This is a genomic window from Streptomyces sp. GDS52, assembly GCF_052246875.1.
GTDB lineage: Bacteria > Actinomycetota > Actinomycetes > Streptomycetales > Streptomycetaceae > Streptomyces > Streptomyces cathayae.
In genome coordinates this window covers 113,957-171,627 of record NZ_JBQQCR010000002.1, presented here as the reverse complement: position 1 = coordinate 171,627, position 57,671 = coordinate 113,957, and the positions used below count along the sequence as shown (strand labels likewise).

Below are 57,671 nucleotides of genomic sequence, written 5' to 3'. Positions count from 1 at the left end.
GCGTCGGGTATCGGCATTCGGCCGTCCTGTGCCGGGTCCTGGGGTGGTGGTGGGTCTGTGCGGGCTGTCGTTGTCATCGCCCGATCGGATGTCTCCGCGGTGGTGTTCGGTGTCGGCTGGGTCGGCGGTGTCCGGGTGTCGGTTCTACGGTGGTGGCATGGTGGTGATCAGCGGTTGGCGGCGGGGGGCGGGTGCTCCGCTCGGGACGCTGGATGTGCTGGGGCCGGTGGTGTTGTTCGTGCTGTCGGTGGCGGCGGCCTCCGTCATCCCGCAGGAGCACCGGGTGGCGGTCCGTCCGGCTGCTGTGGTGCTGGCGGGGGTCTGTTGTTTTGCGTTGTTGTGGCGTCGTCGTCACCCGTTCGGTGTCCTGGCCGCGGCGCTTGTGTGCGGGGTGGGTTTTCAGGTGCTCGGGGTGCGGGAGAGTCCGTTGGTGACGAGTCCGGTCATTGTGTCCGTCTACACCGTGGCGGTCCGGACCGACCGGCGGACGACGTGGGTGGTGGCGTCGGCGTCGGCCGCTCTGCTGGTGGGGGCGGGTGTGGTGTTCGGCTCCCGGTCATGGCTCGGGGACAACGTGGCGATGGTGGCCTGGACGGCGCTGCCTGCCGCGGTGGGGGACGGGGTGCGTTCGCGTCGCGCGTATGTGGCGGCGGTGGAGGAACGGGCGGAGTATGCGGAGCGGACGCGTGAGCAGGAGGCGCGGCAGCGGGTGGCGGCCGAGCGGATCCGGATCGCGCGCGAGTTGCATGATGTGGTCGCGCACCATATCGCCTTGATCAATGCGCAGGCCGGTGTTGCTGTTCACCTGGTGGAGCGGCGGCCGGAGCAGTTGGTGACCGCGTTGGAGGGCATCCGGGACACCAGTCGGTCCGCGCTGGAGGAACTCCGGGTGACCGTGGGTCTGCTGCGGCAGTCCGATGATCCCCGGGCGCCGCGGGATCCGATGCCGGGTCTGGCGCAGGTGCCGGAGCTGCTGGCGTCCTTCGGGCGGGTGGGCCTGTCCGTCGGGTATACGCGGCGTGGTGTGGCCGGGCCGCTGGCGCCGGCGGTGGATCTGGCCGCGTACCGCATCGTGCAGGAGGCCCTGACGAATGTGCGCAAGCACGCCGGGGCCGATCACGCCCGTCTCTGTCTGCACTACCGGCCCCAGTGGCTGACGGTCACGGTCGAGGACGACGGGTGTGCCCGGCCGGACAGGCCCCCTTCCGGGACCGGTCACGGGCTGATCGGGATGCGTGAGCGTGCGGCCAGCGTCGGGGGAAAGCTGGAGGCCGCGGCGCGTCCCGGCGGGGGGTTCACCGTGACCGCCGAACTGCCGCTGCGGCCGGGTGCGGCCGTCGTGGCACCGGTCGGGCGGGACGCCGGGGAGGGATGGGCATGACGATCCGGGTACTGCTGGCCGATGACCAGGCCCTGCTGCGGGGCACTTTCAGGATGCTGTTCGATTCCGCCGACGACATGGAGACGGTGGGTGAGGCGTCCGACGGCCGGGAGGCGGTGGAGCTGGCGAGGGCGCGGCATCCGGATGTGATCCTGATGGACATCCGGATGCCGGAGATGGACGGGCTGGCCGCCACGCGGCTGATCGGTGAGGCGGGGGATCTCTCGGCGGTGAAGGTTTTGATCCTGACCACCTTCGAGGACGACGAGTACGTGGCGGAGGCTCTGCGGGCCGGGGCGAGCGGCTTTCTCGGCAAGGGTGCCCGGCCCGGGGAGCTGCTCGAGGCCGTCCGTACGGTGGCCGCAGGGGACGCGCTGCTGTCGCCTGCGGCGACCCGGGGGCTGATCAGGCGGTTTCTGGCGCAGCCGGAACCGTGCACGGCGGCCGTGCACGAGCGGCTGGAGTGCCTGACGCGGCGGGAGCGCGATGTTCTGGGGCTTGTCGCGCTGGGACTGTCGAACGAGGAGATCGCCGAGCGTCTGTTCCTCAGCCCGTTGACGGCCAAGACCCATGTCAACCGGGCCATGACCAAGCTGGCCGTCCGTGACCGGGCCCAGCTGGTGGTCATCGCCTATCAGTGCGGTGTGGTCAGCCCGGTGACGGGGGCGGTTCGTCCTGCGGTGTCCGGGTGAGTGCCGGCGTGGCCGCGGAGCGCGTCGTGGCCCTGGCGGGGAGCGCGTCGTGGCCCTGGCGTGGGTGGGGCTGTGGTGGGTGGGGTTGTCGGGTACTGCGGTCGTGGTAGCCGGGAATTGCTGCGCGGGGACGATGCGCGGGGGGCCGTTGCCGGGCGATGGTGAGGTCATGGAACGGAGCCGTGTACCGGTTGTGCCGGCCGGACACCGGCCCCGTGGACGGGGTGATCGCCACCCCTGCACGAAGGGACCTGCCATGTTCACTGCCTCCCGGGATTGCCGCATCATCGGTGACCTGCTGGAAGGACACGCCCTCAACGTCCTGGACCCCGGGGAGACGAGCGCGGTCCGCGCCCATCTGGCGGCCTGTGCCGAGTGCCGGGACGAGCATCACTGTCTCGCGGCCGTGGCCGCGCACCTGTCCTGTCTTCGCAGGGCCCTGGCGGACGGCCCGGGCCGGGCGCGGGCGTCGTCCCCGTCCGGGGCGGCCGGCTGCGGCCGTGGTTCGCGGCATCGTCGCCGCCGGCACGGTGCGGCCCGAGGGGCTCCGGCCGCTTCGCTCACGCTGTCCCAGTGGGTGAGCCGGCTTGCCTGTGTCAGGTGAGCGGCCGGGCCGTGGGCGGGTCCGTCCGGGCGGCGTACTTGCGGTGTGCCGCCCGGGCGGGCCGGGGGAGGGGGTTCACCGCGGACCGCGGCGGGCGCTGCCGGCGGTGCCTGGTGGTGTACCCGTCCAGGGGGGATCCTGTGTGTGCCCGGTGCGGGGCCTCCCGCGCCGGGCGCCGCCGTCTCGTCGGGGCTGCTGCGACGGTGGTGGTCGCCCTGTCTCACGGGTGGCCGAGGACGCGCTGCGAGCGGCCGGTGACCCGGCCGGAGCGGCCGGCGGCCCGGCGGCGGGCCGGGTCGCACGTCCACGAGCGCGGGATGTACAGCTCACGGTCCACTGCCGCGTGTCCGCGGCGGCCCGCGTAGACGAGGTAGACGGCGACCTGGGAGTTCTCGGTCCTCCCGGCGGTGCCGGTGTACTGGCGCTGGACACCGACGGTGTGCGTGCCCTTTTTCACATCCCCGGTCTCATCGACCACCAGCACCGCATTCTTGTCCTGCGGGTGCTCCGGTACGTACTCACGCACGTCGTCGCGCACGGTGTCGGCATCCCGCCTGGCCCGGCCGAGCAGGTGCTGCATGCCGTCCGGATTCGCTTCCCCGGCCCACTCGGCGATGCTCCAGCAGTTCTTGCGCGGCAGGTCCGACAGCAGCCCCAGCACCAAGTCCCGCACCCGGCGCCGGGGTTCAACCCGCGCGAACCGGCCCGCTATCCGGCCCATCACGACCTCGAACGCCTCCTGCCAGCGGACAGGGTCTACGCTATGACCCGCGGCTACCGCATGATCTTCAGTCTTCACACACCGATGATCACCGGTGGCCGCACCCGTCTTCACCACCCCCTCGGTCACGACGTGCGAAGGCGGGGCCGCATCCGGTGTCCCGCTCGGGCATGCAGCGTCCGCCCGCCGACTCGTACCAGGAGGACACATGCAACGCGGCGAAGTCTGGTGGGTCGACTTCGACGAGCGACGCCCGGTCGTGCTGCTGTCGGACGACGAGTCATCCGGGTTCCAGGTCATGCAGGTCGTTGCGCCGGCGGGCGTCGACATCAGCGGCCTGGGCGTTGAAGTGGCGATAGGCGCCCGGGAAGGGCTGCCCTTCGAAGGCGTGCTGCGGTTCGCGTTCCCGCGTCCAGGCTTTACTCCTTGCACCTGGCTGACCACTGTCGCCCGGGACGACCTGATCGAGCGGGCGGGCGTGTTGTCCTCCGCGAAGCTCAGCGAGGTTGGAGCCGCCCTCCATACCGCTGGGCAGAGGAGGGAGTGGACCCCGATGACGGCTGCCGGGCTCCGCGAGATCAAAGATGCCCGCCGTCTCGGAGGACTCGAGTAGCGGACGCCTCTGCTGCCCGGCTCGATCTCGTCGACGACCGACGGCGGCCCCCTCTCCACCGCCCTCCAGCAACAAGATCACGATCTACGGCTGGAGTATCAGGTGACAGCATCCCGAGCAGGTCCGAAGCCGGGCAGCAGTTGCAGCCGCTCCACGACGCGGCGCACCGGCTGGGCAAGCCGGTCGTTCTGGCGGCCGGGGCCTTTCTCGCGTACCTCAGGGGAAGCGTTCTGGAGGTCCCCCGCCGGGATTCTTCAGTCGCTGGCTTCGGGGCGCCCTGACCGTTTTTCTTGCCGCTTTCCTTGTTGCCGTGCCTTTGGAAGGCCGGGGCGTGCGGTCACAGCTGGAGTCGCTCGCCGGAGGTCTGGCCGGCCTCGGGGCTACGGGCGAGCTGACCAAGATGGCGGTGAAGAGACTCAGCAAGTACTGCGAGGACAGGGTCATCCGCAAAGAGCCGCATCCATCTCCGGAGCTCGTCAAAGAGGCTGTGGAGAACCTGCTGCAGGACCTGCCGCAGCTACGCACGCGTTTGTGCACCGCAAGCAGGGACAGGTACGGAGACTGCGGCCGGCTCGTAGCAGAAGCCGACCTCAGGGTGGACGTAGGCCTGGCCGGCGCCGTCCTGAGCTGTGTCCTGGCCACCCGGTCAGACCCGCTGGGGGCGTTCGTGTGCCTCCCCATGACGCTTCTGGCTTATCGGGGTCTCACCAAACTCCGCGAGGCCAACGACCTGCCGGTACTGGCGGTCGTCACCGGGCTCGTGAAGTCGCCCCGGTTCGAGGAATACGTCGACGCTCTTGGCCCCGACTGGCGTGAATCCGCACCTGGTCATCAGCAGTCCCGTCGACGGCGGGTTCGCCGGGGCCGAACGGCCAGACCCGCCGGACGCCAGGAGTGCGCCGGGGTTCGGTGTCCAGTAACCGGTCGGTTCGTGAACAGAGGCCGGCCCGGCGGCTCGGGAGCATCTGTCCTGCGACAGCGAAGATTGATCGGCACGGAGCGCCGATGCCGCGGGGGGACCGTCGGCGAACTCGGCAGCTGTCCGGGCCCGGCTCCGCATACGTTCAACCGCATGGCTGACGACTGCTTCGCGCATCCACGGCTCGCCGCGATCTACGATCCGCTCGACCCCGACCGCAGCGACCTCGACGCGTACCTGGAGATGGCGGAGGAGTTCGAGGCGCAACGAGTACTGGACATCGGCTGCGGCACAGGGGTGTTCGCACTTCTCCTGGCCGACCGCGGGATCGAGGTCGTCGGCGTGGATCCCGCCCGGGCGTCCCTCGACGTCGCCCGGGCCAAGCCGGGCAGTGAGCGTGTGCGCTGGATCTGCGGTGACGCGACAGACCTCCCACCGCTGCAGGTCGACCTCGCGACGATGACAGCGAACGTCGCCCAGGCCATCGCTGATCCGCCGGCATGGCACAAGACGCTGGAGGGAGCCCGCGAAGCACTGCGGCCCGGCGGGCAGCTGGTCTTCGAGACGCGCGATCCGGCCAGACGCGCCTGAAAAGAGTGGACCCGCGAGAACTCCTACCGCGTGACCGAGATCCCCGGTGTCGGCTCCGTCGAGAGCTGGGTTCGGCCGCTCGAGGCGAGCCGGCCTCTGGTGACGTTCCGCCGGACCTACAGGTTCGCAGTGGACGGACAGGTGCTGACGTCGGATTCGACGCTGCGTTTCCGCGGGCGGGAGGAGGTCGGGCGGGACCTGGTCGCGCGTGGAGACGTGGTGGAGGAGGTTCGCGATGCGCCCGATCGCCCAGGAAGGGAGTTTGTCTTCCTGGCGCGACGTCCGTGATCTCCGGTGCCCCACTCCACTCAACCTTCGGTGAGAAACCCCAGTGGCTACCGATCTTCGGCGGCCACGCTCGACCCTCGCTGCGCGAGGTCGGCCCAGGACACCGCTTGAAACGTCACGTCACCCGCCGATCGCAGTCCGTACGCAGTTCGTACGGTGAAAGTACGCGATCCTTACGGTTCACGGGGTAGGGTGCCGGTCAGGAGGTGTTCCATGTCCGAGCTGTTCGACGCGGTCGACGCACTGGTCGCGTCCCGCTCTCCGCTGCCGCCGGCAAAGGAGCGCAAGCGACTGCGTACCGCGCACGGCCTGACACTGGACGAGGTGGCCGCCGCGCTGAAGGTGCGCCGTGCCACGGTGAGCGCCTGGGAGTCCGGCAAGACCGAGCCCCGCCCGCCGGAGCGTGAGGCGTACGCGCGGCTGCTCACGCAGCTCGCGGAGCTCTACCCCGCCCCGGTCGACACGGCTGCGCCCGTCCAAGACACTGCCGTGCCGGCCGCGTTCACCGCCGCGCCCGCCCCGGCGGAATCGCAGACTCTGTCCACAGGCCCGGCATCCGACGCTGCGGACATGACCGCAACCGAGAACACCCAGACCAGCCCCGCCCTCGTCGCCGCTGCTCCGGCGGCCGCGCCGCGTCCGGCGCGCACCACCGGGCCGCCGTCGACGCCGTGCCGCCCGGGCACGCGGAAGACGGCCCCGGCCGGCACCCCGGCCGGCACCCCGGCCGGCACCCCGGCCGGCACCCCGGCCGGCACCCCGGCCGGCACCCCGGCGGGCGGCGCCGACGCGCGCTTCGAGAACGGGCCGCTCGCGGTCGTCGACGTCGAGGACGGGCAGGTGCTGGCGTACTGCACCGGCGGCCTGGTCCTGAACGTGCCCGCCAGGTCCCTCCCGTCCCTGGTCGACTGGACGCTCACGGAGGCACGGCTCGGGCAGCCGAAGCTGTCCGGGCCGGGCAAGGACGCCGACCCACTGCTCGTGCTCACCGAGGCTGCCCTGGAGCGCTACGGCCTGCCGGCCGCCCTCACCGATGAGGAGCGGCTCGCCGGGCGGATCCCCGAGGGCCATAAGGTCATCAAGCAACTGGCCCGTGCCGACTGGAAGCTCACCAAGCGCGGGTTCGGGCCGTGGGCGCGGATCTACCGCCCCGCGCAGGGCTCGGAGCGGGCCTGCGTCCAGCTGTGCATCCCGTCCTGGCACGCGCTCGACACCCGCCACTGGGGCGGGGCCGGACAGCTGCCGCCGGCGGACCTCGCCCACGTGCTGGGCGTGTACGCGTCGCAGGTGATGACGCCGCGCGGCTCCACCGCCGTCACCGGCCTGGAGCTGATGACCGCGCTGCACCCGCCGACCCGGGCCTCCGAGCCCGACGCCGACGGCAAGCGGCACTCCGAGCACCACCCCAACAGCCTGGGCAAGGACCCGGTCGACCCGGCGCCGTGCGAGGCCCCGGACGGGCACCCGCTCCTGGCGGACCTGCCGCGCTTTCACGTGCGCGGCCCGGCGGAGAAGCTCTTCGAGGAGGCCTACGACTGGGCACGCCCGATGACCGATGCCGAATGCCTGCGCCGCCACCTGGTCGGCATCGACGTGAACATGGCCTTCGCCGCCGGCGCCAACGGCCTGAACGTCGGCCTCGGCGCGCCGACGCACGTCACCCACCCGGTGTTCGATCCGAAGCTGCCCGGCAGCTGGCTGGTGGACCTGTCCCACGTCGACCTGTCCCGCGTGAAGGTCGGCAAGGACACGTGGACGGAGCTGGACGCCGGCCTGCTGCCCAGCCCGTTCACGCCCACGGGCGAGCGCCCCAAGGGCCCGGCCTGGTATGCGACACCCACCGTCGCCTACGCGGCGGAGCTGGGCTACGAGGTGCGCCCGATCGAGGCGTGGGTGCGGTACGAGAACGGCCGCTACCTGGACGGCTGGTACCAGCGGCTGCGCGACGCCTACCTGGCCACGATGGCCGACCTCGGCGTGCACACGGACCTCTCCCCGGCCGACTTCCTGGCGGCCATGGACGGCCACAAGCAGCGCGACCCCCAGCTGGCGATCGTCGTCTCGGCGATCAAGGCCACGGTCAAGGGCGGCCTGGGCAAGCTCCGCGAGCGCCCGCGCGGCGAGGGCTGGCGGCCCGGCGAGCCGTGGCGCGCGCTGTCCCGCCCCACCTGGCGGCCGGACATCCGCGCGGCGGTCATCTCCCGCACCCGCATCAACCTGCACCGCAAGATCGTCAAGCACGCGGCGTTCACCGGCCACTACCCGGTCGCGATCCTGTCCGACTGCGTCGTCTACGCCACCGACGGCACCAGCCCGCTGGACTTCCTGCCCTACCGGGACGGCAAGCCGCTGCCCGGCGGCTTCAAGCTCGGCATCAACCCCGGCCTGGTCAAGCACGAGGGCACCCAGACCGTCCTGTGGGGCGAGGAGATCCGCGACCGGTTCGACGCGCCGGAGCTCAACCTCGCCCGCTACATCAAGGACGGCACCGTCACCGACGTCGACAACGGAGAGTAGGAGAGAGCGACGATGAGCCTGTTCGGGGACGGCCTGGACGCCGCGGTGCACAAGGCGTTCACCCGCCCGGCTCCCAAGAGCGCGCCCGCGCAGATGCGCTACCTGGTCAAGCAGCTGGGGGGCACCAAGCCGGTCGCCCAGATGCTGCGCATCTCCCAGCGCACCGTCGAGCGGTACGTGAAGGACCAGATCAAAAAGCCCCGTCCGGAGCTCGCCGCGCGCCTGGAGCGCGAGGTGAAGAAGCGGTGGCAGCCGCAGATCCGGGCGAAGGCCCGGCAGAAGGCGGCGACCACCGGCGGCATCGTCATCGACACCCGCGCCCGCCTCGGCTACACCGCGCCGATCGGGTCGACGGACCAGGACCGCATCCGGCACCTGACCGTCGCCCTGCCCCCGCGCTACGCCGCCCGCCTCTTCGAGGCCCAGGAGGCCGGGGCCGGCGACGCCCGACTCCAGGAGATCGCCGCCGAAGCCCTCAAGGAGGTGTACTTCCAGGACGGCGGACGCCGCGCCGGAAGCCTGGAGGAGGTCCGCTTCACGGACATCGAGCACCTGGAGTTCGACCTGTAGCAACCGCGCCCCGAACCGTGCGTGAGCCCCGGGGCGACCGAGCACCCGGACGGATCCGAAGACGACGCAGACGACATGGTGTCGCGGCCCGAAAAACGGGTGACCGTGCCGGACGGCCGGCCGCGCGGCTGGGACCGCGCCCTGCCGGCCCGGTCCACCCTCGCCACCATCGACCAGGCCCTCCCGGCCGCCCTCCCGGCCCGCTTCAGCATGCCGCGCCTGCCGGCCCGGTCCGGGCGGACCGTCATCGTGGACGAAATCCACGCCCTGACCCCCTGCACGCAGCAACCGCCGGGCCGCCCGCTGAACCGGCTGAGGGCTTTGGGCCGCCCCGTCGCCCTGCTGCCCCGTCGCCCTGCCCGCCCGTACCGGCAGCCAGACGGTGCGCCACCACCTCACCGGAGCCGGCCCCGCCCCCGGACCGTGCTCGCCGACCGCGCCCGGGCGCCCACCGACCCGGGCCGGCCGTTCGCCGCGGCCGCCGACGCCCCTCCTCACCCGGATCGATCCCCGGGCGGCCGGCGAGCACGCCCGGCGTTTTCGCCGCACCGCCGAGATCCCCCTGCACCCGGTGCGCCACGGGCGCGCACACCGGCCCCGACGGCGCGCCCGCCCGCGAGAGCCGGCTCGTACGCATCACCACCGAGATCGCGCCCGCCGTCGAGGGCGGCGGCTGTGCGCTGGTGGTGCGCGCGACCGTGGCCGACGACCGGCGCACCCGCCAGCACCTGAGGAAGGTGCCGGACCGGCCGGGCGGAGCGGACGGCCGGCCGGTGCTGCACGCCCGCCCGGTCCCTGGCGTGCGGCCCTCACCCCTCAGAGCCGCGGTTGCCTCAAGCGCACCGGCGAACGTCCCGACCGGCGCTGTCACGTAATGGGGTGCGGGGGTCTTTGCCGGCGTGCCGGGGTGTGGCGGGGGCCGGTTTCCGGGCCGGTTCCCAGACCTTGGCGGATCACGTGCCGCGGCCGGCGCGGAACGGCCACTGACCGCGCTGCGCGCAGTGCGTGCAACCGGCAGAAACCGGCGCAGAATGGGAATGTGGTCTTCCGTGGCGGCCGGGCAATCCCTCGGCGGGGGTGGACCGTACATACGAGTGTGCCGAGTTTCCGGTTCCCGTCGGCCGTCTTTCGGACGAGGCTCTGCTGTCCGGGCTGGCCACCGGTGATCCGGAACTCGCGGTCACCTTCGTACGGAGGTTTCAGCGCGCGGTCTTCGGTGTCGCCGTCGCCGTCACCAAAGATCGGCAGCTTGCCGAGGACATCGCCCAGCAGACGTTCGAGCGGGCATGGCGTCATGCGCAGATCTACGACTCGCGCCGCGGGTCGGTGACGACCTGGCTGACGACCATCGCGCACAATCTCGCCGTCGACGCCGTGCGTGCGCGGCGGACGGAGCCGGTGGCACCCGAGGACCTCGACGCGCTCCTCGACGCCGTGACCGAGACTCCCGAGCAGTGGGCCCTGGCCGACGAGGCCTCGTCCCAGCTGCGGGCCGCCGTGGCGCGGCTGCCCCGGGAACAGGGTCGTGCCCTGGTGATGGCGGGCATCTACGGAATGACGGCCCAGCAGATCGCCGACTGGGAGAAGATCCCGCTGGGCACCGCCAAGACGCGGATCAGGACGGCGATGGGAAAGCTGCGGACCACACTCGCCTCTCCGGATCGAGGGGACCATGGCCAGTGACGTGACCTGCGAGAAGCTGCGGGAGGCCGGCGCCGAGCTGGCACTGGGCGTGCTGCCCGGCCGTGAGCGGGCGGTGGCGGTCGCGCATCTGGACCGGTGCGCGGCGTGTCGGGAGTGCATCGAGCACATGACCCTGGTGGGCGACGGACTGATCGGGCTGGTGCCGGGCAGCGAGCCGCCGCTCGGGTTCGAGACCCGGGTGGTGCGCAGACTGCCCCAGGACGCGACGGCGCACGAGGGGGGACCCCGCCCGCGGGCGCCCGGCCTCACGCACGGGACGGTCCGCACTCGCGCACGCCGCATCCGGCTGCGGGCCGCCTCCGCCGTGGCCGCGTTCGCCTTCGCGTTCGGGTTCACCGGCTGGGCGGCCGGCACCGCCATCGAGAGTCTCACGGCCCCGAGCCCCCCTGCCGTAAAGGTCCAGACGCCTTTGAGGGAGGGAGAGCTGACCTCGGCCTCGGGCCCCGGGCCGTCGGCCGGAGACGTCTACGCTCACCCCGCAGACCCGGGGAAACCCGGTTGGATCTACATGAGCGTCGACCTCGCCGCCGCCGGCACTCCGTACAGCGGCAAGGTCGTCTGCCTCCTGGAGCGCACGGACGGCACCACGATCCGCGTGGGCACCTTCACCCTGAGCAACGGACGGGGTGACTGGGGCGCGGCGGCCCCGGTCGACCCCGCGGCACTCGCCGGCGCCCGCCTGACCGCCTTTGACGGCACCGTCCTGGCCACCGGCCGCTTCGAGACCGGCCAAAGCGCGTGAGACCGGCGCCCCGCCCCGTCCTCAGGGGCGGGCGGCACGGCGCCCCGGGCCGGGCAGCGTCGCGTCGAGTGCGGCGGCCAGTTCGGCGACCGAGGGCCGGGACGACGGATCGGTCCGAAGGCAGCCGTCGATGGCCGCCGCGAGCCCCCCGGGCAGCCGCCGCCGCGAGCCGACCGGCGGGGCGGCCTCCTCCAGCTGCGGATACCAGCCGTCCTGGCCGCCCGTGACGCTGCCGTCGCAGGGCTCGTCCCCTTCCTCCCCACGGGGAGAAACCCCGCGGCGATCCCCGCGGCCGAACGGCACGTCGCCGGCGGCGACCTCGTACAACGTGATGCCGACGCCCCACACGTCCGCGGCTGCCGACAGCGGCCCGCCGCGGGCCTGCTCGGGAGCGAGGTAGCAGAACGTGCCCGCCCCCGCGGGCGCGGGCCCGGGCGGCCGCGCGGTACTCAGGTCCAGCACCTTGGCGTGACCGCGGTCCACCACCACGTTCGACGGCTTGAGGTCCAGGTGCAGCAGACCCTGACCGTGGAGGTAGTGGATCGCGGAACACAGCTGCACCCCGAGCAGCGCCACGTCGGCGGCGGACGGCCGGCGCCGCAACCGGTGGACGAGGTGGGACAGCGTCTCGCCGGTCAGCGTCTCCAGCACGACGAGCGGCACCGGCGACTCGAACGTCTCGTACGCGCGGACCAGGTGCGGGTGGGTGAAGGCCCCCAGCCACCGCCCCTCACGCAGCAGCCGCTCGCCCAGCTGCTCCTGCTCCCGGCGGTCGGGGCGCACGGCCTTGACCACACAGCGGCAGTCCCGCTCCTGGCTCCAGACGTCGTAGACGTCGAGCCAGCCGGTGCGCGCCAGATGCGCCAGCACCTCGTAGCCCGGGACCGGTCTCGTGCCGGGCGCCAGAACCGGGGCGGCCCGCACCGCCGGGACACTCACGGCAGCACCGTCCCCAGGGCCGAGGACCCGGCCGGGGACCCGGCCGGGGCGTTCAGCCGGTGCAGCCGGGCGTACGCCCCGCCGCGCTCGAGCAGGTCGTCGTGGGCGCCGCACTCGACGATCCTGCCCCGGTCGAGAACCACGATGCGCGTGGCGTCCTGGACGATCAGCAGGTTGTGGGAGATGACGACGGTCGTCCGCCCGGCCATGAGCCGGCGCAGCGGGTCCATGATCCGCCGGCCGGACCGCACATCGAGGCCGGTGGTCGGTTCGTCCAGGAGGAGCACGGGCGCGTCCCTGATCATCGCGCGGGCGATCGCCAGGCGCTGGCGCTGCCCGCCGGAGAGCGTCCGGCCGCGCTGGCCGACCATCGTGTCGTAGCCCATGGGCAGCAGCTCGATGAACTCGTGCGCGTCCGCGGCGCGCGCCGCCGCGACGATGTCCGCCTCCGTCGCCTCCGGCCGGCCGTAGGCGATGTTGTCCCGCACGGTGCCGTGGAAGACGAGCGTCTCCTGCAGGACCACCGCGACGCTCTCCCGCAGGTCGGACAGGCGCAGGTCCCGCAGGTTTGTCCCGTCCAGGCGGACCGCGCCCCGGTCGGGATCGTAGAAGCGCAACTGCAGCTTCGCCACCGTCGACTTGCCGGCCCCGCTGGCCCCGACCAGCGCCAGCGTCTCCCCGGCCGCCACGTGGAACGACACGTCCGACAGCGCCCAGGACGGCGTGCCGGGATAGCGGAAGAAGACGCCGTCGAACTCCACCTCCCCTCGCGCACGGCCGGTCCGGCGGGCACCGGCGGCCTCGGCGACCTGCGGCCGCTGGTCCAGCAGCTCGATGATCCGTTCGGCCGAGGCGGACGCCGCGTAGAAGGTGGTGCCCAGGTGGGACAGACCGCGGACCGGACTGTAGAGGTTGCCGATCAGCGCCAGGAAGACCAGCAGTCCGCCCAGCGTGAGCTGCCCCTGGGCCAGCTTCCAGGTGCCCAGGCTCATGACCGCCAGGACGCCGGACACCTCGATGACCTCGACGACGGATCCGTAGACGGCACGGATCCGCGTCGAGGCCATCGTGGCCCGGAACCTGCCGACGTTCTCACGCTCGAACCGGCGCTCCTCCCACCTCTGCCGGTTGTACGCCTGCACCAGGGCGACGTTGCCCAGCGACTCCTCGGCGATCGCGCTGATCGAACCGCTGCGGCGCCTGCGCTCCCGGGACGCCTCCTTGATCAGCCGCGCGAAGTGCCGGGCGGCGCGCCAGAACAGCGGCACGATGACGAGGGCGAGGAGGGTCAGATCCCACTGCAGATAGAACAGCAGACCGAGGAAGACACCCAGGCGGATCACGTAGTAGAGGGCGTCCGCCACTCCCGAGAGCAGGAACGTCTCGACCGTGTCGACATCGCCCGTCACCCGCGACAGCACGTCCCCGAGCCGCCGGCGTTCGAAGAACCCGAGCGACAGGCCCTGGACGTGCCGGAACACATCGGAGCGCAGCGTCAGCAGGAAGCGTTCGCTGACCCACGTGGACGTCACGTCGTCGGCGAACCCCAGAATGCCGGAGCCGATGACGAGCCCCAGATAGGTCGGTGCGATCCACAGGAGCGGTCCGATGTCGCGGGGAACGAGCACACCGTCCACCACGGTCTTGAAGAGCCAGATCTCCGTGGCGTCGAGGGCGGGGCCGATCAGGCTGAACAGGACGACGGGAACGAACCAGCGCCGGCCGCCGCGGGTATAGGGCCAGAACCGCCGGAACACCTCGCGCAAAGACACCGGGGGCGCGGCCGCCACCACATCGGAAGCCTCACCCACCGACAGCAGACGCCGCAGGACATGCACCATGGCATGCGTTCCTCGTGGAGGGACGGACGGAGCGGACCAGGGCCTTTCAAACTACGGTCCGCTCAGCCTCCGTAGCGTGGTCACTAGTCCCGTACTTCGCGGGTCGTTGATTCGTATGACGTGACCGGTCCGGGGGTGTCCTGGGCCGGTGGTGTGGCGTTGGGTGGGGTGTGTCGATGACTTCCCGCTCTCCGCGGCCTCGGTCTCAGCGTCAGCGCCTTGATGTGGTGGTGACGTCCGTGGTGGAGAAGCGTCTGGGCGCTCTGCCTGTCGCTGCCGAGTTTCTGCGCCGGCTGGATGTCGCAGGGATCGTCGACGAGGTGTGTCCGGGAGGCGCGAGCGCGCATCTGACCCACGGGCAGGTGATCGAGGCGCTGGTGGTCAACCGGCTGACCTCGCCCGCGCCGCTGGTGCGGGTCGGTGACTGGGCCCGTACCTGGGCGGTGGAGGAGGTGTTCGGCATCGAGCCGGCCCTGCTCAACGACGACCGTCTGGCCAGGGCCCTGGATGCGGTCGCGCCGGAGCTGGACAGAATCGCGGGGACGGTCGGCGCCCGGGCGATCGCCGAGTTCGGGATCGACGTGTCGAGGCTGCACTGGGACATGACCAGCATGTCTGTCCATGGTGCCTTCCCTGCCGAGGACCAGGATGATCAGTACCCGGTCGTCAGCTACGGGCGCCCCAAGGACCGGCGGGTGGACCTGAAGCAGGTCCAGGCCGGACTCGCGGTGTCCGCCGACGGCGGCATTCCTGTCCACGCCCGTGTCTTCGACGGGGGTGCGGCCGAGGTCAGCCAGGTCGTCGGCGCGATGAAGGACCTGCAAGGCATGGCTGGTGCACGGGAGTTCTTGCTGGTCGCCGATTCCAAGCTGGTGTCCTATACGAATGTCGCCGCACTGCTCGCGGCCGGGGTGGATTTCATCGCGCCGGTCCCGGCTGCCCAGGTCAAGGACGAGGTCTACGCGGCCTTGGACGTTGCACGGGCACAGGCGGTGGACTGGGTGCCCGAGCGGGACGTGCACAAACCGGCCGCCGAGCGGGAGAGCTACCGGGTGCTGGAGGACGTCCACACCATGGCCGGGCGCCGCAAGCGGGATCCGGTGCACCGGGTGCGCCGGATCCTGGTGCACTCCACCGCTGTCTCGGCGGGCCAGCGCCGGGCTCGCGAGAAGCGACTGGCCCGGGCCGGCGAGGAGATGGACAAGCTCGCCGGCGCGGCGGGCGGCCGGCACTACGGCACCCACCAGAAGATCATGGCCCGGATCGGGGTCATCACAGCCAAGCGGCACGTCACCTCCTGCCTGCGCTGGACGATCACCGGAGGCGAAGGCGAACCTCCCGCCCTTCAGTGGCACTTCGACCAGGACGTCCTGGCGGCCGAGGCTGCGGTGGACGGCTGGTGGGCGCTGCTGACGAGCATCCCGGCCGAGCAGGCCGACCCGGGCCAGATCCTTGTCCACTACAAAGGCCAGGGCGCGGTCGAACGCCGTTACCACGACTTCAAAGGCCCCCTGGCGGTCGCGCCGGTCTTCGTGCAGCACAACCGGCGTGTCGCCGCTCTCATCCAGGTCATCTGCCTGGCCCTGCTCGTCTTCAGCCTGATCGAACGGCAGGTCAGACGCGCTCTGGGGTCCGAGCAGACCATGGTCGGCCTCTACCCGGACCAGCGCCGGGTCCGCCCCACCGGCCGCATGATCTTCTACCATCTCGGCGAACTCACCCTGCGGATCGGCAACACCACCGATCCGCCCACCGTCCAGATCACCCGCGGTGTCCAACTCCACCTCCTCGATCTCCTCGAAACAGACATCACGCGGACCCGCTGGCCACAGACCTGAAACGACGACCCGCGAAGTACGGGACTAGTCCCGTACTTCGCGGGTCGTTGATTCGTATGACGTGACCGGTCCGGGGGTGTCCTGGGCCGGTGGTGTGGCGTTGGGTGGGGTGTGTCGATGACTTCCCGCTCTCCGCGGCCTCGGTCTCAGCGTCAGCGCCTTGATGTGGTGGTGACGTCCGTGGTGGAGAAGCGTCTGGGCGCTCTGCCTGTCGCTGCCGAGTTTCTGCGCCGGCTGGATGTCGCAGGGATCGTCGACGAGGTGTGTCCGGGAGGCGCGAGCGCGCATCTGACCCACGGGCAGGTGATCGAGGCGCTGGTGGTCAACCGGCTGACCTCGCCCGCGCCGCTGGTGCGGGTCGGTGACTGGGCCCGTACCTGGGCGGTGGAGGAGGTGTTCGGCATCGAGCCGGCCCTGCTCAACGACGACCGTCTGGCCAGGGCCCTGGATGCGGTCGCGCCGGAGCTGGACAGAATCGCGGGGACGGTCGGCGCCCGGGCGATCGCCGAGTTCGGGATCGACGTGTCGAGGCTGCACTGGGACATGACCAGCATGTCTGTCCATGGTGCCTTCCCTGCCGAGGACCAGGATGATCAGTACCCGGTCGTCAGCTACGGGCGCCCCAAGGACCGGCGGGTGGACCTGAAGCAGGTCCAGGCCGGACTCGCGGTGTCCGCCGACGGCGGCATTCCTGTCCACGCCCGTGTCTTCGACGGGGGTGCGGCCGAGGTCAGCCAGGTCGTCGGCGCGATGAAGGACCTGCAAGGCATGGCTGGTGCACGGGAGTTCTTGCTGGTCGCCGATTCCAAGCTGGTGTCCTATACGAATGTCGCCGCACTGCTCGCGGCCGGGGTGGATTTCATCGCGCCGGTCCCGGCTGCCCAGGTCAAGGACGAGGTCTACGCGGCCTTGGACGTTGCACGGGCACAGGCGGTGGACTGGGTGCCCGAGCGGGACGTGCACAAACCGGCCGCCGAGCGGGAGAGCTACCGGGTGCTGGAGGACGTCCACACCATGGCCGGGCGCCGCAAGCGGGATCCGGTGCACCGGGTGCGCCGGATCCTGGTGCACTCCACCGCTGTCTCGGCGGGCCAGCGCCGGGCTCGCGAGAAGCGACTGGCCCGGGCCGGCGAGGAGATGGACAAGCTCGCCGGCGCGGCGGGCGGCCGGCACTACGGCACCCACCAGAAGATCATGGCCCGGATCGGGGTCATCACAGCCAAGCGGCACGTCACCTCCTGCCTGCGCTGGACGATCACCGGAGGCGAAGGCGAACCTCCCGCCCTTCAGTGGCACTTCGACCAGGACGTCCTGGCGGCCGAGGCTGCGGTGGACGGCTGGTGGGCGCTGCTGACGAGCATCCCGGCCGAGCAGGCCGACCCGGGCCAGATCCTTGTCCACTACAAAGGCCAGGGCGCGGTCGAACGCCGTTACCACGACTTCAAAGGCCCCCTGGCGGTCGCGCCGGTCTTCGTGCAGCACAACCGGCGTGTCGCCGCTCTCATCCAGGTCATCTGCCTGGCCCTGCTCGTCTTCAGCCTGATCGAACGGCAGGTCAGACGCGCTCTGGGGTCCGAGCAGACCATGGTCGGCCTCTACCCGGACCAGCGCCGGGTCCGCCCCACCGGCCGCATGATCTTCTACCATCTCGGCGAACTCACCCTGCGGATCGGCAACACCACCGATCCGCCCACCGTCCAGATCACCCGCGGTGTCCAACTCCACCTCCTCGATCTCCTCGAAACAGACATCACGCGGACCCGCTGGCCACAGACCTGAAACGACGACCCGCGAAGTACGGGACTAGTGGCCGTAGCCGTAGCCGTGCCCGCGACGGTCGCCGTGGTCGTGCCCGTGGCGGTCGCCGTGGTCGTGCCCGTGGTCGTGCCCGTGACCATGCCCCGAGAAGTCGTCGCGGCGCGACGTGTCGTTGTTGCGGTCCCGGCGATGGGCAGGCATCAGACTGCTGAAGATAGCCATTGCGTTCCTCCTGAAAATTACTCCACACGGGATACGTCTCAGAGCGGGACTTGGATGGCGTTCCGGGGCAATAAGTCGAAAATGCTGGAGGATCGGCCAAAGCCTCGGCACCGCTCGGCCCCGCCGCGCCGCGAGCCCCGCGGCGCACCGCACCCGGCGGACTTGGGACCCGCAAGGTGGGCAGAGCCCGATGACCGGGCGCACGCCCGAGGCGGTGCCGATCGGTGCCACGGCTCAGCATGGGTGCTGGTCAGCGGGCCGGGCGGCGACGAATGACTCCGGCACAGGCGGCGAGTCCGGCGCTGCTCTGGGGCGTGAGAAGGGGAAAGAGGACGGCGGCGCTGCCCGGCCCCCCGCACGCCGATCAGCCTCCAGAGCCCTTTTGCCGATCGGCGGCGCCCGGAGCGCCCACCGAGGCGTCTGCGCCCCCTGGGGTGGGGTGGTGTCGTGCCGGTGAACCGCCCCGGCTCGCCATAAGGATCGAGTCATGGCACGACCTTCCCGTCACCCCCTTGAACTCCGCCGGCATGCGGTGCGCATGGTCGCCGAGGCGCGCGACGACCACGCGCACGAGACGGCCGCCTTGCAGGCGGTCACGGACAAGCTCGGCACCGGCTCCCGCGAGACGCTGCGGAACCGGGTGAAGCAGCACGAGATCGACGCAGGACCGCGTCCGGGGACGACGACGGAGGAGTCCGCCCGCTCAAGGCGTTGAAGAAGGAGAACGCCGAACTGAAGCGGGCCAACGAGATCCTCAAGGCCGCGGCGAGTTCCTTCGCGGCCGAGCCCGACCGGCCCCCCACACGCCCGCAGCGTTCCTCGAGGAGCACCGGGACCGCTTCGGCGGCATCGAGCCGATCTGCAGGACACTCACCGAACACGACTGCACGATCGCCCCGTCCGCCTCCCGCGCCCACAAGAAACGCCCGGCCGCCCCGCCCGCCCGTTCTGTGCGGGACACGGAGCTCAAGAAGCTGATCCGCCAGGTCCACACCGACAACCACCGTGTCCACGGCGCCCGGAAGATCTGGCGGGAGCCGACCCGCCGGGGTCATCAGGCGGCCCGGTGCACCGCCGAGCGGCTGCTGCGCGAGCCGGGCATCGCCGGCGCCGTCCGCGGCAAGAGGGTGCTCACCACGATGCCGGACCAGCAGGCCGAGCGGGCACCGGGCCGGGTGGACCGCGACTTCGCCGCCGGCGCTCCGAATCGCTGCCGGGCCGGGGATCTCACGCACGCGGCCACCTGGCCCGCAGTGGTCCACCTCGCCTTTGCCCTCGACACCTTCTCCCGCCGGATCGCCGGCCGGCCCGCCGCGACGCCGAAGGAGCCCCGGCTCGTCCTGGACACTCTGAAGACCGCGCTGTGGCAGCGCGACCGCGATGAATATCCATATGTTCGCGGCGAGTTGACACACCACAGCGATGCGGACAGCCAATACACCGGTGTCCGGCCGGCCGGACACCCGGATGCGGCCGGCATCGCGGCCCCGACCGGATCTGCCGGCGACGCGTACGACAACGCCCCGAGGAAGAGCACGATCGGCCCGTGCAAAACCGAACGGCTCAAGCCGCAGCGGCCCTGGAAGACCCTCTCCCCATCGAGCCGGCCACCGCCGGTGTGGACCGACTGGCACAACCACCGCGGGCTCCACGGGGAGACAGCCCCCGTCCCACCCGTCGAGGACGAGGCCGATCACTCCATGGAATCCAAGAAACCCCAGGTCACAACCACAATGTGAGATCTCTGCCGAACCCGGGGCGGTTCAGTGTGCTACGAGAACCTCACCGACCTGATGCAGACCACGGATCCCGACGAGCCGAGCCGCCGTATCGAGCAGATCCGTGACCACCAACGGCAGCGGACCGCCCACCACCCCGCCCTCGACCCCGGCCGCACGGCCCCTCCCACAACCACAGCCAGGAGCAGGCCACCGCACACCAGCAGCACCGCCCCCAGAACCCCGGCCCCACACAGAAACCCCACAAGCCTCCCACCGCGGCACCCGGCCCGCGGAACGGGCGCCCGCCACCCGCACGGCACAAGGTGCAGCCCAGACACGGCGCACGGCGAACAGAGGAACCGGAAGGATGCGGCCCGGTGGATGCCCCGGCGCCACCGGCGGCGGCCCCTCCCCGGGCGTCATCGGCCCTGCCACTGCCTTCCGCCCCACTTCCTGAACAGCGCGGCCTGCCCGCGAGGACCTGCTCACTCACAGACCACCGGTAGGCTGCAGCGGTGCGCACGGTCGAGCTTCTGCTGGACGAGGCGGCAGAACTAGCGGTTCGAAAGGCCTGGCGGCGGCTCGCGGACGCGGGGCTGCCCAGTCAGGCGCGCCACCGCTCACCGACCAACAGCCCGCACCTCACCCTGGCCGCCTGCCCGGAGCTGACCGCCCCGATCCGCTGGGAGCTCGCCGAGGTGGCCGCCGCCCTGCCGCTGCCGGTGCGGTTCACCGGCGTGGTCCGCTTCGAGAGGCCCACCTCGGTGCTGGCCTGGTCGCTGGATCCCGACTCCGCGCTGGCCGGCGTGCACCGCCGGGTATGGGAGGCGGTGGCCTCGGACAGCCCGCCCGAGACCCTCAGCCCATTCCACGAACCCGGGCGCTGGAGCCCGCACATCACCCTCGGCCGTACCCGGCGGGCAGGTGCCTTCGCCGGCCGGCGCATCCCCGAACTGCTGCCGGCGCCGCCGCTGTCGGCCCGGCTCATCACCCTGCGCAGCTATGACACCCACACCGGCGCCCTGGAGGTGATCGAGCCCCGCCCCTGAGACGCCCCGACACCAACCGGCCAGCGCCCCCGCCGAAGGGGCAGCCCAGCGGCCGGCGGCACCGTCCGCAACGCCCCTGCAGCCACAGCGCTCCCTGATCCGGTCGTCCTGCCTCCGCCCCCCTGGAGGGCGCGTCCGCCCAGCCGCTGACCCAGCGCAGCCCACCACCGGGCAGGAAAGATGCGCCCGCCTCCCGCAAGCACGGCGTTGATGCTCCTGTTGATCGTCGAGCTTGCCGACGAGATGAGCACCCTATGGTGACCGGGTGCGGTACTTGACGGAGTCGTTCATCCTCGGGGCCCTGCGGCGGGAGCGTTCGGTCGAGCAGTTCCTTGGGCCGTGCGGCCCGACGGAACGCCCGGTGTCGGCGAAGCAGACGTCCAGGCCGGTAGCCAGGGCCAGCGCGGCATGCCGTCCCCTCCCGGTTCCCTGGTCCCAGGTCAGCGACTTGCGCACCAACTCCGGCATACCGTCGATCTGTTGGGTGAGCACGGTCGACAGGCCGTCGGCGTTCTCGCCCTTCGGCAGGGCGAGGATCATCAGGAAGCGGGTGGCGCGGCCGGCCGGGGTCGCGGCCGCGGTAGCGCCGTTCCTGCCCACGACGAGGTCGCCTTCCCAGCGGCCGGGGACCCGGCGGACGAGAGCTTCGGCGGGACGGTCGTGGATCGAGCGCAGGCCGGCGATCCGGCTCCTTGGGACGCATCGGGCCTGCGGCGGGGGCCGCGGGCAGTGCGGCGGCTGGGCAGCATCACGCCCAGCCGGGCGAGCTCGCCCTTGGGCGGTGCGTAGATCCACGTGCAGACGGCCTCGTGGGAGATCGTTTCCCCGCCGGCCGGGAGCGAGCCTTCCATGACTGCCACACTCGTGTCCTGGGCCTCGAGTTCCAAACGGCCCGCGATCTGGTTCGGCGTGCGCCCGTACCGCAGGTCGGCCAGGACCGGCTGCCGCAGCAGCACGTTGTCGTCCAGCAGGCGTTGCTGAGGCCGCCGACGCCGCGTCGCCGCCCGCTTGTCGGCCGTCGATGCCCGGTAGCCGCGCGTCGAGGAGTTGCGTGCCGGCTCCCGGCTGACCACCGACGAGCATCGGCCGACCCGCCGGGCGATCTCCCGCACCCCTTCACCTTGGGCGCGTCCGACCGCGATCTCCTCACGCTCCTCACGCGTCAACGGTCTCCGCACGGCCACGGGCAACCCTTCTCACCCGCACTGTCGCTTCGAGGCGATGACACCGCCCGCCCTTGACCGGCCAGCACGGCCCGCACACTCCACGAGCGGGCGGCCCCGGTCGGCAACGCTTTCTGAAACGCCCCACTCCGTTGGACTCCGGACCGAGTGGGGCGACGAGTATCCCTGGCCGTTTTCAAAGATCCTCATCAACCCGCCCTCACCCCCGCAGCGAATCGCGCAGCAGAGTCCGGTCGGACCTCAAAGCGCCGAAGCCAGTAAACGCCAAGCTAAATACAGGTAGCTTTTACGCCCGCCTTTACCGTAAGTATGCCAATGTCGCAATTAGTGCCGCATGCGAGGATCCCGGCGGGCGTTATGTCCAGAGCGCCCGCCATTGCGGGCAGGAGCAAGCGCGAGGAGACCCGCTTGTTGAGGTCCCGGATGCGGACCGTGCCGTCTAGTCCGCCAGTGACGGCGGCGGGTCAAGCGGCTGGAGGAGGCCGGCGTCATCGCCGGCTACCGGGCCGTCAGCGACCCCGAGGCCATGGGCCGCGGCATGGAAGTCCTCGTCGACGTCGAGATCCATGCCCAGGACCGCACGACGATCGAGGAGTTCGAGGCCGCCGTCGCCGCGTACGACGAAGTCGTCGAGTTGCGCCGTATGTACGGCAGCCCGCATCACTTCGTCCGCGTCGCCGTCGCCGACGACGCCGCCCACGAGGCCTTCGTCATGGACAAGCTCACCGGCCACCCCGCCGTCCTCCGCCTCGAGTCCCACCTCACCATGAAAACGATCAAGGCCGAGGGCTGACTCTCAGACCCCGGCCGCTCGGTGCAGTTCGGTGCGGGACCGGTCCGGCAGCCGGACGGCTGCCGGGATGCGAATGTGGTCAGCGGCGTTGTGCGGCGGCGGTCAGAGCCTGGTCGAGGATGTCCAGGCCGCGGTCGAGTTCGGTGTCGGTGATGGTGAGCGGGGGCGCCAGCCGCAGGATGCTGCTGCTGCCGGGGAACTGCACGATGTTCAGGTGCAGGCCCAGACGGAAACAGGCGTCGGTGACGGCGCTGCCGAAGTCGCCGGCCGGCTCCTTGGTGTCGCGGTCGGTGACGAGTTCGACGCCCTGGAGCAGCCCGCGTCCGCGGACGTCACCGATGTGCTCGTGACGGTCCTTGAGTTCACTCAGGCCGCGCTGGAGCCGGTCGCCGAGCCGCCGCGCGGTCTGGTCGTAGGCGCCCTGGGTGAGGACGTCGATGACCGCCAGGCCCACGGCCGCCGGCAGCGGGTCGGAGACGTGGGTGGTGGCGAAGTAGTAGCCGCGCTCGTGGCAGCGCGCCTCGATCTCCTCGCTGGTGATCACGGCGGACAGCGGCAGCCCCGCCCCGAGGGTCTTGGACAGGGTGAGGATGTCCGGCGTGACGCCGTCGCGCTGGAAGGCGTACCAGTCGCCCGTGCGGCACAGCCCGGTCTGGGCCTCGTCGAGGATGAGGAGCATGCCGCGCTCGGCACACTTCTGCTTGAGCGCGGCAAGGTAACCCGGCGGCAGGTCGATGACGCCGCCGGTACTCAGGACGGGTTCGGCGATGAAGGCCGCCAGGCTGCCGGTGGACTGCCGATCGACCATCGCAAACGCGTGGTCCAGTTCGGCCTGCCAGTCGTGGCGCCCGTCGCGGGTGAACAACGGCCGATAGGCGTTCGGCGTGGGAACGACGATGTTGCCCGGCGCCACCGGCCCGTACCCGGCCCGGGACACCCCGTAGGTCGCCGCCGACGAGGCATGGGTGACGCCGTGGTACGACTGGTCGAAGGCGACGACCTCGTACCCGCCGGTGGAGAGCTTGGCCATCTTGATGGCCGCCTCGTTCGACTCGCCGCCGGTGCTCAGCAGCAGCACCTTGCTCAGGGAGGGCGGCAGCGTCCGGGCCAGGGCGGCGGCCAGATCGACCACGGGCCGGCTCAGCATCCAGCTGAACAAGTGGTCCAGGGTGGCGATGGACTGGCTGACGGACTCCACGATGGCAGGGTGGGAGTGCCCCAGCAGCCCGCTCATCTGTCCCGACGTGAAGTCGAGGATGGCCCGTCCGTCGCTGTCGAACACATACGATCCGGCGGCCCGTTCGATGAGAGCCGGTGAGAAGTCGCTGCGGGCGTAGCGGACCAGATGACGACGGGCCGTCGCCCAGAACTCATCGGCGGAGCCGACACGACGGACGGCCGCGGACTGGTCGGTGGGTGCGCTCATGTCCTGCCTTCGCCTCGGAAACAGGGAGTGCAGCGAGGCTAGGAGAAACAGCCGAGCACCCGATTGCAAACATTGCCCACCGGACAGCTTCCTCGGCATACTTCACGCGTGGACCGCACCGACCGCGCAATAATCGAGCAACTGCGCCGCGACTGCAGCCTGGCCAACACCGAACTCGCCGACCGGATCGGCCTGACGCCCTCACCCTGCCTGCGCCGCGTCAGACGCCTGGAAGAGCAGGGAGTGATCCTCGGCTACCACGCCCGCATCGCCCCCAAGGCCCTCAACCGCGGCTTCGAGGTCCAGGTCGACCTCGAACTCACCGACCAGGCCCGCACCACGGTCGAGCGCTTCGAAGCCGAACTGGTGGCCCTCCCCGAAATCGTCGAGGCACGCCGCATGTTCGGCGCTCCCGACTACCACGCGCTGATCTCGGTCGCCGACCTGGAAACCTACGAGCAGTTCATGACCCAACGGCTGCTCGCCCTGCCGGGCCTGGCCAAGCTCCAGTCCCGCTTCGCGATGAAAACCCTCAAAGCCGACGTGCCCCCGCCCGGAAGGTGACGACAGCACCGCACCCCCGTCACTTCGCCTATCTCGTCCCCGAGCCAGGCGACACTCTCGCCCGAAGCTTCTCGCATCAGACGCAGGTCTCAGTGTCCGATCCGGGCCTCTCGTTTGACAGACCCGGCGACGTCGCTGCGTAAGGGTGAGAACACGGCGCTGCTGACAGCGCGGACGGTGCTGTCGGTGTCCGTACAGGGACTCTCGGCGGATGCGTCCGCGCTGCTGCTCGGCCCCGACGGCAAGGTCCGTGGCGATCACGACCTGGTCTTCTACAACCATCCAGCCCAGGACGGTGTATCCGTCGAGGGCGCGGCGGTTCACTGCGGAGCTTTCTCGCCTGCCGGCCGACGTGCACCGTGTAGGCGTGGACGTGAGCGTTGATCCGCCGCAACCAGGCGCTGTCTTTACCCGAGCCCCTCAGCTGACGTTCACCCAGAACGGTGCCCCGTCGGCGTCGTTCACCGCGCCGGACTTCACCTCGGGGGAGACCGCCGTGCTCCTGGCGGAGTTGTACCGCCGCGGTACGGCTGGAAGGTCCGGGCCGTGGGACAGGGCTATGCCTCTGGCCTTGCGGGACTGGCAACCGACTACGGCGTCGAGGCCGACCCCGAGCCCTCTGCCGTGCCGCTCCCTGCGCAGACATGCACGACAACGGGACAGGCCGCCGCGGTCGACCTGACGAAGCTGGAGCGGCAGGCCCCGGGCCCGCTAGTGCTCTGACCGCATAGGTTCGCCGGGTCGGTGGTCCGGGCGGTTGGATGTGCAGTGACGTCCGATCCGACCGCTGGGGGTGTGGTGGCTGAGCCTGTCCGTGTGCGCAGGTTGACCGACCAGGAGGGGCAGAGGCTGCAGCAGATAGTGCGCCGGGGAAGTACCAGTTCGGTGTGGTACCGGCGCGCGATGATGCTGCTGGCCTCGGCCGGCGGGAACCGGGTGCCGGTGAGCGCGAAGCTGGTGCAGGCCGACGAGGACACCGTCCGGGACCTGATCCACCGGTTCAACGAGATCGGCCTGGCCTGTCTGGACCCTCGGTGGGCGGGAGGCCGTCCCCCCCAGGCTCCGCCCGGGGGAGGAGGGCCTCCCGCCCGCTCAGTCCTGACGACGAGGACTTCGCCGTGGCGACGGCCACCACCCGCCCGACCAAGCTCGGCCAGCCCTTTACCCGCTGGTCCCTCCGCAAACTCGCCGCCTAACTTGCGCCGCGTGCCCGGCCACATGATCCGGATCAGCCGCGAGGCGTTACGGTGCCTGCTCGCGCGCCGCGGCATCACCTCCAGCGCACCAAGACGTGGAAGGAGTCACCCGACCCGGACCGCGCCACCAAGCTCGATCGCATGGAGGAGGTCCTGGACCGCTTCCCGGACCGTGTGTTCGCGTTCGACGAGTTCGGCCCGCTCGGTATCCGCCCCGCCCCTGGTTCGTCGTGGGCACCTGCCGGTCACCCCGAGCGTCACCCCGCGACCTACCACCGCACCCACGGAGTGCGCTACTTCCACGGCTGCTACTCGATCGGCGACGACACCCTGTGGGGCGTCAACCGACGCGAGAAGGGCGCCGCGAACACCCTGGCCGCACTGAAGTCGATCCGCGCGGCCCGCCCGGACGGCGCCCCGATCTACGTCATCCTGGACAACCTCTCCGCCCACAAAGGCCAGACGATCCGGCGCTGGGCGAAGAAGAACCGGGTCGAGCTGTGCTTCACCCCGACCTACGCGTCCTGGGCCAACCCGATCGAAGCCCACTTCGGACCACTGCGGCAGTTCACCGTCGCCAACTCCCACCACCCCAACCACACCGTCCAGACCCGTGCCCTGCACGCCTACCTGCGCTGGCGCAACAAGAACGCCCGCCACCCCGACGTCCTCGCTGCCCAGCGCAAGGAACGCGCCCGCAGCCGAAGCGAGAAAGGCATCCGCTGGGGCGGCAGACCCATCACCGCCGCGGCCTGAACGAACGAACAGCACAGCCCATCACAACGTGCCCTGCGAGGAGCACCGCATGCACCACCAAGACGTTCAGGCCGCCGTGGCGCAGATGCTGGAGGTACTGAGGCCTCGCACGGACGAGGACTGGACAGTGCCGGCCGGCCCGCTGGAGTGGAACTGCCGGCAGACCGCCTCACACATCGGCCACGACCTGCTGGCCTACGCAGGCCAGCTCGCCGCGCGCCCGGCCGACGCCTACCTCCTCTTCGATTTGCGCGTGCGCCCCACCGCCTCGCCTGCCGAGGCGCTGCAGGTGGCCGCCGCCTGCGGCGGCCTGCCCGGCAGCGCGCTGGCCACCGCCGACCCGTCCCTGCGGGCCTGGCACCGGGGCCCGTGCGACCCGACGGGATTCGCGGCGATGGGCGTCGCCGAGATCCTGCTGCACATCCACGACATCACCCGCGGACTGGGCGTGGACTGGCTGCCGCCGACACCGCTATGGGCGGCCGTGCTCGACCGGCTGTTCCCCGACGCCCCGCCCGGCGAGCCCGTCCCAGTGTTGCTGTGGTGCACCGGACGAGGGGACCTGGACGGTCTGCCCCGCCGGACGTCGTGGACGTGGAAGGCGGCACGGCCCGGCTGAGCGCACTCAACTCGGTGAACCTGTGCGGTCAGAGCACCGGAGCCGTGGTCGGGTAGCCGCCGCGGTGGACCGCGTACCAAAGGGCTGCGGCAGGTGGACGTCGACGAAGCGCTCAGGCGCGGTGCAGATCTCCCGCAGGCCCTCCCGCAGCGCGCAGGGGTTCGCGGAGCGAGACCTCCTCCGTTGCGCGGGGGCGGGGCTGGTGTGCACCAGAAGGTGGAGGCCGGAACGTCACATCCCCCTCCGGACGTTTTCATGCGCATTGCGCAGTTGCTCGGGTTCACGACGCACGATCTGCGGATCGCCCACCTGAACCTGTACGGGACGGACCCGGTGCTCCTCGTGGAAGATCCGTCGCCGCACTGGCAGGAGGTCCTGAACGGGCAACGCGAGATGGCCTGTGCCGTGACCCCCGGGGGGGCTCCTGGTGGCATCCGACGAGTCGTTCCCGCAGATGTTCTCCAAGGGAGGGCAGCCGGCGAACCTGTGGCGCTGGGCGCTGTTCTCGGAGGAAACGCGAACGGTCCTTGTGAACTGGGACAAGCGCTGGGCGCCGGATTTGCTCGCTGAGTTGAGGCTGGCTCGCTACCGGTATCCGGCCGACGACACGGTGCGGGCTCTGTATGCGGACGCCGTCCGTGACCCGGCTCTGCAGCAGATTGTCGCCGAGCCAAGCCGGGGTCTGAACGGCCAGGCGCACCCTCTGCGCCATCCGATGCACGGTGAGGGAACGGCGCGGTTCATGGCTGCCCGTGCTGTCGGGGTGAGCGTCCTGACCATCCTCTTTGAGTCCGCTGCCCAGTAGCACCACCAACGCCAGGAGGGAGGATCTCGATGCGGCTCTTGGTCCCGGACGATCCGGTGTTCCTCGGTATGTTCATCGGGATCGAGCAGCCTTTGTTGTACAACCTGTATCACTTCTACCGAAACGATCTGAGTGATGGACAGGACCTGATGATCCGCACTGCGTATTGCAAATGGGGCGAAATTCAGCAGAGTTTTCCGCCTCTGCTCCAGTGGCAGGACCTGGTCCCGGCGGCCCGAGGGCAGGGGGGGCCGGAAAGGCTATGCCCTGCACGACTCGCGAGGCCGACAGCTGTGTCGACGGTCACGTAATTCCCCAGGGGGTGTGGTCACGCAATTCCCCACCCTTTGCCCGCTTCATCGGTCGATCGACCAGGCTGCGTCAGCCGGTGGGGCACCCGCGGCAAGGATGTGGCTGATGATCCGCAGCGCCTCTGTAAGGGGCACTGTGTCCTTGTCGGGATACTCGTCGTTCTGACCGTTGGCGAGGACAAACCCTCCGCTACTGCCGGCAGCTTCCAGGGTGACGGCGTGCTCGCCTGGATCGCTTTCGTCGTCAAGCAGCATCACCATCGCGCGCTCGGTGTTGGTGATCACGGCGAGCGAACGACCGCGTGAACTGGTCAGCAATGTCTCCAACTGCCCATCTGCGATCCGCTCTCGAAGCAGCGCCAGCACCGCAGCGGGCGACGCTGGCGCGGTGCCGTCGTCGAGGGTCCAGGATTCGATCATGTGCGTGACCTTCTCACACGCTCATGCGAGTGGACTGCCCTAGCTGGTCGGGGGCTTGTCCGTTGGATTCTTGGGCCGCTTGTTGGGCCGGTAGCTGGGGCCGTTCATGATGACCTGGTGGCTGGCGTTGATCAGCCGGTCCAGCAGCGACTCGGCGACGACGGGGTTGGGGAAGAGCGGATACCAGTCGCTGGGCGCCCGGTTGCTGGTGATGATCAGGGACCGGCCCTGCCGCTCGGAGACAAGTTCGTAGAGGTCGTCGGCCTGGGGTGCGGTCAGCTGGCACATGGCGAAGTCGTCGAGGATGAGCAGGTCGGGGCGGATGAGTTCGCGCAGGCGCTTGTCCCAGGTGCGGTCCGCGTGGCCGCCGGCGAGCTCGGCCAGGATGCGGCTGGTCTTGGTGAAGCGGACGTTCGCGCCCTGGCGGACGGCCTGGTGGCCGAGGGCCTGGGCGACGTGTGTCTTCCCGACGCCGACGGGTCCGAACAGGATGACGGACTCGCCGGAGTGGAGCCAGCGCAGGGCCGCGAGGTCGCGGATCTGGGCGGCCGGCAGCTTCGGGGAGGCGGTGAAGTCGAAGCCCTCCAAGGTAGCCTGCTGCTCGAACTTCGCCTTGCGCAGGCGGCGTTCAAGAGCGACGGTCTCACGGCGGCTGATCTCGTCCTGGCAGAGGACCTGGAGGAAGTCGAGGTGTCCGAGTTCGCCGCCCTGGGCCTGGGTGAGGCGGGCGTCAAGCGTCTCGAGCATCCCCGACAGCCGCAGCGTCTTGAGCGAGTCGCGCAGGGCGGTGGTCATCACGCTCATCGGGCGGCCTCCTCGGCGTCACCGCGGTCCTGGTCGTCGTGGACCTCGCCCGGCATCTGGGCGGGGACGGTGGCGGCGAACAGGCCCTCGGGCCCGTGCAGGAAGGCCGCGGCCCCGGCGTCGCCGGTCTCCGGTTCCGGGTCGGTCTCGGTGCCGGCGACCAGGATGCCCTTGATGGTGCGGTAGGACGGATCACCGACCGCGACCGCCTTCCGGCAGGCGGCTTCCAGCCGCGTGTCGCCGTACTTCTTCCGCAGCCCGAGCACTCCCTGGGCGGCCCGGAGCCGGTAGAGGGCATTGACCTCCAACAACTGGTCGATCACCTCCCGGCAGGCGTCCCCGACCTGTGAGACGCCATCCGCTTTCCGAACGTGATCGTTTGGTTCGGGCTGGGTGGGTGTGAACTCCGGCTGGTGGTGGGAGAGATGGGCGTGGTTCGTCCGTTCGTCTCGCTCGTGGAGGTGGCTGGTGCCGTCGGTGCTCGGTCTGCTGGAGGCCCGGGAGAAGAAGGTCCGGGAAGAGGTGGCGCGGCTGCAGGAGGAGGCCGAGCGGGTGCGGGCGGCGCTCGTCGAGGCGGAGAGCAGGCTGGCACGGCTGGCCGATGCCCGGGTGACGGTGGCCGAGGTGCTGGCCGAGCCGGCTCCTGCGGTCGCGGAGCCGGTGGCAAACGCGGTGACGGGGTCGGTGGTGTCGCGTTGGGCCGAGGGTATGACAGCGTCGGTCCTGCCTCCGGATTACCAGCGGATCATGTCCGTGCTGGAGTCGGAGGCGGGCCGGGAAGGCATGCGCTGTCAGCAACTGGCCACAGCCCTGGGCCTTCAGGCGGTCCCGGCGAAGGTCGAGGGGTTGCGGTCGAAGGCCAAGCGCCTGGTGGAGCGGGGGTGGGCCCTGCAGGTGCGGCCGGGAGTGTTCACCCCGCTCGGGACGCCGGTCGGCTGACGGCACCGGGGCGGCGTCCGGCCAGACGGCCGCTCATGAGCATGGTCATCGACCACAGCACCATGGCCTCGTGCATGGCCGGCAGCGTCTCGTAGTCGCGTGCAAGGCGACGCGAACGCATCAGCCAGCTGAGCGTTCTTTCCACCACCCACCTGCGCGGCAGCACCACGAAGCCGGTGGTGTCGTCGCTGCGTCTGACGATCTCCAACGTGAGCTGGAGCCTTTCCGTCGCCCAGTCGACCAGGCGCCCGGCATAGCCGCCGTCCGCCCACACCATGCGGATGGAGAAGTACCTCTTGCGTAGCCTTTCGAGCAGGGGGACGGCGGCGTCGCGGTCCTGCACGCTTGCCGCGGTCACTGCGACGGCCAGGACCATGCCGAGGCAGTCGACCACCAGGTGCCGTTTGCGTCCCCCCACCTTCTTCCCGCCGTCCCAGCCGGAGGTGGCGCGTGGGATGTTCGCCGCTGCCCGCAGCGACTGCGAGTCCACGATCGCCGCACTCGGATCCGCAGAGCGCCCTTCCCTCACACGCACGCGGTCGCGCAGCCGGTCGTGGAGCTCGGTGAGCAGGCCCTGGACCTGCCAGCGGCGGGCGAAGGCGTGTACCCGCTTGAACGGCGGGAAGTCCCTCGGCAGGTTCGCCCACTTCACGCCGTTGTCGACCACGTAGCGCACAGCATCGACCATCTGCCGGTGGCAGTAGCCCTCCGGCCGGCCGCCCCGCCCCTCCAGCCATGCTGGAACAGGCAGCGATTCCCGCACCACCTGCCACTCCGCCTCCGTCATGTCCGAGCCGTAGCACGGGATGCGGTCCGGCCGGTCCGCCGCGTTCCCGAACCGGTGCACGAGACAGTCACACGTCCGTGACGGCGAGTTGGACTCCACGGACGCGAGCGCGAAAGACTGCGGCAACAGGTCCTCCTGGGACTGCTCGGACGGGATCGCACCCCTGAACTACCAAGAGGCCCTGCCGTCATGCACCGCCACCGGCGCGATCATCCGATCAGGAACCCTGTTCGACCAGACAAGCCCGTTGCGAGCGGAGGGCTTCTCAGGTCAGATTCAGCCCGCCGTCGAGCACGATGACCTCGCCGGTGAGATATGTGCTGGCGATCAGCGGCGCCACCAGATCGGCCACATCGGCGGGCTGGGCCGGGCGGCGCATGGGCGCGCGGTCCCGCCACAGCTCGTGCGCCTGCGCCCAGTCCTTCGTCATCGGCGTGTCCACCAGCCCCGGTGCCACCGCGTTGACCCGCACTTCGGGTCCGAGCGCGGCCGCGAGCAGCCGGGTCACGTGATTCAGCGCGGCCTTGCTCGCCGCGTACGGCACCGATGAGCCCTTGGGGCGCACCCCGGCGTGGCTGGTGACGTTCACGATGTTGCCGCCCACGGGGGAACTGCGCAGCGCTGGAAGTGCCGCCGTGCACAGCACCCATGGCGCGATCAGGTTGACTTCCAGTAGCTGCCGCCAGTCCGCTGGTGTCGCCGCGGCCAGGTCGTCGTGCGGGATGGGCCAGCTGATGCCCGCGTTGTTCACCAGCACATCCAGCCGCCCGTACCGGCCGAGCGCCGCCTCGACCAGCCCCCGGGCCTCGTCCTCCACCGCCAGGTCCGCCCGCACGTACGCCCCGCCGAGCTCCGCCGCCAGCGCCTCCCCGGCCTCCGCACTGCGCCGTGAGTGCACGACGACCCGTATCCCGTCTGTCGCCAGCCTCCGCGCGACGGCCTCCCCGATCCCCGACGTCGAGCCGGTGACCAGGGCGACGGGCCGATCCGCTTGTTCAATCCCCATGCCGCGGATCCTGCCACGGTGGCCGTTACACCTGGGCCACCACAGGAACACCCGAACAGGAACCCTGTTCGACTGATCAAGCCGGTTGACCGGAAAGCGGATGGCCTCTGAGGCCTGGCCGCGGCACCAGATCGGCGTCCGCATCTGGAAGGCGATCTTCTCGGGCGGGTAGTCGCCTCTGTCGGTGCGCTTGCCCTGCTCCAGGGCGGCGTGGGTCTTGACCAGCTCCCCCTCATGGAAGATCTGAACCATGGTGGCGGTGGAGCGGACATCGACGCGGCGGCCGATCAGCTTCCAGGGCACCGAGTAGAGAGTGCGGCCGACCTTGACGTGGATGTCCGGGCCGACCATCGCCTTCGACCATCGGGCCAGCACGAACGGCTCGGGCGGCAGGGGCAGCAGGGCCGAGGCCTCCACCGCCTCGAACACGGACAGCGGCTTCGCGCCGTCCAGCGGGCGACACTGGCGCTGACCTGCTACGTTCCTCGCCCAGAGCAGGGCCTCGGCCTGCATGTGCTCCAGCGAGGTGAACGTCCGCCCGCTCCAGAACGAGTCCCGGACATAGGGCATGGGCCGCTCCACCCGGGGCTTGTCCTTCGGCTTCGAGGCCCGGGCCGGATCCACCAACGTGCCGTAGTAAGAGGCGAGTTCGGCATACGACTTGTTGATCTGCGGATCGTAGAGATCCGGCTTGTCCACCCCGGTCTTCAAATTGTCCGGCACCAGACGCCGCGGGACACCTGCGAAGAAGCGGAACGCTTCCACGTGCGCGAGGGTCCAGGCGTGCTGGTCCATGTGCACCACCGGGCGCACGAACATGTGCCTGGAGGCGGGCAGCACCATCACGAACGCCCAGATCCGGTGCCGCTTCCCGCTGGCCGGGTTGATCCACTGCCCCAGGAAGCCATAGTCGATCTGGGCCTCCGAGCCCGGCTCGACGTCGTCCCGCAGCACCGTGACCTTGGAGCGGGCCGCCTCCTCGGGCAGGTTCTCGTGCACCCAGCGGCGGAACGTCGACAAGGACACCTGCAACTTGCCTTCGTCCCGCAGGCGTTGGTGGATCGTGGTGACCGTGGTGGTCTTCAGCAGTTCCTTGACGTCGTCGCGGTGCGGTTCGATCTCTGCCCATCTGACCTGGTTCAGCTTCCGGCCGGCCAGCTCCGGGAACCAGCTCTTGAGCAGCTTGGCCCAGTCCGCCTCGCTCATGGGCGGCCCGCCCGCGGTGATCCCGGCCGCCTCCGCCGGCGCCAGGTACTTCCTGATCGTCTTGCGGTCCACCCCCAGCGAGGCGGCCACCTGGCTCTTGGAGCGGCCCGCGTACCAGTGCACGTAGATCTCGACGATGTCGACCACGGTGAACGTTCTCCTTGCCATCCGGCGTGTCCGTCGGCCTCTCGGCTCGCGGATCGAGGGACCGCGACGACTCCGAGAGGTCCAGGTCCTCAACCCGGCACCGGCACGCCCATGGGGAACCCGACCGATTCACAGGGAATGGCAAGCAGCTACTCAAACCACCCTAAACAGGGAATATCGCACCGATTCGGGCACGGTTGGCGGCATCCCCGGTGGTCAGCGTCCCGGTGGGGAGTCGTGACCACGGGGGTGGGGAATTACGTGACGCTGATCATGCAGATCGTGGGGAATTGCCTGACCGTCGACACGCTGACGTGCCTGTACTCCGTGGACGTCCCGGCGGAGTATCTGCACACCCTGCGGGCCTGTCACACCATGCTCGCTCGAGCGGAACGGGAAACTGGCCGGCTCACCGATGCGCTCGACGAGCTGGCGGAGGAGACGAGCATGCGGTGTCTCGTCGGTGACTTCGGACGCGTACTGGATGTGATGGAGCTCAAGACACCGCCCGGCCTCCTCAGGGCCATTGGGCGTGGAGCGCCGTCCGGGCCGGTACCGGCCATCACGCTGGATGCGACGCAAGAAGCCGAGTATCAGGACTTCTGTGGACGCGTCGTGTACGCCTTGAGCGCCGGTGACAGGTTCACCTACACCTCCCACCGCGCGATGTACTTCTGAAGCCGGTGCCCGGAGGGCCCGCACCGGTGGCGGGCCCTCCCGCCCGCGCGTCACCCCGAGACGCGCCGAGGCGTGAGACAAGTGCCGACCTCCGTACGTGCCTCACGAATATCCGAGAGTTCGTCAGGCACGTACGGCAACCGCCCTCATGGGACGTTGTCGACGGCGAGGAACCTTGCTTCAACCAGCCGCAACGAGGTCCGTCAGGTACGCAGAAGTCATGGCAGGGCCGGCGCGAGGCCGCTTGAACCGTCCGGGTGCAGTATGGGGTGGCGGTCCAAAAGTCCGTGAGGCACGGAGAACGCCTCAACCATCTCCAGCGCATGAGGTGCGAGGTCGGCGACGACACTCTCGACGACGTCCGGCAGATCCAAGACCTGATCTGTAGTCAGACGCCCTTGCGCCAGGAGGTCGCCGCTGTGGGCGGCCACTTCGCGAAGGGCGAAGAGGCCGTGCAGGTCCACGAGCAGCGACCGGGCGTGTGCCGATGCGGTTTGGGCGGACGCACTCAGCAGAGCCTCGGCGGCCAGGCGATGGGCATGCGCGTCGACGAGTTTCAGGGCCGGGGTGACCGTTGTGTTCCATCGTTCCAGGGGTGAGCGAGCCCCCTTGGTGCGCAGCCGCGTACGCGCCCGCTCGTGCCATATTCGCTCTACGTCCGCCAGGAGGTCCTGCAAGTGCTGCGGATCGCGCAGCGAGCGATCCTCGGGCAGTGCCTCACTGGCCGGCTTCGGGGTGAGGCCCCCCAGAAGCATCTCCCCGGCCGCCTTGGTCCAGATGACAAGATTGTCTCCCTCGGCGGTGATCGTGCCCTCGTTGGCGGCTAGCTGGAACGTTATGCCGTTGGCCAGAGCGAGCCCTTGCGCACCGCACCTCTCGCGGCACTCCGTCATGACGGCCCGGGCCCGCCATGTGATCCACCCCTTGGCGACGGCTATCAGCCGTTCGCAGTCCTCACGGTCGGCCTCCGTGGACTGGCTCCACTGCCGGACAACGGACCGGTGCAGCAATGTGGCTGCGTAAGTCGAGGCAAGGGCGTCCAGGAGCGGTGTGTGGTGGCTCCGATGTGACATCAGGGGCACCCGCTGCCCCTTGGTCATTCCTGCTGTCTGCCGGGTGTGGGCGTGCCGCACGGCGATGCCCAAGGCGTGCCGTGTCACTCCCAGGCTGTATGCGCTCATGCAGAGTTTGCCCATGGTCACGCGACCGATGGAATGGAGGAACCGTTTGCGGCTGTTGCCCAGGGAGCTGACGAACTGGCCGTCCGGGCGGAGTCGTCCATGCTCCCCCTGCAGCATGGCGGTGAACGGCAGGGGGACGCTGCGGAACGCTGTGGTGCAGTGATCCACGGGAGCGCTTCCGGTCTGGGGCAGGTCCCAGACCTCAACACCCGGCAGATGCTGCCCGTTCCTGTCGCTGAGAGGGGTCAGGAACAGGAACACGCCCTTGTCGTCCCCGTCAACGATCAGCCGGGCCGCGACGAGTGCGTCCTTCGCGCCGCCTACGGAACTGGTGTTGGGCATGAACTTTCGGGCGCCGTCAGACGGGGTGTCGAGCACGAAGCCGCCTGACGCCCGATCGAACGTGGCGGTGGTTTCCAGCTGGGAAGCGTCATTGCCGTGCGCTTGCTCGGTGCACAGGAAGGTCCCCAGACGCTCCATCTGGAGGTAGGGCGTCAGGTTCCGGTCCTCATGGTCGTGATCCAGGAGGCTGCCGAGGAACAGATTGAAGTGGATGCTCGCGATCGTTGCCATGCCGGCATCGGCAACCCCTGCCCATTCGTGCAACGCGGTCAGGGAAGCGGCGTCGGCAACCAGAGCCCGAGCATCGGAAACAGCCTCATTGACCAAGTGGAGTCGCTGATAGGACAGCTCGGTGCGCTCCCGGTGCGTGAGTCCTTCCTGGAAGGCGAAGGGAGCAGAGCTGAACAGCTCGCGCCACGGCCCGTGGAACTGCTCAGCCTGCGTGCCGAAGAGGGCAACCTGAAGCGCAGGCAGGGGGCTTGTCTTGCTGGAGAGGGGGGAATCGATCACTCCGGAAACGTAGCCCAGATGCACAGGCGCCACAGCATGGTGATCAACACGATTGAGACAGGCCGAACGGTGGTAGTTGCCCATTGGAGTCGAAGTGGCCTGCGAGCCGGTCCAGGAAGCGGCACATCACCTCGGCGGTGAAGCCCTCGGTGGCCGTGACGGTTTGAGTCGGCCCCACTCGGACGGTCTGAAGTGGCCCCACCCAGAGATCGATTGGGGCGGTGTGACGGTTTCAAGTGGCCCCGGCTGTCGGTGCGAGCTGGCCCCACCGGCGTCGTCTGGTGGCATGATCGCGGCATGACTGCAGTGCTGCCGCGGACGATCCGAGCCGTGGACACCGACCAGTTCCTCCTGCTGAAGCAGGAAGCGGCGCGGTTGGGCTTCAGTCAGCGGCTCCCGGCCGATTGGCTGCGGGAGCACTGCGCCTGCCGAAAAGCTCATCCGCGCAGGTCATGCGGCATGTCGGTACTCGTGGAGGATGCCGCCGAGTCGTTGGCGTCGTCGTATGTCGAGGCGGGTGATCTGCTTCGGATCGCTGATCGGCATCGGCAAGGGGCGTAGCGGGCGGGCGTTGGCGATGCCTTGATGGGGCCGGTGGGAGTTGTAGAAGTTTTCGAACTCGCGTAGCGCGTGGAGCAGGTGTCGCTGGTTCCAGATCAGGGTGCGGTCCAGCAGCTCGCGCCGACAGGTCTGCACCCACCGCTCCATGATTGAGTTCATGCGCGGCATCCGTACTCCGCTGAGCACCACCTCGATACCCGCGTCCTTGAGTACCTCGTCGAACAACCGCGGGAACTTCCCGTCCCGGTCCCGGATCAGGAACCTGGCCCGGCAGCCGGCGTCTTCGAGGTCCATGACGAGGTTCTTCGCGACGTGCGTCACCCAGGATGCGGTGGGGTGCGCGGTGGCGCCGAGGACCCGGATCCGGCGGTTCGCGTGCTCGATCGCGGCGAACACGTACAAGCGGGCCCCGGACAAGGTGACGGTCTCGAAGAAGTCGCACGCCAGGAGCGCGTCGGCCTGGGAACGCAGGAAGCCCGCCCAGGTGCTCGAGGCCCGCTCGGGCGCCGGGTCGATGCCGGCCTCCTTCAAGATTTCCCAGACGGTGGAGGCGGCCACCGTAACGCCCAGAACGAGGAGTTCGCCATGGATGCGGCGGTATCCCCAGTTGGAGTTCTCGCGGGCGAGCCGCAGCACCAGCAGCCGGATGGAGCGCACGGTCCGCGGCCTTCCCGGGCGCTTGGGCCGGGAGCGCGCAGCGTGGCGGCGTGCGACCAGATCGCGGTGCCAGCGCAGCACGGTGTCCGGACGCACCACCAGCCGTATCCTGCGCAGCACCTGCGAGGGCAGGCGGTGCAGCAACGCCGCCAGGAACGCGCGATCGTTCGGGGAGAACCGAACCTTTTCGCCACCGAGTTGGCGCTCCAGCACCGTGATCTGATGCCGGAGGGCGAGGATCTCCGTTTCCATGTCCCGGTCGCTCATGGGCAGCAGGCGCAGCACGGCGAACGCGTTCGTCACGGTCAGGTAAGCCAGTCGTAGCAGCACGAGCAGCCATCATGCCGGGGTGATCGCCAGTCCCGCGAGAGCACCGATTCCAGCGTCCGTGCTCGAGAACCCGCGCATCCCGCACACCGGCTCCTACCTCGGCGGATGAGGTTTTCGGCAAGGGCAACGCCCCCTCCGTGCCGCGTGGCACAAACCGTAACGCTTATCGTAACGGAGCGTGTAGTGGATGTAGATGCGATGGCGGAGCAGGGCAGAACTGTAGCGGATGATGCCCGCCTACGAGCAGCGCGCTTCAGCGCGGCAGTCAGCCTGTCGCCTTGGCGCCGGACGACGTCCCGTACCAGGTCCTTCACGCTCCACATCACACGTCCTCTCGCCCGGCTGACGCCGAGTTCCTGTAGTGCGTCGCTGTTTGTTCTCAGCGAAGTTAGTCGGCGGGAGGGCCCTGAACTGCGGCGACTGGATTGAGTGAGACGGGTACTCCTGAGGCTCCTTCAGAGCGGGACCAGAACGGCCAAGAGCCACTTCTTGCCCCTCTCGGATAGTTAGGGTTTCCGCATGACTCCCGCGGAACGGTTCCTCAAGGAACACCAGGACGTGATGCGCGCGGCACTCGACCACTACGCACTCACCTGCACGAAGGCACTCGTCGAACGAGGTGCATCGGGTGACCCCAAAGTCGTCGACAGAGTGAGGGAGCAACTGGCAGACGCTCAGCGAGCTCGGGACGAGCTGTCTGGAGCTCTAGGAGCCAGCTGATCCGTGAGTAGAGCCCTGCCAGGGGCTCCACTCTGCGACGCCTGCCCGAGCTGCCTACGCCCACTCCACGCCCAACTCCCGCAGCGCGCCCTGCTGCTCCGCCGTGAGTTTGTCGCGCCTCGACTTGGTGTTGGAGATCCATACGCCGAGCTTCACGGTGACCGGCTCGGTCTGGCCGTCGATGGTGATCTGTTCGCTGTGGCCGCGTGGCACCGGCCGGTGGGCACCTTCCCGCGCCACCCACTGTGCAAGGGCCGCGAGTCCGCGTTGGAATGCCTGTTGCGCCTTGCTCGGGCCCTTTGCCGTACGCCCGGCTGCCGGGGCGCCAGGCGGCGCCGAGGCGGGCTTGATGCCCAGCGCGGTCAGTCGTTCCTGCTGCTCGGCGGACAGCTGCTTCCAGGTACCCGGCTGTTTCTGCCGCTGAAGCCACTTGCCCAGGTCGTCGCCGTCCATCAGCACGCCGGGGGCGATGTCGAGCAGGTGGCCGTCGGCGTCGACCAGGTCCGCGAGCACGCGGTACTGCCGCTGCCAGTCCAGCGGCCACAGGCAGTTCCAGTCCGGGTCGATCGCCGTCAGCTGCTCCGCGCGCGCGGCGACCCGCTGCGGGTTCTTGCCGAGGCCGCCCTTGCGGCGGAGGTTGGCCATGTGCTGCCCGATGGGCACGGGCCGGCCGTCGGCCGGGTCGTCCCAGAGGGCGTCCTGGCGGGGTGCGAGGTGCCCCGTGGCGCGCCGGTAGGACCGGAGCGCGGCGAGCTTGGCCTCCCACGCCTCCTCACCCGGCTCCCACACCATCCCGGCCTCCGGCGCGTCCAGCAGAGTCTTGCGCCGCTCCTCGAGCTCTCCGGCCCGCAGTGCTTTGCGCTGCTGGTGCACCCACCTGCCCAGCGGGAAGTCCTTCGTCACGCCTACCTCGACCTCGACGTCATAGGGCACGGCGTGCAGGCCGGTGATCTCGTTTTCCTTCCGCCAGCGGATGAGGGCTTGGTAGCCCTCGAGCCACACCAGGGACTCGGGCCGGTACACCCGCGTGCGCAGGAACGCGGCGATGGTGGCCGCGTCGCGCGGTGTGGAGAAGTGCAGCAGGGCCGACTCGGCAGCGGCTTGGGTGTCGTCCTGCTCCTGGTCCTCGCCGTCGTTCTCGCCGCCGGCGCCGATGATGCGCCCGTCCTCATCGCGTCGGATGTGCACGGTGCGTTGTCCGTGGGTGAGGGCGCGGCAGGCGAGCTGCTCCACGAGTCGTTCATCATGGCTGCGCAGGCCCTGGAGCACGGCCACGAGCGGCTTGCAATGTGCCGTGCCCTGGTGAGGGCGACATACAGTGAGCGATGATGGTCCCTGCCATGGTCGAGTTCATGGGCCGGTGCTGCTGCCTCGGGCTCTTCCAAGTCGACGGAACCGGCTTTCTCCAGCCTCAGCCGGTCGAGCCCTTGGGGAGCCAGTCCGCGAAGATCTCCGGCAGGCGGTTCAGGTCCTCGGCCGTGACGGTGATGAGCCGCAGGCCGTGGTGGCGGGCCAGTTCCCGCTTGCGGGCGACCTTCGCCACGTACGCCTTCTTCGTCATGAGGCCCAGGGCCTCGACGAACGTGCCGTCAGCCAGGCGCCAGTCCGCCCGTAGGCCGGTCGTGTTGAGTTCCGGATGGCGCGGGTAGGAGGGCTCCGGCTCATGAGCCACGCCCCAGTGATGAAGGAAGTCGTCCACGTGCCGCTCGAACAAGGAGCGGCACGGATGACCGTCCGTGGCCGTGGTCGCTGTACCCATCGAGGTGCGGAGCCCGTCTGTGAGGAGCCCTGCGTATGCCAGCCACTCCGTCCAGGTGCGGGCCGGGCGCGTCGGCCGCGCACTCAGCAACGCGAAGTTGGGACGCGGCAGCAGGAAACGGCAGAGCAGCACCTCGTCGACCAGGGCGTGGTCCTCGAAGGGAACTCCGACACGGTCCAGCTGGGTGAGGGACGGCGGCCCGGAGAACTCGGCCTCCGCCAGCCTGCGCAGGGCGTACACGATCGCCTCCGTCCACGCCCCGTCCACTCCGGTGTCCCGTAGCACCCCGCGGCTCGCCAGGGCACAGCAGCCGTGGCAGTAGAACAATCCTGGGCGGGCCGACTGAGCGGAGCGCCCGCAGAGCCGGCACGGCCCGCGCTCGGCCAGGTTCACGGGCGCGGCGAAGAGCGCCTCCAGCGCTCGCCGGTAGTACGAGTCCTCGGCCGCGTCGTCGATGAGCGGCGGCAGCAGGCTACCGGCCCGCGCGGAGAGCGCCTCCCCATCGTCGGGCTTCGCGTTGAGCCACCGGCGGTGGAGTTCTGGTATCAGCCGCTGCGCGGCGGCCGTTACCCGGCTGTTGTTTCTGACGGGGCTGATCTCGGCCGGCGCGACCGCAGCACGGAGGTTGTTGTTGCGGCTCTCTTGGAGCTGAGCAGTCCTTTAGGTGCTGACCAGGATGTTGCTCGGTTTTGGAGAGCGGTGTTCAACAGAAGTTACTGATTGGTAGTTTTCTGGTGCTGTGCTGAGTGTGTGTCTGCGAGTTGGCTTGACCTGCGGCTTTGTAGGGCGTCTCCGTGGCCTGCTCAACAGGAGCGTTGACTGCTCAGGGCTGAGGAGCCACCGGTAGTGGCGGTCGAGGGCGCGCCGGTCGACCTCGTCGTGGAAGCGGGCTTCGGGCACGTACTGGCCGCGCCAGAAGAGGTGGCATAGGTGGGCTCGGCGGCCACAGCGGTGACAGCGGCGAGGAGCTGGCCGACCGCCCGCAGGGTCTCCTCGTCGTCGGGGAACCTCAGGCATCGACCTGGGGAGCACGGTGAGCGCGTCACGGGTGGAACAGAACGGGACTTGTTCCGCCTTCGCACCCGTTGGAACAAGCCTGCCGGAGTGCAGGGCGCCAAAGGCGCCGGAAAGCAGGCCATGATGAGGTACAACGGACATCGCTGGGAGCGGCTGCCCCGCAAAGGCCCCCGAACGACGGGGGACCTGTCACGCATTCAGTAGCCAGGGGGAGTGGCGGTATGGCGGAGTCCGTACACAGCGCCGCAGCCAGCGCGCTGGGCTACCAACACCAAACCTGGTGGGCGCTGTTGGAGCTGCTGAGGGCCGATCACGCCCGCCCCGACGCGGCGATCTGCCTGGAACTCCATGACGACATCGCATGGGAGCAGGCCGGATCAGCGACGGAACTCTTGCAGATCAAACACCGCCAGAAAAGTGACCGACGGCTCACGGACGCCTCCCCCGACGTGTGGTTGACGCTGAAGAACTGGATGGACACGGCGGTGCTCTGCGATGTCGAGGGGCCGGCGCTGGTGCTTGTCTCCACCCAGCAGGCCAGTCCCGGCAGCGCGATGGCCGCCCTTCGACCCCACTCACGCAGTGAACAGGTGGCCCTGAGCGCGCTGGAGCGCGCCGCCCTGCACCAGGCCTCCGGGCGTGTCCGACAGGCTCGTGAGCAGTTCCTCGCGCTGGGGCTGGCGGACCGCGCCGCATTCGTCTCGCGGATCACCGTGATGGACGCCTCACCACACATCGAGGACGTTCCCGCCCTCGTCCGCGCGGAGCTCCGATGGAGCGTGCCGCCCGGGCACGAGGAACTCTTCCTGGCCATGGTGTGGCAGTGGTGGGACGAGCGGGCGCTGGAACTGCTGCAGAGGCGCAGACGTGCTGTGGACGTCGGAATGGCCCGTGCAGCCATCGCTGACCTGCGCGACCAGTTCACCCGCAGTCGGCTCCCCACCGTCGCAGCCCGCGAGGAGACGGAAGACGACACCCTCACCACGGCCTACACCGACAGTCCCTTCGTCCATCAGATGAGATGGGTGGCCTACCCGCCGTTGAACCTCCGGCGCTCGATTATCGACTACCACCGTGCACAGACCCAGGCCATCCGCTGGATAGCCGAAGACCTCGTCGCAGCGGACGAACTCACCGCTCTCAGCCGCGACCTCGTCGACGAGTGGGAGACCGAGTTCGAGTGGATGCAGATCGAACTTGCCGCCACGGCCGATGAAGCGGCCAGGCAACGAGCAGGTGCCAGACTCCTCAAAGACCTCTCCCAGCGCAACGGCCCCTGCCTGCAAGGCAGATACCACGAGGGATTCTTCGTCCGCGGCCAGCGCCACGAGCTCGCAGACACAGGACGCGTGGGATGGCACCCCGACTTCCGGGACCGCATGCACACCCTGCAGGCGCGATCATGAGCACCCCCCCAACCGGGCAGATCCGTGCCCCCGCCGCAGAAACCGCCTGGAACGAACCGGCAGCCCTCGTTGCCGCCATGCTCAACCCTGCACTGATCGCCACCCTCCTGTCCACCGCCGCCGACGCCTACACACGCCGGCATACATCAGGCATGCCGTGGACGCTGTCCTTCATCATCGCCCCCCTGACACTGCACCAGGGCACACGAGAAGCACTGCCCGCCAGCACCCGCACCCACCTGTCCACCTGGATAAGCCACCACCCCGTACTGCGAGCCGGCTTCCCCCGCCGTGCACAGGTCCTGGTGGCACCGGTACGGACGGGACTGCGATTCGCACTCCGCCACCACGTGCTCGAACTGCACCACGACTGCCTCAAGCCCGCCACCCGGCCGCACACCACACCACCCCAGGAGACCGAGATGCACGACATCCTGCGCAGCGCCCGCCTTATCGGCGGGTGGATGGCCGAGAACGAGACAGCCGCCGTCTTCGCCGGCCTCGGCGTGGGACCCTGATCGCGTGCAACTGCTCGCCCTCATCCTCTACAACGCCGACGGCGGCCGCCGCGTCGTCAGCTTCAGGCCGGGCGCACTCAACGTCGTCACCGGCCAGTCCGCCACAGGAAAGAGCACACTGCTCGAGATCTTCGAGTACTGCACAGGCAGTAAGACGGCCACCTTCCCCATCGGCCCCATGACCGACACCGTCGTCTGGTACGCAGCCCTGTTCCAGCTGGACACCACACGCGCCTTCGCCGCCCGCCCCGCCCCCGGGCCCGGCAAGAAGACCGTCGAACAGGCCATGCTGAGATTCGGTCCCGACCTCGAGCCACTGCCCTACACGGACCTCGCACCGAACACCGACCGCCACACACTGCGCCAGCGACTGGGCCGGTTCATCGGCATCGAGGAGAACCACAGCATTACCCCCCGCGGCAGTGGCCCCTCATCCACCGGCGCCCACCTCGGCCATGCAACGCTGCTGTGCCTGCAAGGCCAAAACGAGATCGCCGACAGGGACCACCTCTTCCACCGGCAAAGAGACCGGTACGTCGCCGCCGACCTCAAACAGACGCTGCCCTACTTCCTCGGCGCAGCCCCCCACGACCAGGCGCGCAAGTATGCGCAGCTCAACGCCGCACGCAGCCGGCTCAAACAAGCGGAGAAAGACCTCGAGCGGGCCCAGGACCCAAGCGACACCGCCCACATAGCCCTTGCCGCCCTCTGGCATGAAGCCCACGCTCTGAACCTGGTTCCAGCGCCAGCTCCGCCCGATGACCACGTCCAGGCCATGCAGACCCTCCAGGATGCCGTTCTCTCACCCGCCACCGAACCGCCCTGCGCGCACGAGGAGGACCAGCGCAAACTCGACCTCGAACGCGCTTGCACCGACCTGCGCGAGCAGCTCAGGGCCCTCGCGGCAGACCGCCGCCTGCTCCTGGCCGAGACCGCCGCCACAGACGACTACACCGCCTCCGCGCGCATTCCGCGAGGCAGGCTGGCGAGCCTCCACCTCATCCCCCCACCTCAGGACGACGACGCGGGAACCTGCGTACTGTGCGGTTCCGTCCTGCCTCAACCGGACCCGTCGATCACCACGCTCAGGAGCAGCCTCGACCGTCTCCAGCGGCAGATGGACGGCATCGACGCCATCCGCCCGGCACGACGTGCCGCTCTCGAGGCCCTCCATCAGCAGACCACCCGGCTGCGCAGCCGGCTCCGTGCGGCCGAGCACTCCCTGCAGGCTCTCGCCCAGGTGGACCAAACCAACGAGCACCTCCCGCGCCCGGATCGCATCGACTTCGCCCGCGGCCGCATCCACGGCATGCTCACCGCTCTGCAGCGCACCATGGGCGCCGACCTGGCACGGCTCAGCCAGGCACGGGACACGGCGCGGGCCGCCGTGGAGGCACTAGAAGCTGAACTCGACCCCCACACGCAACGCAAGCAAGTCCTCGCCCGGCTCGTTCCCGTCAACCGGGACATCACCCTGTGGGCCCATCAGCTGCAGCTCGAACACGGCAGCCAAGGCGTGCACCTCAACCTCGATCTGCTGACGGTCGAGTTCGTCACCGACGCAGGCAGGATCCCGCTCTCAAGACTGGGCAGCGGACAGAACTGGGTCGGCTACCACGTCCTGGCCCACCTGGCACTGCACCGCTACTTCGTACGCCAGCGCAGGCCGGTACCGCGCATCCTCTTTTTGGACCAGCCCTCCCAAGTTTGGTTCCCTCCCGCCGCCCACAACGGCGACGACCACGGAGACGCCCTTGCGGCGGAGCGGCTGTTCCAGCTGGTCCACGAGGTGGTCGAGGACCTAGCCCCTGAACTGCAGGTCATCGTCTGCGACCACGTGGACTTCCCGGCACCGTGGTTCCAGGAGGCCATCGTGCACCAGTGGCGACGCAGTGAAAAGCTCGTCCCTGTGCACTGGGCCGACGCGGCTAGTCCCCGCAGTCTGCCCCGCAAAGCCCGGTGACCCCCGGCAGCCACCCGCTCGCCTTCGGCCCGCGCCTTCAGCCACGGCAATAGCGCTCCAGCACATCTGCACGGGCCTACCGCTTCATATGGGGAAGTCGGTGTAGGCGGCCAGGCGTTGCTGCCAGCGCCCATGATCTCAGCGTTGTTGCCGACAGCCGTCGCTGATTCGCACTCGTCGCCCGCAGGCCTTCGTCACCTGCGATGCAGCGGCAGCGACAGTCACCCTTGCTCGACCGCGATACGCGCCAGCAGTTTCAGCAGGGGCAGGTCGGCCGCCACGGCATCTACGGCGTTGCCGAAGTCGTTGAGGATCAGGTCCTGCTTGCCGTGCGCCAGTCCGTTGCGGATGGCGTAGAGGTGCCTGGCGGTGTCGATGCCGGCCGTTCTCAGGGCCTCCAAGCGGCCGAGCGCTCGCTCCCTGAGGACGGAGAACACCTCGATGGGCTCCTCGGCGTGCCGGGGGAGGAACGCCGGAATGGTTAGCAGCTTCCCGAAGTCGTATCGCTCAAGGGAATCGAGGTGGTCCGTGATGAACCCCAGGCCGTTGTCGCGGCGCGGTGTTTCCAGCACGCGGTAGAGCCCCATGTACTCGGCGAGCAGATCAACGTGCCTGATGGCTGTGGCGTAGAGGGCAAGCGGCTCGCTGCGCCCGGCGAACCGGCCGCTGAACCGTGTTAGAGGGTCGCCGTATGTGCCGTACCGCAGCCGCAGCGCGTCGGTGTAGCGAATCTCGTGGGCTTGCTCGGCGACGGAATCGAGGATGTCGCGGTACGTGCGATTGGCCGCAATCCACGGCCGGTCGTGCCCGACCGGCTCGTAGGGTGCCGTGGCCAGCTCTTGGAGGGGGACGACGACGGTGGGGGAGTCGTGGTCGAAAGCGATGCAGTCTGCCACGAAAAGCACGTCCTCGAGCGAGGGTGCGGTGAGCGAAGCTTCATAGACGCCCTCCGCAGTGAGGGGGAGGGGTACGAGCAGCCCCAGAGGAGAGAGTTCCTGCATGCCCCACTTGCCGTCGGCTTCGAACTCCTCGATGCTTAGGCCGGGCATGCGGATGCCGTACGCAAGACTCGGCCAGTCGATTCCTTGAGCCATGCAGGAAGGATAGGCAGCCCTCCGCAGGCGACCAGCGTCCGCTCCAGGGCGGTTGCGTGAAGCCGCAGTACCAAAGGCAAGCTCGTACGCCGGTACTCGCGGCGGTGTTCCAGTCTGAAAGGCCGGCTGCAGCGCACCCCTGGCGTAGGAACGCGCAGTGAGCCCAGGCCGTCGGAGAGCAGAGTTGCACGAGCCGGACGTCCGGGGGCCGGCCCCGGCTGTGTTCTGCTCTTTTCGGTTGTGGCGTTCGCCGTCTCGGCTTTGCTCATCCCGGGCTCTTGCGGGGCAGGGCGTCGGCTTCCAGCGAGGCGTCCAGGACGCAGACGTGGGCGGTGATGCCTTGCCCGGCCAGATCGGCTGCGTGGTGATCGAGTTCTTGCCGGAGCCGGTCCAGGCTACGGCGGATTGACTGCGCGCGTCGGCTGTCGCCGGTGTCCCAGGCACTGCCGCCGAAGTAGACAGCCACGTACACGCCCGTCGTCCCGTGGGGGCCCTGCAGGTAGCGCTGGCCGAGCTGGTCCCGGATGGCGGTGACGACCTGTCTGTGCCAGCTGCACTTCACCTCGCCAGGCACGGACAGCGCCTGGTCGCCGCTGGTGTGGGCGAGGGCCAGCAGGTCGGGGATGTCGCCATCGGTCTTCGCCAGGCGCGGGTTGATCTCGACCTCCCGCAAGAGTGCTGCCCGTTCCCGCAGCCGTCGCTCGAGCTCACGGGCCAGCCAGGTCGACACCTCGCGCTCCTCCGCGGGCACATACCCGACCCAGTCGTTGTCCCGGCGCTGGCGGTGCCAGAGCTGGGCGCGCAGCGCCCGATCGGTGCGCAAGGCGTCAGCGATGTCCCCCAGCGCCTCGGCGATCACGGCAGCGAGTTGCTCGCGGGAGCCGATGATCCGACGGGACGGTGCGGTGAGAACCTCTCGTACTTCTGCGACCGTGGGCGGCCGCCAGGCCTGGGCGCGCACGGTGTCCCGCATCTGCACGGCGTCCGCGTGCAGCCACACGCTGCCGGTTTGCGCGGCGAGGCCGTCCAGGACGGCGGCGTGGTCCAGGGACGGCTGCGAGAGGAGCGGGCCCGCGATGGTGGAGGCGAATTCGTCGACGGGGCTGCTGCGCACGACGCCTCCGGGGGCCACTAGCTGCCGAGGAAGTGCCCGGTGTGCCCACAGGTACAGCCGGCCGCGCTGCGACGGGGTCAGAGCGGACCAGGCGTTGTTCCCGTTCCTGTGGGCCTGGCCGATGATGTCCCGCGCGAGCTGGACGTCGTCTTCGAAGATCTCGATCAGGCCGTCGAACACGGGTGGAGTCATCGGGCACGCGGCCAGGCAGGCACCTGACGCCACCGCGGTGTCCCGGTCAACGGATGCATCCCCGGTGTTGGCCGCGCAGACGGCCGCGCTGCGTTGCAGCAGGCCCAGGGCCGTCTGCGCCGTCTCTGCGGGCAGCGCTGCGGCGGCGATATCGAGAAGCGCGGCCAGGGCTTGGCCCGAGGGGCGGTCCGCGCGGAGGCGGTCCAAGGCCTGCGCGCTGAGCTGCGGCAGTCGCATATGCCTCTGATGGAAGGCGACGGCGGCAACGTCCGAAGTCAGCACCTGGGTGAGGAATCCGACCGTGGCGTCCTCGTCGTACGCGCCTGCCCGCTTGAGCGCCGACGACAGCAGCGCAAAGCCGCCCGGCACCTCCCACAGCCCGGGCAGCCACCGCAGCCAGTGCTCGACCGGCACCCGGTCGAGCAGGGTCCGGTCAAAAGCCTCGATTACCCGGCAGGCGTTGGTGATGAGGTCGGCGCCGACCTCGTCGGCGGCGTCCGGACCGGTACACAGAAACGACAGGGCCCGCTCGGCGACGGTCTGTTGCTGGGCTTTGGTCAGGGCGGGCCAGGCGGGAACAGGTCGTGCTCGGGCCGAGACGCCCACCTCATGATGCAGGGCTCGCATCAAAGCGGCGAAATCCGTCTCGCCCAAGGCGCCTTCGGCGCTCCAGCGTCCGCCGCATTGCACGGACACCTGCCGCTGACGGGCGCGTTCAGCGCGCGCGGCGGGAGCGAAGCGGGCGGACAGGGCCTCCCACCGCGGCGCGGCTGCCTCGGCCGCAGCAACGACACGGGCCGCCTCCTCTTCATCGACGGCGTCCGCCAGCGCATACAGGGCGAAGAACGCTGGCGCGCTGCCTGAGCGCTCCGCCTCGACTCGTCGCAGATCGTCCAACCACCACTCGACGTCCTCGACGCGCAGCATGCCCACGTCCCGCATCCGTGCGGCGACCGCATGCCCGTTCCCCGCCCGATACACCAGGTCCCATACCAGCTGCCGGCGGCGGTCGCGCTCCAGTGCGGTGATCTCCTGGGCGCTGACTCCCTGCAGCGAGTGATTGGCGGCCCACTGCGCGTCCAAAAGTCTCGTACCCGCGCGCCACGCACTGCTGCCGACCGCAGAGGTCTGGACAGCGGTCCAGGCGGTGCGGCCGAGCATCCGCCGCACCATAGGGTTCGCATGGGCGCCGGAGGTGAGGGGCGCGGCCCATGCCTCAAGGTCTTCGATGCTGCACCGGCCGGCCCGTGACTGGCGCGCCAACATGGCAACGACCCGCCGTCCCATGCTGCTGTGCGGCGCCCGGTCCGGCTCCGCCACCACTGCCAGCAGCCACGACATGTCGACGTGCTCCGGCCACAGCACGGCCAGCAGCTCAGCGCGCAATGGCCAGGGCCGCTCGGCGTCCGCGGCAAGACGCATCGCCCGGTCAAGGATCTGGGAGTCCTGTGTCCCCTGAAGGGCCCGGGTAGCCCATTCCGCCGCGCGGATGCGTTCGTCGTAGCCCTCTCTGCCCCGATCGGTGGAGATCCCTTCGAGCAGCTCCATGAGCTGCGCGTCGAGCTTACGCAGCCCGGTTGCCTGGATAATGAGGGCGGCTTCCTGCTGCTGCCACGCCGGCCCGCCCGCCCGCAGCAGGGGGGCGAGCTGCGCGCCGAGGCCGGCGTGCAGGAGCCCGGCGTAGCCGGAGCGAATGCCCGGTACCGGAGCGACAGACAACTTCGCCACTACCGCCCCGGCCACCCGGGCCCGCTGGGGCTCCGGGAGACCCCGCAGATCGGCCTGCACCAGCACCTCTGGCTCCGCAGCAGCCAGCCACTCCACCACGTCCGCGCGCAAAGCCGCCAACCACGCCGCGACTCCTGCCAGTTGCGGCAGGACCCGTGCTGGGTGCAATGGATCGGCCAGTAGATGCTGCACGCTCGCCAAAGCCAGGTCCTCACAGCGCCGCGCGACCAGGAACTCTTGGACGCTGCGATGCGTCCACGTCCTGCCCGCTCTGCCGTCCGTGAGCAGCGCGCTGTCGAAGACGGCCTCGAGTGCATCGAGGGCGGCTGCGGAATCGTCCACTTCGTCCAGGCTCAGGGCGCCCTCCTCCTGCAGAGGCTGGGACCGCCGGGTCACCTGGGTGCGCCCCGACAGCAGGCTGACCGCAGCCAACTGCTGTGCGGCCGAGAGCCGCTGCGTCAGCGGCGGCCCCTCCCGGCCCCGATCCGCTCGGTCCGTGTTGGCCTCTGCAGCCAGCCCGGTCACGCCCAGAGCGTAGATATGGCTGCGCTGCGACGGCATGTTCCCTTTCACGTACGCCGCCAGCAGCAGACGCAGCGTCATGGGGGAGGCCGCCAGCAACTGCACGTCGGCTGTCTTTAGCGACGTAACGAAGCCGTCCGGATCGGTGAGCTCCGTGGCCGCGGCCTGCCGGATGTCCCGCTCCGTCAGCGGCGCCAGAAGCAGTGTGGCCGAGGATGAATTAGGCCACCACTGCGCGAAAGCCGCCTCCAGCCGTCCCCGCCACACCGACCTCCTGCTGGTGATCAGCACACGCAGGCGTTCGGGATCGAGCCGGGCCAGCTCCCGCTCCAGCACGTCGGCCAGGTTGCCGATGGCGAACAGCGGCTCGTCGAAACCGTCGAACGCTAAGGTCAGATCTCCCGGTGAACCGGTCTCATGCCACCCGGCGACTGCGTCACGTATTGCCTCCCGTACCTCGCTCGGGGTCGAGAACTCCCGCAGCAAGATGGGCTCGACACGCTCACCTGAAGACGTTCGCCGCTGGATCTCCTTCTCTAACTCGAACGACTTGCCCGCCCCCGGCTCGCCCAACAACACCAGCGCCCGGCACGCCGCGAAATCTTTCAGCTCCTTCAGATGCCCGTTGAAGAAACGCGCGTCGTAGTCACGCGGATCTGGCAGCACGCCCCCGAACAGCTGGGTTTCGATCTGCTCCGGTCCCCACCACCGGCTCCACACAAGCTGATCGCCAGCAACGAACCCCACCGAACCCCCTTGACCGCCTCTACACCGCCCCGCGCGCGAGCACATCCTCACATGCGGGCACAAAGGAAGCCTCGGGACTTCGCCGACTCGCAGCACGGCATGCGCTCGCCTCAGCCCCCAACCGGTCGAAGGACAGCAGCCAATACCGTGTACCGGTGCCGACCATGGCACAGTGCGACGCTGTGCTCTGCTCGGCACTTCTCAGCGAGCTCAGCCTGCTTCGACGATCCACTCATCGGGGTTTGTGCGCTGCCACACGAGCGCGACGTCTTCGCCGAGCGACACCGTGACGCGGCGCGGCGTCCAGGGGTCCGCGTCCGCTGGCACGGAACCGTCAATTTGGAGGTCGTCCGGAAGCACAGGTCCCGACAGGACGATGCGGGCTTGGCATGTGCCCCCGCGGACGCCTGGAGAGCCAACAGAGAGCTCAGTGACTGCCAGGTCGGGTGTTACGTCTCTGCTCGTAACCACGACTATGACGTCTTCCGTAAAAGAGGTGCTCGTGCCGAGAACCCCCGGACATGCGATGAACGTGGGGAACTCCGCGGTCGCCGACTTTGGCGGCTCGGTGATCGTGGGCTCGGGCGAGGAGTCTGTGTAATTGAAGCCCGGGGGGATTTGAGGTCCCTCACTGAGCCCTTCCCGGTAAGCGGTGGTTGCTCGCTGTGATCGCGATGCTGGCACTGCGGCCCGTGGCATCCCCAAGTCCGGGCAGGCATAAGGCCCCTGGTAGGAACGATCTTGCGACAGAAAGATCCGACCGAGGGGCCTTACGTGCCGACCAGTGTCACATACACCGCCGTACTCGATGTGAAGCGGTCCACCGCCGAGCACCTGGCCCGACTGCTGCACGACCACCGGATCGCGGCCAGGACCCGCAAGGGACGGCGTGCACTGGGCTGCTTCAAGCAGGCGGTGCTCATCCTGCGCTGGTTCACCGACGGCACCCGCCTGTCCCAACTCGCCTGCGACAACGGACTGTCGACCTCCACCGCCTACCGCTACCTCCACGAAGGACTGACCGTGCTGTCCGCCGGGGCACCGGACCTCGCGACCGCGCTGGAGCGCGCGAAGGCGGCCGGGCTGACGCATCTCAACCTCGACGGCACCATCATCCGCACCGACCGCGTCGCCGCCCCCGGCCCCAACGGCGCGGACCTGTGGTGGTCCGGGAAGCACCAGCACCACGGAGGAAACGTGCAGGTCATCGCCACCCCGGACGGCTGGCCGATCTGGGTCTCACCGGTCCGGCCCGGCCGCGAGCACGACACCACCTGCGCCCGCCGCCACGGCCTGATCGACGGCCTGGGCCGCATCGCCGCCGAGCTGGACATGCCGACCCTGGTCGACCTCGGCTACGAGAACGCCGGCGACGGCTTCCGCCACCCGCACAAGAAGCCCGCGGGCGGCAAGCTGACCGAGACCCAGCAGACCTACAACAAGGTCATCCGCGGCATCCACGGCGTCTGCGAGCGCGCCAACTCCCTGCTCAAGACCACCTTCAAGGCCCTGCGCAGGGTCAGCCTCGACCCCAGCCGGATCACGCAGATCGCCGCCGCAGCCCTCGTCCTGCTCCAGCTCGAGTACGACCGCACCATCTGAACGATCACGCAACGTCATGATCCGTTACTGGCAAAGATTCACTGTCCTCCAACAGCAGCGCCGGACCCGCCACACAGGCGATCGCGAACAGTGCACCCGCCGTGTACCACCCGATCGTCGCCTTCTTAATGCTGTTCACCTCTCTCTGCGGCCCAGCGGTTCTTCCGCACACTACTCAAGAAGACCTGCTCGGTGCCGCGGGTGGTGGTCACCGACAAACTGCGCTCCTACGGTGCGGCCCACCGCGAGGTGATGCCCTCGGTCGAGCACCGCTCCCACAAGGGCCTGAACAACCGGGCGGAGAACAGCCACCAGCCCACGCGGCAGCGTGAACGCGTGATGAAAGGCTTCCGCAGCGTCGGCGGAGCCCAGCGGTTCCTGGCCGCGTTCAGCGGCATCTCGCCGCACTTCCGCCCTCACCGCCACCGGATGACCGCCTCTGACCACCGCGCCGAGATGACCATCCGCTTCGCTATCTGGGAGCAGGTCACCGGCGTCGCCGGCCTGTCTGCCGCGGCCTGAGCACGGAGCGGAAGCTGACCCCACCACACCCGACACACCGTCAGGCACTCACACCCTCAACAACGTGACAACGCCCTCGAGGGCGTTGATCGAGCCGATGATCACGGCCTGAAGGCGAGTTGAGTACGGCTCATGTGCGTTTGATGGCTTCGGCGTTGGACGTGTCGGAGCGCACGGTGTGGAACTGGCTGTCCGTAGCGCGTCGCGAGGGCCGGACGGGGCCGCGGCCGCGGCCCCGTTTCAGGGTGACGCGGGAGATTCGCGATCTGCTCGTGATGTGGGGCGGGAACGTCTCTGCGGTTCACCGTGAGCTTGCCGCTCGGGCGGCGGAGGATCCTTCGTCTGGTCCGGTTCCTTCTCTCTCGGTGCTTCATCGTGCGGTGGTGCGGGACGTGTCGGCGGGGGAGCGGGCGGGCTGCGCACGGGGGAGGCGGGCCGCCGGCGCCATGACGTGTTCGGGAAGCGGCCGCCGACGCACCGCAACGCCTGCTGGGAGGGCGATCACAAGCGGATCCCGGTGCGGGTGGACGTCGAGGGGCGGGCGGTGTGTCCGTGGGTGACGTGGTTCATCGATGTCGCGGCGAAGGTGATCGTGGGGGTGGCGGTCACTCCGCATGAGCCGTCACGTGACGCGGTGCTGGCGGCGCTGCAGACGGGGATCAGCCGTGTCGGACCTTACGGGCCGCGCGGTGGTCTGCCCGGCAGGGTGCGGGTGGACCGCGGCAAGGAGTTCCTGTGCAAGGCAGTGAGCCTTTTCCGTCCTCACTCTGAGCTGGCCAGATGCAGGGCGAGGATGGCTTGGACGAGAGCGGTGATGCGGGTGGTCGAGCATCGGAGCTTGCGGAGGAGTCTCCAGGCTTTGAGGGTGGCCATGGCCTGCTCGACGAGTGCGCGGATCTTCGCGTGGGACCGGTTGACGGCCTTCTGACCGGCGGAAAGGGTTTCCCAGCGGCCCCAGTAGGGGGTGCGGACGGTTCCGCCGGAACCCCGATATGCCTTGTCCGTCCAGCACTTGATGCCGACCGCGGCGAGGGCGTCGACGATGCCGTGTTCGCGAGCCGCGCGGACATCGTGGACGGCGCCGGGCAGGGCCAGCGAGGCCCACAGCAGCCGGCCGAAGGGATCCGTGAGGACCTGCAGGTTCATCCCGTGCTTCTTGTGTTTCCCGGAGTAGAAGGGCCGGTCCGCGGCGATGCGGTCGATCGGCAGGAGTGTGCCGTCGAGGATCACGAACGCCTTCGTCGACGCGACCCGGATCGCGTCGGCCAGGGTGGGCGCGAGGCCTGCCAGGAGTTCGACAGCCTCGGTGGCATACCGGTAGGCGGTCGTGGTTCCGATGTCGAATCCGGCTGTGAGCTGGGCATACGTGTGTCCCATCCGCAGGTGGGCGAGTGCGAGCAGGGCCTGGCGGCCGGGGTTCAGACGCCTCCAGCGGGAGCCGATCGCGCGACGGTGCTGTCGCAGACGGGTGGACAGGAAGCGCAGGGCAGAGCTGGACACGTCGACGCCCGACGGGTAGACAAGCATGCGAAGCCTCTGGTGGAGACGGTTCTCTTGGTCGAAAACCCATCTACCAGGGGCTTCGCCACGTTGTCAGCGCAGCAACCGAGGGGACCTTCCTGCGAGAGGCCCCCGCGCCCGTGGCGATGGGCATCGCCGCCGCATGTGTACCTCCGCGCGCCAACGGAGTCCGCTGTGGAGCAGAATCAACCGATCACAGTGTGACGAGGAAGGCCGTCCATGAGCTACAACGCGACGTTCCTGCAGGCGGCTCAGGCAAGCCAAGGGGTCCTCGTCCGTGGCTGGCTGGCGCTTCCTGCGCCGTCGGCCGACGCGCCCGTGCCGGAGTCGGTCGCTCAGGCGGATGTGGCGGTCGTGAACTTGGAGAACCGGCTTCGTGAGGTGCAACTGACGGCCTCCCCTCCTGTCACGGCGGCGGCCGAGGCCCTTCACTCAGCTGCCCGGGCTGCCGCCGATGCCCAGTTCGACCTGCACATGCAGAACTTCAGCAGCGCGCAGCGCCTGTGCGCTCTCGACGACGTAGCTTTCACCCGTCACACCGACGCCGTCAGGCAGGCACTGGAAGGCTTCGTCGTGGCGGCCTACCGAGAGGGCGCATCGGTGACGGCCACGGGTTCCGACCGGGCCAAGGCCGCGCGGGTAGCCGAAGCGGTACCGGTGGACGCCGCCTGGCTGATTTATCTCTCCGAGCGGATGCCGATGCGCCGCATCCCCGACTTCGTCACCGAGGGCGTCGCCTCGGCCCTGGAAGCCTTGCGGCGCGACGTCATCGACTTCGTCGACCCGGAACTCGAAGCGGCACATCAGGGACTCACTGAGACCCTGGCCTGTCTCGTCGACGAGATCAACGGCACGTTCACCCCCGACCACGACGCCGCGTATACCGAGGTCCCGCCAGAGTGGCAGCGCACCGACCCCGAACGGTACGCCCAGACCCTGCACGGCCTTTCCCAGGTCCGCGATACCGTACTTGACCGCTACAAGGAGCTGATGAACGTCATGAGCCGAAGAGGCCACCTGCCTGCACCGCAAGATCCCCAGCAAGGCCATTCGGTTCGGGTCACCGCCGGCGACAACTCGCCCGTCACGGTCAACGCCCCGTATGCGCACGCCTCCCACGGCGGCCGCGCGAGCGCCGGCCCGCCCGCACCGCCAGACCAGAGCGCCCCGGCCACACCCGCGCCGTGGTATCGCAGCGGTGTTTTTTGGGGTGCTGTCAGTGCCCTGGGAACGGTAGCTGGCGCCATCGTCGCCTATTTTGCACTCGGTAGATGACTGAGCCCGCCCGCCAGGGGCCGCAGCCCGTGGACCAGCTGGAGCAAGGCGTCCTCGACGACACCGCCCCGCTCGCCGGACTGCTGCGCCTCGCGCTCATCATCGGCGGCCACGCCGCCTCCCAACCCCTGAAACAATGGGCGCTCAACGAACTGGAGGGCTACGGAGGCAAGTCCGCCTCCAGTATTCCGGACTACCGGCGCCCGCGCGCGCCCATCCAAGCCGACTCACACTCGCTGACCTGGCAGCGTCACGGCGAAACCATCAGCGCCCTGCACCTTCCCGACATTACGAGGGGCACAATCAGCGAAGAAGTGACCATCCCCTACGGCGTCGGCCAGCTCCAAAACCTGATCGAACGGACTCCGCCCGGCCAAGCAGTCCACCTCAGCCTTCCCGGCGCGGCCGAACTGCGCACGCTGATGAGCGCGATGGAAAAATACCGCAGCCGAACCATTGTCATCGACGACCTGTACTGGGCAGTCTCTCCCTCCGTCCTGCACGGCATTCTTGACCAAGTCCGCACTCGCCTCACGCAGTTCGTCGCCGAACTGCGTTGGGTGCGGCTCTTCTCGAGTGATGATCAGGGTCAGGCCGTGAGGCTGAATGTTGCCTGGTCGGGTGTGGGGTAGAGGCGTTCGTGTTCGCGGGCCGCGTGGTAGGCGAGGTAGGCGTCGAGGTCGCCGTTGCTGGTCACGGCCCGGAGCCGGAGAACGGATTCGGCGCCGTGCAGACCCCAGCGGGCGCCGGTGATGTCGAGGCGGTCGGCGATCAGGTGCCGGCACGCTCCCTCGATCGCTCCGGTCGCGATGGGCCAGCCCTTGGCCAGGGCGGTGTCGTAGCGGAGCTGGTCGAGGTGGCCGGTGAGGTAGCGGTGGCATGCGGTGACCGCCTCGCGCCCTGACGATGTGAGGCCCGCCTGGCCGGCCCGGGCCAGGAGTTCACCAGCAACGCGGGCCGCGTGACCTGCGAGAATCGCGGTGAGACGGTCCGCGGTCCAGGCTTCCGCCTCGCGGCTGCCGGGCTTGTGGAACGCGTGCGCCGCAGCCCAGACGTACTCACTGACGTGAACGAAGTCGATCAGGACGTGGATGTCCGCGCCTCGGCGGGTGGCTTCGGCGTGGATCAGGTCGAGTTGGTGGCGGGCGCCGTCGACGAGGACGATCCAGGGCCGGTGGTGGTGCGGGTCACGGGCCTGGGCCTGGCCGAATGCGTCGGTGATGACCTGCTCGGGCGGGCGGACCAGGGACGCGGTCAGCCACTTGTTCTCCGCTTTTGGGCCTGGCCGACGGGTTCGGTCGCCGCTGCGGCCTTCGGGTGGGCCGATCACGTCGTGCGGGCGGCGCGGGGCCGGGCGGGTGTCGAAGACGCAGACGACGGTCGCCATCCGTTTCCGGTTCGGTTTCTCGCCGGGGGTGAGCCGGCCCCGCCGTCCCTGGGCCGCTGCCTTGACGGCCGCGCGGCGGGTCGCCTCCCGCAGCGCTTCGGGCCGCATGACCACCCCCTTTCCGTCGGCCTGGATCACCAGGGGCATGTCCCGGCTGCAGGGCATCGGGATCCTCGCCCGGTAGAAGCCGTCGATGTCCACGGCCGCCTCGGTGACGAGTTCGGCCAGGCGACGCTTGCCCAGGACCCTCCCGCAGCGTCGCCCGACGGCCGCGTGGGCCTGGTCGAACGAGCCCCGGACGGCCTCGGTCACGGCGAGGCGGCGCAGACCCATCGAGTGCCGGCCCGCGGGCAGCGACAGCATCTCGTCGGCCAGGTGATGGTTGGACACCCCCGGTCCCCGGTGCGCGACACGGGTGACCCGGACATGCCCGAACAGGCAGGCCAGACGGCGGGAATGCCCGGTCTCGAGCCAGGGCCTGGGCCTGCCCTCGGGCCCGGTGGGCCGGATGCTGCCCGGGTCGCGGGCCTCGCGTTCCTCGCGCAGGGCCCGCAGGTCGAGGTGGTCCTGCAGCAGCAGCCGCAGCACTTCCCGCCCCTCGGTCTCGAGGTGTTCCTCCAGCTCGGCATGGGTCCACCCCGCGGCCGGGGCC

General features: G+C 69.6%; 45 protein-coding genes and 5 pseudogenes (2 of these 50 running past the window's edge). 29 read left to right on the top strand and 21 right to left on the bottom strand.

Translation table 11 applies throughout. The annotated features are described in order from the left end of the window. From ACTWJ9_RS31425 to ACTWJ9_RS31415, 3 genes are all read left to right on the top strand, one after another. Nucleotides 1–1,381 carry the 3' portion of a histidine kinase gene (locus tag ACTWJ9_RS31425; protein ID WP_443296049.1) on the top strand. It extends 593 nt beyond the left edge of the window, so 1,381 of the gene's 1,974 nt are visible here — the last part of the coding sequence; the start codon falls outside the window, past its left edge; it ends in the stop codon at nucleotides 1,379–1,381. Then, nucleotides 1,378–2,073 (top strand): response regulator transcription factor, encoded by a 696-nt coding sequence (locus ACTWJ9_RS31420; protein WP_279331637.1) that lies wholly within the window; start codon nucleotides 1,378–1,380, stop codon nucleotides 2,071–2,073. The genes ACTWJ9_RS31425 and ACTWJ9_RS31420 overlap by 4 nt, the downstream gene beginning before the upstream one ends. Nucleotides 2,074–2,206: 133 nt before the next feature. Further along, on the top strand, nucleotides 2,207–2,677 hold the full coding sequence (locus ACTWJ9_RS31415) for a zf-HC2 domain-containing protein (protein ID WP_443296131.1): 471 nt from the start codon (nucleotides 2,207–2,209) through the stop codon (nucleotides 2,675–2,677). A gap of 220 nt (nucleotides 2,678–2,897) precedes the next feature. Here the strand turns inward: ACTWJ9_RS31415 and ACTWJ9_RS31410 are convergent, their stop codons facing one another. Continuing rightward, nucleotides 2,898–3,398 (bottom strand): IS701 family transposase, encoded by a 501-nt coding sequence (locus ACTWJ9_RS31410; protein ID WP_443296129.1) that lies wholly within the window; start codon nucleotides 3,396–3,398, stop codon nucleotides 2,898–2,900. A gap of 208 nt (nucleotides 3,399–3,606) precedes the next feature. Between ACTWJ9_RS31410 and ACTWJ9_RS31405 the strand changes: the two genes are divergently transcribed. From ACTWJ9_RS31405 to ACTWJ9_RS31380, 6 genes and pseudogenes are all read left to right on the top strand, one after another. After that, nucleotides 3,607–4,011 carry a type II toxin-antitoxin system PemK/MazF family toxin gene (locus tag ACTWJ9_RS31405; protein ID WP_279331635.1) on the top strand — a complete coding sequence of 135 codons (405 nt, stop codon included), beginning with the start codon at nucleotides 3,607–3,609 and terminating at the stop codon, nucleotides 4,009–4,011. A 1,072-nt stretch (nucleotides 4,012–5,083) separates the two neighbouring features. Next, a pseudogene (locus tag ACTWJ9_RS31400) lies at nucleotides 5,084–5,809 on the top strand (class I SAM-dependent methyltransferase). Between the two features lie 213 nt (nucleotides 5,810–6,022). Further along, nucleotides 6,023–8,326 carry a telomere-associated protein Tap gene (gene tap, locus ACTWJ9_RS31395; protein WP_443296048.1) on the top strand — a complete coding sequence of 768 codons (2,304 nt, stop codon included), beginning with the start codon at nucleotides 6,023–6,025 and terminating at the stop codon, nucleotides 8,324–8,326. A 12-nt stretch (nucleotides 8,327–8,338) separates the two neighbouring features. Beyond that, on the top strand, nucleotides 8,339–8,896 hold the full coding sequence (tpg, locus tag ACTWJ9_RS31390) for a telomere-protecting terminal protein Tpg (RefSeq protein ID WP_387035097.1): 558 nt from the start codon (nucleotides 8,339–8,341) through the stop codon (nucleotides 8,894–8,896). Between the two features lie 1,077 nt (nucleotides 8,897–9,973). Beyond that, complete coding sequence (locus ACTWJ9_RS31385; protein ID WP_387035099.1) at nucleotides 9,974–10,579, top strand: RNA polymerase sigma factor; 606 nt, start codon at nucleotides 9,974–9,976, stop codon at nucleotides 10,577–10,579. After that, complete coding sequence (locus tag ACTWJ9_RS31380) at nucleotides 10,569–11,342, top strand: hypothetical protein (RefSeq protein ID WP_443296047.1); 774 nt, start codon at nucleotides 10,569–10,571, stop codon at nucleotides 11,340–11,342. The genes ACTWJ9_RS31385 and ACTWJ9_RS31380 overlap by 11 nt, the downstream gene beginning before the upstream one ends. A gap of 21 nt (nucleotides 11,343–11,363) precedes the next feature. On the opposite strand, the gene ACTWJ9_RS31375 is transcribed toward ACTWJ9_RS31380, so the two are convergent. Beyond that, on the bottom strand, nucleotides 11,364–12,281 hold the full coding sequence (locus ACTWJ9_RS31375) for a serine/threonine-protein kinase (RefSeq protein WP_387035101.1): 918 nt from the start codon (nucleotides 12,279–12,281) through the stop codon (nucleotides 11,364–11,366). Then, complete coding sequence (locus tag ACTWJ9_RS31370; protein ID WP_443296046.1) at nucleotides 12,278–14,122, bottom strand: ABC transporter ATP-binding protein; 1,845 nt, start codon at nucleotides 14,120–14,122, stop codon at nucleotides 12,278–12,280. Before ACTWJ9_RS31370 ends, ACTWJ9_RS31375 begins: the two co-directional genes overlap by 4 nt. Before the next feature lie 239 nt (nucleotides 14,123–14,361). Here ACTWJ9_RS31370 and ACTWJ9_RS31365 point away from each other — a divergent pair, with 239 nt between their 5' ends. Both ACTWJ9_RS31365 and ACTWJ9_RS31360 read left to right on the top strand, forming a co-directional pair. Beyond that, a complete protein-coding gene (locus ACTWJ9_RS31365; RefSeq protein WP_443295823.1) occupies nucleotides 14,362–15,960 on the top strand; it encodes an IS1634 family transposase in 1,599 nt (532 codons plus the stop codon). A 180-nt stretch (nucleotides 15,961–16,140) separates the two neighbouring features. Continuing rightward, complete coding sequence (locus ACTWJ9_RS31360) at nucleotides 16,141–17,739, top strand: IS1634 family transposase (protein WP_443295823.1); 1,599 nt, start codon at nucleotides 16,141–16,143, stop codon at nucleotides 17,737–17,739. 24 nt (nucleotides 17,740–17,763) lie between these two features. Here ACTWJ9_RS31360 and ACTWJ9_RS31355 read toward each other — a convergent pair whose 3' ends face one another. Further along, the gene (locus tag ACTWJ9_RS31355; RefSeq protein ID WP_279331629.1) at nucleotides 17,764–17,940 is read right to left on the bottom strand and encodes a hypothetical protein; all 177 of its coding nucleotides are present in this window, start codon (nucleotides 17,938–17,940) and stop codon (nucleotides 17,764–17,766) included. 487 nt (nucleotides 17,941–18,427) lie between these two features. Here ACTWJ9_RS31355 and ACTWJ9_RS31350 point away from each other — a divergent pair, with 487 nt between their 5' ends. From ACTWJ9_RS31350 to ACTWJ9_RS31340, 3 genes are all read left to right on the top strand, one after another. Then, on the top strand, nucleotides 18,428–18,655 hold the full coding sequence (locus ACTWJ9_RS31350) for a hypothetical protein (RefSeq protein WP_279331628.1): 228 nt from the start codon (nucleotides 18,428–18,430) through the stop codon (nucleotides 18,653–18,655). Between the two features lie 235 nt (nucleotides 18,656–18,890). After that, entirely contained in the window at nucleotides 18,891–19,679 is a 789-nt protein-coding gene (locus ACTWJ9_RS31345; RefSeq protein ID WP_387035107.1) for an IS3 family transposase, read from the top strand. Nucleotides 19,680–20,176: 497 nt separating this feature from the next. Then, nucleotides 20,177–20,710: a 2'-5' RNA ligase family protein gene (locus ACTWJ9_RS31340; protein ID WP_279331626.1), complete on the top strand. Its 534-nt coding sequence runs from the start codon at nucleotides 20,177–20,179 to the stop codon at nucleotides 20,708–20,710. 252 nt (nucleotides 20,711–20,962) lie between these two features. Here the strand turns inward: ACTWJ9_RS31340 and ACTWJ9_RS31335 are convergent, their stop codons facing one another. After that, nucleotides 20,963–21,250 (bottom strand): hypothetical protein, encoded by a 288-nt coding sequence (locus ACTWJ9_RS31335; RefSeq protein ID WP_387035109.1) that lies wholly within the window; start codon nucleotides 21,248–21,250, stop codon nucleotides 20,963–20,965. Further along, entirely contained in the window at nucleotides 21,250–21,894 is a 645-nt protein-coding gene (locus ACTWJ9_RS31330; RefSeq protein WP_387035111.1) for a transposase, read from the bottom strand. Before ACTWJ9_RS31330 ends, ACTWJ9_RS31335 begins: the two co-directional genes overlap by 1 nt. 472 nt (nucleotides 21,895–22,366) lie before the next feature. Between ACTWJ9_RS31330 and ACTWJ9_RS31325 the strand changes: the two genes are divergently transcribed. After that, nucleotides 22,367–22,687 (top strand): Lrp/AsnC family transcriptional regulator, encoded by a 321-nt coding sequence (locus ACTWJ9_RS31325; RefSeq protein ID WP_443296128.1) that lies wholly within the window; start codon nucleotides 22,367–22,369, stop codon nucleotides 22,685–22,687. 79 nt (nucleotides 22,688–22,766) lie between these two features. Here the strand turns inward: ACTWJ9_RS31325 and ACTWJ9_RS31320 are convergent, their stop codons facing one another. Continuing rightward, entirely contained in the window at nucleotides 22,767–24,113 is a 1,347-nt protein-coding gene (locus ACTWJ9_RS31320) for an aspartate aminotransferase family protein (RefSeq protein ID WP_279331623.1), read from the bottom strand. 108 nt (nucleotides 24,114–24,221) lie between these two features. On the opposite strand from ACTWJ9_RS31320, the gene ACTWJ9_RS31315 reads away from it, so the two are divergent. The 5 genes and pseudogenes from ACTWJ9_RS31315 (at nucleotide 24,222) to ACTWJ9_RS31295 (ending at nucleotide 28,053) form a co-directional block, all read left to right on the top strand. Next, nucleotides 24,222–24,677: an Lrp/AsnC family transcriptional regulator gene (locus ACTWJ9_RS31315; RefSeq protein ID WP_387035117.1), complete on the top strand. Its 456-nt coding sequence runs from the start codon at nucleotides 24,222–24,224 to the stop codon at nucleotides 24,675–24,677. 177 nt (nucleotides 24,678–24,854) lie between these two features. Beyond that, complete coding sequence (locus ACTWJ9_RS31310) at nucleotides 24,855–25,061, top strand: TerD family protein (RefSeq protein ID WP_443296127.1); 207 nt, start codon at nucleotides 24,855–24,857, stop codon at nucleotides 25,059–25,061. Nucleotides 25,062–25,475: 414 nt separating this feature from the next. Further along, nucleotides 25,476–26,629: pseudogene (locus tag ACTWJ9_RS31305) on the top strand (IS630 family transposase). A 49-nt stretch (nucleotides 26,630–26,678) separates the two neighbouring features. Further along, nucleotides 26,679–27,248 carry a hypothetical protein gene (locus ACTWJ9_RS31300; protein WP_443296045.1) on the top strand — a complete coding sequence of 190 codons (570 nt, stop codon included), beginning with the start codon at nucleotides 26,679–26,681 and terminating at the stop codon, nucleotides 27,246–27,248. Between the two features lie 427 nt (nucleotides 27,249–27,675). Next, nucleotides 27,676–28,053, top strand: a complete 378-nt coding sequence (locus ACTWJ9_RS31295) for an MmyB family transcriptional regulator (protein ID WP_279331620.1) — start codon at nucleotides 27,676–27,678, stop codon at nucleotides 28,051–28,053. A gap of 356 nt (nucleotides 28,054–28,409) precedes the next feature. Here the strand turns inward: ACTWJ9_RS31295 and ACTWJ9_RS31290 are convergent, their stop codons facing one another. From ACTWJ9_RS31290 to ACTWJ9_RS31280, 3 genes are read right to left on the bottom strand one after another with little or no spacing between them, the layout of a single operon-like run. Continuing rightward, the gene (locus ACTWJ9_RS31290; RefSeq protein WP_443296044.1) at nucleotides 28,410–28,784 is read right to left on the bottom strand and encodes a hypothetical protein; all 375 of its coding nucleotides are present in this window, start codon (nucleotides 28,782–28,784) and stop codon (nucleotides 28,410–28,412) included. A 39-nt stretch (nucleotides 28,785–28,823) separates the two neighbouring features. Continuing rightward, nucleotides 28,824–29,588 carry an IS21-like element helper ATPase IstB gene (gene istB, locus ACTWJ9_RS31285; protein WP_443296043.1) on the bottom strand — a complete coding sequence of 255 codons (765 nt, stop codon included), beginning with the start codon at nucleotides 29,586–29,588 and terminating at the stop codon, nucleotides 28,824–28,826. Continuing rightward, nucleotides 29,585–29,911 carry a hypothetical protein gene (locus tag ACTWJ9_RS31280; RefSeq protein WP_443296042.1) on the bottom strand — a complete coding sequence of 109 codons (327 nt, stop codon included), beginning with the start codon at nucleotides 29,909–29,911 and terminating at the stop codon, nucleotides 29,585–29,587. The genes istB and ACTWJ9_RS31280 overlap by 4 nt, the downstream gene beginning before the upstream one ends. Nucleotides 29,912–30,056: 145 nt before the next feature. Between ACTWJ9_RS31280 and ACTWJ9_RS31275 the strand changes: the two genes are divergently transcribed. Continuing rightward, nucleotides 30,057–30,527 carry a hypothetical protein gene (locus tag ACTWJ9_RS31275; protein WP_443296041.1) on the top strand — a complete coding sequence of 157 codons (471 nt, stop codon included), beginning with the start codon at nucleotides 30,057–30,059 and terminating at the stop codon, nucleotides 30,525–30,527. On the opposite strand, the gene ACTWJ9_RS31270 is transcribed toward ACTWJ9_RS31275, so the two are convergent. The 3 genes and pseudogenes from ACTWJ9_RS31270 to istA all read right to left on the bottom strand — a co-directional run. Next, complete coding sequence (locus tag ACTWJ9_RS31270; protein ID WP_443296040.1) at nucleotides 30,499–31,314, bottom strand: IS5 family transposase; 816 nt, start codon at nucleotides 31,312–31,314, stop codon at nucleotides 30,499–30,501. The genes ACTWJ9_RS31275 and ACTWJ9_RS31270 overlap by 29 nt on opposite strands. 265 nt (nucleotides 31,315–31,579) lie before the next feature. After that, nucleotides 31,580–32,320, bottom strand: coding sequence for an SDR family NAD(P)-dependent oxidoreductase (locus tag ACTWJ9_RS31265; RefSeq protein ID WP_443296126.1), 741 nt, complete (start codon nucleotides 32,318–32,320; stop codon nucleotides 31,580–31,582). 207 nt (nucleotides 32,321–32,527) lie between these two features. Continuing rightward, nucleotides 32,528–33,694, bottom strand: a pseudogene (gene istA / locus ACTWJ9_RS31260) (IS21 family transposase); the annotation flags it as partial. Between the two features lie 240 nt (nucleotides 33,695–33,934). Between istA and ACTWJ9_RS31255 the strand changes: the two are divergent. After that, complete coding sequence (locus ACTWJ9_RS31255) at nucleotides 33,935–34,351, top strand: hypothetical protein (protein WP_443296039.1); 417 nt, start codon at nucleotides 33,935–33,937, stop codon at nucleotides 34,349–34,351. 218 nt (nucleotides 34,352–34,569) lie between these two features. Here ACTWJ9_RS31255 and ACTWJ9_RS31250 read toward each other — a convergent pair whose 3' ends face one another. The 4 genes and pseudogenes from ACTWJ9_RS31250 to ACTWJ9_RS31235 all read right to left on the bottom strand — a co-directional run bounded on the left by ACTWJ9_RS31250 (nucleotide 34,570) and on the right by ACTWJ9_RS31235 (nucleotide 40,678). Further along, the gene (locus ACTWJ9_RS31250; protein ID WP_387035123.1) at nucleotides 34,570–36,384 is read right to left on the bottom strand and encodes an acyl-CoA dehydrogenase family protein; all 1,815 of its coding nucleotides are present in this window, start codon (nucleotides 36,382–36,384) and stop codon (nucleotides 34,570–34,572) included. Nucleotides 36,385–36,834: 450 nt separating this feature from the next. Next, a complete protein-coding gene (locus ACTWJ9_RS31245) occupies nucleotides 36,835–37,932 on the bottom strand; it encodes an integrase core domain-containing protein (protein ID WP_279331618.1) in 1,098 nt (365 codons plus the stop codon). 774 nt (nucleotides 37,933–38,706) lie between these two features. After that, nucleotides 38,707–39,948, bottom strand: a pseudogene (locus ACTWJ9_RS31240) (helicase associated domain-containing protein); the annotation flags it as partial. Nucleotides 39,949–40,063: 115 nt separating this feature from the next. Then, nucleotides 40,064–40,678: a hypothetical protein gene (locus ACTWJ9_RS31235; protein WP_443296038.1), complete on the bottom strand. Its 615-nt coding sequence runs from the start codon at nucleotides 40,676–40,678 to the stop codon at nucleotides 40,064–40,066. A 971-nt stretch (nucleotides 40,679–41,649) separates the two neighbouring features. Between ACTWJ9_RS31235 and ACTWJ9_RS31230 the strand changes: the two genes are divergently transcribed. Genes ACTWJ9_RS31230 through ACTWJ9_RS31220 form a run of 3 tightly spaced genes read left to right on the top strand, consistent with a single transcriptional unit; the run spans nucleotide 41,650 to nucleotide 45,315 of the window. Then, entirely contained in the window at nucleotides 41,650–42,834 is a 1,185-nt protein-coding gene (locus tag ACTWJ9_RS31230; RefSeq protein WP_443296037.1) for an ABC-three component system protein, read from the top strand. Next, nucleotides 42,831–43,352 (top strand): three component ABC system middle component, encoded by a 522-nt coding sequence (locus tag ACTWJ9_RS31225; RefSeq protein ID WP_443296036.1) that lies wholly within the window; start codon nucleotides 42,831–42,833, stop codon nucleotides 43,350–43,352. The genes ACTWJ9_RS31230 and ACTWJ9_RS31225 overlap by 4 nt, the downstream gene beginning before the upstream one ends. 4 nt (nucleotides 43,353–43,356) lie before the next feature. Next, the gene (locus ACTWJ9_RS31220) at nucleotides 43,357–45,315 is read left to right on the top strand and encodes a DUF3732 domain-containing protein (protein ID WP_443296035.1); all 1,959 of its coding nucleotides are present in this window, start codon (nucleotides 43,357–43,359) and stop codon (nucleotides 45,313–45,315) included. Nucleotides 45,316–45,536: 221 nt separating this feature from the next. Here the strand turns inward: ACTWJ9_RS31220 and mauJ are convergent, their stop codons facing one another. Further along, entirely contained in the window at nucleotides 45,537–46,409 is an 873-nt protein-coding gene (mauJ, locus tag ACTWJ9_RS31215) for a methylamine utilization protein MauJ (RefSeq protein ID WP_443296034.1), read from the bottom strand. A gap of 265 nt (nucleotides 46,410–46,674) precedes the next feature. Next, nucleotides 46,675–50,712, bottom strand: coding sequence for an NACHT domain-containing protein (locus tag ACTWJ9_RS31210; protein ID WP_443296033.1), 4,038 nt, complete (start codon nucleotides 50,710–50,712; stop codon nucleotides 46,675–46,677). Between the two features lie 774 nt (nucleotides 50,713–51,486). Here ACTWJ9_RS31210 and ACTWJ9_RS31205 point away from each other — a divergent pair. Beyond that, nucleotides 51,487–52,314: an HARBI1 family protein gene (locus ACTWJ9_RS31205; protein WP_279334668.1), complete on the top strand. Its 828-nt coding sequence runs from the start codon at nucleotides 51,487–51,489 to the stop codon at nucleotides 52,312–52,314. A 144-nt stretch (nucleotides 52,315–52,458) separates the two neighbouring features. Continuing rightward, nucleotides 52,459–52,836 (top strand): annotated as a pseudogene (locus ACTWJ9_RS31200) (IS6 family transposase); the annotation flags it as partial. A gap of 762 nt (nucleotides 52,837–53,598) precedes the next feature. Here the strand turns inward: ACTWJ9_RS31200 and ACTWJ9_RS31195 are convergent. Then, nucleotides 53,599–54,363, bottom strand: a complete 765-nt coding sequence (locus ACTWJ9_RS31195) for a transposase family protein (protein WP_443296032.1) — start codon at nucleotides 54,361–54,363, stop codon at nucleotides 53,599–53,601. 213 nt (nucleotides 54,364–54,576) lie between these two features. Here ACTWJ9_RS31195 and ACTWJ9_RS31190 point away from each other — a divergent pair, with 213 nt between their 5' ends. Continuing rightward, nucleotides 54,577–55,632, top strand: a complete 1,056-nt coding sequence (locus tag ACTWJ9_RS31190; protein WP_443296031.1) for a hypothetical protein — start codon at nucleotides 54,577–54,579, stop codon at nucleotides 55,630–55,632. Next, nucleotides 55,629–56,264 (top strand): AbiTii domain-containing protein, encoded by a 636-nt coding sequence (locus tag ACTWJ9_RS31185; protein WP_443296030.1) that lies wholly within the window; start codon nucleotides 55,629–55,631, stop codon nucleotides 56,262–56,264. The genes ACTWJ9_RS31190 and ACTWJ9_RS31185 overlap by 4 nt, the downstream gene beginning before the upstream one ends. Here the strand turns inward: ACTWJ9_RS31185 and ACTWJ9_RS31180 are convergent. Next, nucleotides 56,222–57,671 carry the 3' portion of an ISKra4 family transposase gene (locus ACTWJ9_RS31180; RefSeq protein ID WP_443296029.1) on the bottom strand. Its footprint extends 86 nt past the window's final position, so 1,450 of the gene's 1,536 nt are visible here — the last part of the coding sequence; the start codon falls outside the window, past its right edge — the gene reads right to left on this strand; it ends in the stop codon at nucleotides 56,222–56,224. The two genes, ACTWJ9_RS31185 and ACTWJ9_RS31180, sit on opposite strands and share 43 nt — an antisense overlap.

Excerpts from the sequence above, each read along its gene's own strand:
- ACTWJ9_RS31410 (WP_443296129.1), bottom strand. The coding sequence starts at position 3,398 with ATGGGCCGGATAGCGGGCCGGTTCGCGCGGGTTGAACCCCGGCGCCGG.
- ACTWJ9_RS31230 (WP_443296037.1), top strand. The coding sequence starts at position 41,650 with ATGGCGGAGTCCGTACACAGCGCCGCAGCCAGCGCGCTGGGCTACCAA.
- ACTWJ9_RS31355 (WP_279331629.1), bottom strand. The coding sequence starts at position 17,940 with ATGGCTATCTTCAGCAGTCTGATGCCTGCCCATCGCCGGGACCGCAAC.
- ACTWJ9_RS31320 (WP_279331623.1), bottom strand. The coding sequence starts at position 24,113 with ATGAGCGCACCCACCGACCAGTCCGCGGCCGTCCGTCGTGTCGGCTCC.
- ACTWJ9_RS31420 (WP_279331637.1), top strand. The coding sequence starts at position 1,378 with ATGACGATCCGGGTACTGCTGGCCGATGACCAGGCCCTGCTGCGGGGC.
- ACTWJ9_RS31405 (WP_279331635.1), top strand. The coding sequence starts at position 3,607 with ATGCAACGCGGCGAAGTCTGGTGGGTCGACTTCGACGAGCGACGCCCG.
- tpg (WP_387035097.1), top strand. The coding sequence starts at position 8,339 with ATGAGCCTGTTCGGGGACGGCCTGGACGCCGCGGTGCACAAGGCGTTC.
- ACTWJ9_RS31290 (WP_443296044.1), bottom strand. The coding sequence starts at position 28,784 with ATGATCGAATCCTGGACCCTCGACGACGGCACCGCGCCAGCGTCGCCC.
- ACTWJ9_RS31415 (WP_443296131.1), top strand. The coding sequence starts at position 2,207 with ATGCGCGGGGGGCCGTTGCCGGGCGATGGTGAGGTCATGGAACGGAGC.
- ACTWJ9_RS31370 (WP_443296046.1), bottom strand. The coding sequence starts at position 14,122 with ATGGTGCATGTCCTGCGGCGTCTGCTGTCGGTGGGTGAGGCTTCCGAT.
- ACTWJ9_RS31185 (WP_443296030.1), top strand. The coding sequence starts at position 55,629 with ATGACTGAGCCCGCCCGCCAGGGGCCGCAGCCCGTGGACCAGCTGGAG.
- istB (WP_443296043.1), bottom strand. The coding sequence starts at position 29,588 with ATGAGCGTGATGACCACCGCCCTGCGCGACTCGCTCAAGACGCTGCGG.
- ACTWJ9_RS31190 (WP_443296031.1), top strand. The coding sequence starts at position 54,577 with ATGAGCTACAACGCGACGTTCCTGCAGGCGGCTCAGGCAAGCCAAGGG.
- ACTWJ9_RS31300 (WP_443296045.1), top strand. The coding sequence starts at position 26,679 with ATGCACCACCAAGACGTTCAGGCCGCCGTGGCGCAGATGCTGGAGGTA.
- ACTWJ9_RS31335 (WP_387035109.1), bottom strand. The coding sequence starts at position 21,250 with ATGATCCTCGCCCTGCCGAAGGGCGAGAACGCCGACGGCCTGTCGACC.
- tap (WP_443296048.1), top strand. The coding sequence starts at position 6,023 with ATGTCCGAGCTGTTCGACGCGGTCGACGCACTGGTCGCGTCCCGCTCT.
- ACTWJ9_RS31195 (WP_443296032.1), bottom strand. The coding sequence starts at position 54,363 with ATGCTTGTCTACCCGTCGGGCGTCGACGTGTCCAGCTCTGCCCTGCGC.
- mauJ (WP_443296034.1), bottom strand. The coding sequence starts at position 46,409 with ATGGCTCAAGGAATCGACTGGCCGAGTCTTGCGTACGGCATCCGCATG.
- ACTWJ9_RS31265 (WP_443296126.1), bottom strand. The coding sequence starts at position 32,320 with ATGGGGATTGAACAAGCGGATCGGCCCGTCGCCCTGGTCACCGGCTCG.
- ACTWJ9_RS31350 (WP_279331628.1), top strand. The coding sequence starts at position 18,428 with ATGGCACGACCTTCCCGTCACCCCCTTGAACTCCGCCGGCATGCGGTG.
- ACTWJ9_RS31380 (WP_443296047.1), top strand. The coding sequence starts at position 10,569 with ATGGCCAGTGACGTGACCTGCGAGAAGCTGCGGGAGGCCGGCGCCGAG.
- ACTWJ9_RS31270 (WP_443296040.1), bottom strand. The coding sequence starts at position 31,314 with ATGACGGAGGCGGAGTGGCAGGTGGTGCGGGAATCGCTGCCTGTTCCA.
- ACTWJ9_RS31225 (WP_443296036.1), top strand. The coding sequence starts at position 42,831 with ATGAGCACCCCCCCAACCGGGCAGATCCGTGCCCCCGCCGCAGAAACC.